Below are 43,310 nucleotides of genomic sequence, written 5' to 3' on the forward strand. Positions count from 1 at the left end.
GAAAATGACACTATTGCAAGAGAACACGCGCAAAAACGTGCATTATATTTACGACAAAAGGAATTGAGTAAATCCACCAAAGTTACCTTTGATGAGCTTGGAGAAATGGTTGCTCAAGGCAACCTCAAAACTTTGCCTCTCATTATCAAGGCTGATACTCAAGGCAGTCTTGAAGCGATTAAAGCGAGTTTAGAAAAATTAAGCAATGATGAAGTGCGTATAAATATTATTGGTTTTGGCGTAGGAGGCATTAGTGAGAGTGATATTACACTTTGTGCTACAAGCACAAATAGCTTGATTTTGGGCTTTAATGTCCGCCCTACCGGAAGCGTAAAGGCAAAAGCTAAAGAATTGGGTGTAGAAATTAAGACTTACTCTATTATTTATGCCTTGCTTGATGATATAAAAGCATTGCTTAGCGGGCTTATGTCTCCTATTGTTGAAGAGGAAAATACAGGACAGGCTGAAGTGCGCGAGACGTTTAATATTCCTAAAGTTGGCACGATTGCTGGGTGTATGGTTGTTGATGGAAGCATTCAGCGTGGTATTAAGGTGCGGCTTATCCGTGATGGTGTAGTGGTGCATACAGGTGCTATTAGCTCACTCAAGAGATTTAAAGATGATGCTAAAGAAGTTTCTAAAGGATATGAATGCGGCATTATGCTTGAAAACCATAACGATATTAAAGTGGGCGATGTCTTTGAGACCTATAAAGAAATAACAAAGACAAAGATTCTATAAAATGAGAAATTATAGAATCTTATTAGAGCTGGCTCTAATCTAAACTTTCTAATACCTTTTGTGCGTGTCCTTTGGCACGGACATTATAAAAACTCTCTTTGATGATGCCATCGCGTTCAATTACAAAGGTGCTACGGATAATGCCTTGCACTTCTTTTCCATACATCATTTTTGTGCCATACGCACCATAAGCACTTGCAATACTTTTATCAGTATCGCTAAGGAGCAAGATTTTGAGTGCTTTTTTGTTGATAAAGTTTTGATGACATTTGGGACTATCAGGGCTTATGCCTACTATGATGGTATCTTTTGCTTCAAATTTTTCTAATAGAGTGCTAAATTCTTCTGCTTCAATCGTGCAACCGGGCGTATTGTCTTTGGGATAAAAATATACTACCACGCGTTTTGTGAGCAAATCTTGTAAAGAGATTTCTATCTCATCAGCATTTTTAAGCCTAAATTGTGGTGCTTTATCCCCTTTTTGTAGTTTCATTTTTTCTCCTTAATATTTTAAACAAAATATTACTTAAATTTTTCTACATATGCTTTAATATGTTCTAACACTTGAGGATTTATTTTAAGTTCTAATCTCATCACGCTTAATTTTAAGTTGCTGTGGAGTAGCTTGACTTCATCTTTGCTTGTTATAAGCAAACTTGTAGCATTATATTCTTGCATTGCCTTTTGTAAAGTATCTTTATCAAATTGTGCGTGATCAGCAAGTGTGATTTTCCCTACCACAGAGGGCAAAAATGCATCAAGCCTTGAAGGATTGGCAATAGCCGTGAGCAGCAGCATACGCTCACTTGGAGATTCTATTTGCACCTCTCGCGTATAGTCTATTCCTTCACGCACAATTAAATCCGCTTCTTTAAGGGCATTTGGTAGCTCGCGATAAATCCCACTTGGCAAGCAAAAAGCAAAATAGGGTTTAAGCAATGGTTCAAGCACGATATTGAGCTTGGCAAATTTGAAGCGGAAACCATCGTCTAAAAATATGACTTTTGCGCCTATTTGTTTTGCTTTTTCTATAGCTTGGATTCTATTTTTGCACACAATTACACTTGCATTTTTGAGTTCTCTCGCGATGAGGTAAGGCTCATCTCCAGCCTCTTCTTGTGAGACTTGGATATTGCCCCATTCACTAACGAGAACAAGACCTTTTGATGTGCGTTTATAACCCCTAGATATTACTACCGCACGTTCATACGTTTTTGCCACTTCAATAATAAAAGGGGTTTTGCCACTACCACCAGCAATGAGATTCCCTACACTCACAATAGGTATGCCAAAATCATAGAATCTTGCTAATTTTCGTCTCATAGTAGAACCGATTCCATAAAGCAATGATAAAGGCAAAAGCGCAAAACTCACAAGCTTTTGGGTAAAATTTGGCTGATAAAAATATGCATCAATCCATCGCATACATTCTCCTTAAACTTTATATTCTAATATGGTTGGTTTAGTGCGTTTAAAGGCGTTATTCCATACACGAGTGCTTAGAGATTCTACCATATTGCATTCAAATCCTGCATTTTTAAGTTTTTCTTTGATATGTTCTCGTTCTTTATTTTGTGTAGCTTCAACACCTCCTAGTTTCTCAAATGCTTCTAAGAATGTATCAATGTCCGCATAATTATATCCCAAATCGGTTTCATCACTTTGATTAGCGAATAAATCTGCACTTGGTTTTTTGGCAATAATCTCTTGTGGCACATTAAGTGCTCGCGCGAAAGCAAAAATTTGTGTTTTATATAGCCCACCAATAGGATTTATAGCGTATGCTAAATCTCCAAATATTGTGCCATAACCTAATAGAATCTCACTTTTATTGCTTGTTCCTAATACAAGGGCATTGTCTGCACTTGCGCAATCATAAAGCATAGTCATACGGATTCTTGCGCAAAAATTGCCCATACGCATTTTTTGATTCATATCAAGCTTTTCCATATATTTTCCGCTCAAATCCATACCTTCTTGCTTTGCAAAATTCTCTTGAAATGGGGCAAGCTGGATAATTTTGCTTTCAAGTTCAAGATTATGAGCAAGATTGAAAGCATCATTAAAGTGTTCCTCATTAGAACTAAGAGAGGGCATAAGAAGAGCTCGCACATTTTCGCTCCCTAAGGCTAAAGTAGCCAAAGTAGCCACTACTGCAGAATCTATACCACCACTTAAGCCTAATACTACTTTCTTAAAACCTCGTTCTTGAAGTTGCTTTTGAATAAAATGTATGCAAGGATTCACAAAATGTTTCATTTCTATACCTTAAAATTTTTATCATCTCGTATCGTAATTATAATATACTCTAAAAATAAACAAAAATTTTAACAAGAATAAACAACATTTAAGCCTTTTTTGCATACGATATATAGTTTTTAATACTTCAAATTAGTGAAAGGAGAAAAGATGCAAGACACAAAAAGACGCGATTTTCTAGGAATGGCTCTAGGCGGTGTTGCTGCTGTGGGTGCTGTGGCATCTCTGTATGCAATGAAACGCTCTTGGGACCCGCTACCTAGTGTTGTCTCGGCTGGTTTTACGACATTTGATTTAAGTGCTCTACAAGAAGGAGTGCTTCAAACGGTGGAGTGGAGGGGAAAACCTGTATATATCCTCAAGAAAACTGCTGGAAGTCAAAAAACGCAAGGACGAGATTTTGAAGTTAATGGTGCAGTATATACAGTGGGGATTCAAATCTGCACTCATTTGGGTTGTATTCCTAGCTTTAATCAGGCTGCTCAAGAATTTGCTTGTGCGTGCCACGGGGGGCGATTTGATGCTTCAGGTGTTAATGAAGCTGGCACTCCACCACCTCGCCCTATGGATATTCCACCTTTTAAGATAGATGGGACTAAAATGGTGCTAGGTGAGGAAGGGCAAGAATACAAAGCCTTGCTTGAAGCGAAAAAGGCATAAGGAGAAGATGATGGAAGTGAAAAAAGCTGAAGGCTTGGTAGATTGGCTAGACCAACGCCTTGCTATCAAGAAATTATTGGAAGTGATGATGACAAAATATTGGATTCCAAAAAACATCAACTTCCTATGGGCTATGGGTGTAGTATTACTCACGCTATTCTCATTGCTTGTGGTGTCTGGATTTTTTCTTTTGATGTATTATAAGCCCGATGTAAATTTGGCTTTTGATAGTGTCAATCATACAATTATGAGTGAAGTAGCATTTGGTTGGTTATGGCGGCATATTCACGCAGTAGCTGCGAGTATGATATTTCTTATTATCTACATTCATATGTTTGTAGCCATTTATTATGGTTCATTCAAAAGAGGACGTGAGATGGTATGGATTGGCGGTATGCTCATTTTTGTGCTTTTCTCCGCAGAGGCATTTAGTGGATATATGCTTCCTTGGGGACAGATGAGCTATTGGGCTGCTGCAGTTATTACAAACCTCTTTGGTGGTATTCCTGTGATTGGACCTGATGTTGTTGAATGGGTGCGCGGTAATTTCGTTGTGGCAGATTCTACATTAACAAGATTTTTTATGCTCCACGTATGCCTTTTGCCAATTGTGATTCTTGGTGTAATTGCGCTGCATTTTTATACTTTAAGAATGCCTCACGTGAATAATGAAGATGGAGAGCATATTGATTATGAAACCGAAGCAAAAAAATATGAAGAAGGTAGAAAGAAAGAATCCAAAGTAATACCATTTTGGCCTGTATTTCTCTCTAAAGATATTTTTGTTGTGTGCCTCTTTATGATAGGCTTTTTCTATCTTGTATGTTTCCACTTTGATTTTGCAATGGACCCTATCAATTTTGACCCAGCAAATAATATGAAAACGCCTGCACATATTTATCCTGAGTGGTATTTCTTATGGAGCTATGAAGTATTGCGAGGATTTTTCTTTAGTGCCGACCTCGGTTTAGCTGCTTTTGGTATTGCACAAGTAGCATTTTTATTTTTGCCTTGGCTAGATAGAAGTTCTGTTGTTGCTCCAGCACACAGACGTCCTGGGTATCTCTTGTGGTTTTGTCTTCTTATAGTAGATATGATAGTGCTTACTATCTTTGGTAAGCTTCCACCAGAAGGTGCAAATAACTTTATTGGCTTTGTAGCATCTATTGGATTCTTGTTCCTTGTATTTATTGCATTGCCACTTGTAACATTATTTGAAAATAAGAAAGGAGCACACTAAGATGAAAGAGATTAAGATTCTAGCCATTATTGTGGTAATTGTGGGTGTGCTATATTGGGGTGTAGAGCCTCTTGCTCACGCGACTTTCCACCCTGAAGTTGCAAAAGCTGATTTTGCATTCAAAGATTTAGAGGAAATTGATGTATCCAAAGGCAATGCACAACGTGGTAAAGCGCTTATAGAAGGAAACTGCACAGCTTGCCATACACTTAAAGATGTTGGTATTGCAGGAGGTGAGATGGCGGTATATGTGCGAGATGGTAAAGAAGCAACCATCTTCACACCTGATTTATCTACTGCTGGGGCAATTTATAATGATAAATTTTTAGCAAATCTTATTTTAGACCCTGCGAATGCTCTCCACTTGGCACATAAATTTCCTGATGGTGATTTTCCAATGACGCAGTATTTTGGAGAAGAAGATAGCAAACAAGAAGTTGCTGATATGGTTGCTTATCTCAAATCAGTGGGTTCTATTGCGCTGAAAAAGCAAGTCTTAGAATCTGAAGAGTTCATTGGCAAAAAAGAAAATATTGAAAAGTCAAGTCTCTCTGAAGGACAAAAGCAAAATGAAATTGCCAAGCTTGAAGAAAATCTTACAAACAAAGCAGTTTTTCTCAACGCTTGTTCTCGTTGCCATACTATGAAATATGACAATACTAAAGCTTCAACTTCGCCCGAGAGTTTGAGTGTATATCTTGGTTCTGCTGCTCCTGACCTTTCAACAATGATTCGCAGTAAAGGTGCGCATTATTTGGAGTATTTTATTAATGACCCTCAAAAGGTATCTTATAAGGCTATTCAAGATGCTATCATCAACAAAGAGGGATCGCTTCCGCCTAATGACAAAAGAAGCGAATGGCAAGATGAGCGAGATTATAGTAATCTTGCTAAAGAGCTTGGTGTTATGCCAGTGGGGCTTTCTATGCCACGAGTAGGATTGACACAAGAGGCACAAGAACGTGTTGTTGCTTATATAGAATCTATTGGAGATTCTAAAAAGGAAGAACGTGAAAGCTTAGGCGTGTATATTATGATTTTCTTTGGTGTGATGAGTGTGCTTGCATACCTTTGGAAACGTCGCGTTTGGAGCGAAGTGCATTAATCTTCTTAGTCTTATAACTCCCTCCTATCCAAAGAGGGAGTTTCTTCTTTACTACAATAATTTAAGGGCTGAGGCTCATTCGTATTGCAATGTATTTTTGAAGTAAATACACTTATAGTCGTTGTGCTAGGGTTTAGTATTATCATTTTTTGAGATTTTTTTAAAATGAAAAAATTAGAAGGAACAAAAAATGATAACAATAGACATAAAAATTTAAAAGTAAGCGAGATACTCAAACTTAATCCTCAAAGCTTTAAAGTCGTTTGTGATTTAAGTAGTCCTATTGATACTATTATGAAAATAACGGAGTATTATTCTTATACTTTGTCTTCACAAGATTGTGCAGAGCAAGACACGATTCTTCTTTTTGTAAAAAATCTTAATATTTGTAATTGAGACTTATTTTATAAAGATAGAAAGAAGATTCTCTATTGATGTTTCAATAGAGAATGTAGTGGATTATTTTGCTGAAGCTTCAATTTCAATTTTTACATCAACATTGTCGCTCACCATCGCATTTGCCGTATCAACACCGATGCCAAAATCTTTTCTATTAATTTTGCCATCAAGAGTAAGAGCAACTATATCCTTGCCACTTCTAGGATTTTTCACAGGACCATTAAGCACAACGTCAAAGACTACTTTTTTAGTAATATCTCTCATTGTAAGGTTTGCTTCAAGCTTTTTGCCATTATGTTTGATTAATGATAAAGTAGCTTTAGGAAACTTTTTTGAATCAAAGAAATCAGGTGCATTGAGGTGTTTATCACGTGCTTTGTCATTTGTGTTGATTGAAAGCACTTGCGCTTCACCTTCTAAAGCCTTGATAGTTTTACCCTCAATATCAAGTGTGCCACTAAATTTATCAAGACTCCCTTTGACATTACTGATAGATAAATGTTTTACGCTAAAACCTACCGATGAATGTCCCGCATCAACTATATAAGGCTCTGCCATAAGTGATGTGCTAAAAAGTGCGCTTATTGCACACATAAATGCAAACTTCTTCATAATTACTCCTTTTGTCAGTATAAATAGTAAAGATTCTTAAACCAGAATCTTTGACAAACATAATTTTATCAAAATAAAAATAGAAAATATTAAACAAAATAATACTTACTCTGAACTTAAGCGCACAAAGGAGTATTAAATTTTATGATAAAATACCCTCAGTGTTATATTTATAAAAGGATAACTATGAATCCCTTGCTTGATGCGCATAACCTCACACATCATTTTGAAACTTTGCTTTATGAGAATCTTAGCTTATCAGTTAATGAGGGCGAAAGTATTGCTATTTTGGGCGTAAGCGGTAGCGGTAAATCTACAATTTTAAACAATCTCTCTACTCTGCTTCCTCCAAAAAAAGGACGCGTCTCATTGCTTGGTATTAATGATATTTATGCCCTAAGTGCTAAAGAACAGCTTTCTTTAAGGCGATTGCAGTTAGGTATTGTATTTCAAGCGCATTATCTTTTTCGTGGTTTTAGTGGTATAGAAAATCTCAAGGTAGCTTCAATTCTCTCTGGGGAGAGCATTGATAAAGAAATTTTAGAATCTTTTGATATTGCAAAAGTTGTTCATCAGCCCATAGGACAGCTTAGTGGTGGGCAACAGCAGAGACTTTCTATTGCTCGCGTGCTTACCAAAAAACCAAAGATTATTTTTGCCGATGAACCAACAGGTAACCTTGATAAACAAACTGCTACTCGTGTAATGGAGATTATGTTTGAGTATATCCGCACACATAAAGGTGCGCTTGTTCTTGCTACTCACGATCAGGATATAGCTCAATCTTGCGATAGAATCTATCATCTTTATGATAGAGCTTTACACAGAGTAAAGTAGGGACTAGAATTAAGAAGAAAATGAAGGAATAAATATGCAAGATACAATACATTCACTTGAACAATGGGGCTATATTTTATTATTTATATATTCATTTGGTGGAGGGTATTTGGGGCTAATTACTGCAGGTATAATGAGTGCGCTTGGAAAAATGGATTTATACTTGGCAATTCTTATAGCTTGTATGGGTAATATAGTTGGCAGCTTCTTGCTTGCTTATCTTGCACGTTATCAAAAAAAAGAGCTTCTCACTGCACTCAATAAACATAGACGCAAAATTGCTCTTTCGCAAATTTGGCTTAAGCGCTATGGTTTATGGCTCATCATTTTTAGCAAATATCTCTATGGAATCAAAACACTTGTGCCCCTTGCCATTGGTTTTAGTAGCTTTAATTTGAAACAATTTTTTATTATTAATGCTTTTTCTTGTGTGTTATGGGCAACAATAGTGGGCTTATGTGGATATTATGCAAGCAGTGGCGTTATTGCTTTGCTTGAAAAAATTGATGCACATTCGTATGTTATGCCTTTTGTATTAGCCATACTCGGTATCTTTGTGTATATACTTATAGCTCAAATCTCCAAAAAAGCAAAAAAGAGCCTGTAGTTTATAATAGGGTATTTAGTCATCTTCGCCAAAATATGGATTAGCTAAAACAAAACAGGCTTTACTATGCCCCAATTCACAAGCTTTTTGGTAATATTCTCTTGCCTTTTGTATGTCTTTATTATAATAAATCCCTTGTTTGTAAGAAGCAGCAATGTTATGACAAGCTAAGCCTAAACCTTTTTTGCAAGAATCTTCCCACAATAAAAGAGCCATAGCCTCATCTTTATCTCCGCCTAAACCATTATCAAGGAGGAGTCCTAGATTATAGCACGATTCTTTGTATCCCTCGTTTTCACTTCCTAAATCGCAGCCTTTTTGATAATACATTCGTGCTTTTTTATAATCAGATTTTAAATCATATTTGTATCCAAGCTGATTACAAACATCTGCCCTTACTTCGCAGAGTGCTTCAAGCGAGAGATTATCTTTTTTTAATTGTAAATACACAAATGTTATGATAAATGACACGATTGTAGCAACAAAAAAGCTTATGGCAAAAGACTTAATAAATCTTTTCAAATTCATTTTGATTATTTGAAAAGATTGTTAAGGAGCTTTTGTGCGCCCTCTTTAACTTTATCATCTTTAATATATTTATCAATAGCTTTTTCTGCACCTTTGGTAATAGCTTTGCCTGCTTCAGCTTTAATGAGTTCATTTGCATCAATGCTAATTGTAGGAGATTCAAGGCTATTTCGTGCTTTAAGATAAATATATTTATCTTTGATTTGAAACTTGAAATCGGCATTAATTGTACCCTTGTCTGTATTAATACTCGCACCTTTTGCAAAAATGGCTGTATTATGGCTTTTTAATCCAATATCTGCAGTAATAATATCTTTATCAATAATAGCATCTAATCCCGCATCTTCATAGGCTTCCTTAGTAATATCTGTTTTAAGATATTTTTCTGCAAGTTCGGTAATTTGGTTTGGCATAAGCTTTCCATTGCTTATAACTGCTTTGAGTGTGCCTTTTTGTATAAGTGTATCATAATTGAGATTCCCGTTCATATTAGAGCTAAATACAGGCTTAACTTGTGCCATAGTAAGAAGCTTGAGCGTATTAATATCCTTGAGAGAGGCTGTGAGCTTATTATTATCAAGTTTGGCATCAATGCTGCCACCAAGTGATTGTGTGTTAAAGTCAGCATAAAGCGTGTCTTTGAATTTGGCTATACCTTTTGCTTTAAAATCTCCAGCAAGCTCTATGCCTGTGAGAAATTTAAGTTTTTTAAGATTAGGTATAATAGCTTCATAAGGTGCTTCAAAGGCAACGTTATTAAGGTTAATTTGTGTTTTTGCGAGTTTAACTTGAGCAATATCAGAATCTAAGGTGGAGTTTGCTTCACCTACGCCCTTATCAAGAATTATGTTGGATTTAAGTGTGAAATTCGTATTTGGCATATCCATATCCATTTCTTGTTTCATTACTGCATTATTTGTTGTGCCAGAAAGCGTAAGTGTTGTTTTGGTAGAAATACCTTTATCCAAATCATTTACAAGAGAATCAGCATTAAGATGCATCGTAGCATAACGTGGCATATGAATCATCCATAAAAGTGTGTCAAGGCGAAGATTTTTGATATGAGCCTGCGCAGATTCTGGCGATAAATCTTTAAGTGTAGCTTTATAAAGAGTATTAGAGCTTGCAACATCAGAATTTCCATCAATGTTTAAGAGTTTCATATCACCCTTAATTGTGCCTTTGGTGTTAAAGCTACCGCGTATAGGCATACCTGCTAATGGTGTAAAAGCAGACAAATCACTTAGCTGTACATCATAAGTGCTATCTGTGCTCAATTCTTTGATAAATGTTTGCCCTTTTGAGTGGATATTACCAATATTTGCATTGAAATTAAAGTCGTGGTTGAGTTTGTCCATATCGAAGAGAGCATTGAGGGTGATAAGAAAAGTCGTTTTTGGCACATCTACTTCAAAATCTTTTTTTATAAGCACACTATCTACTAAGCCCTGAGTGATATTTAAAAGTGCATTTCCATTGAAATTCATATTTGTATCGCCTTTAATATCAGCTTCAAGGTTAAGCGAGCCATTTGCATAGGGCTTCATTCCTGCCATAGCGAGAAATTCTTTAATTTGTGCATCTTTAATGTGAGCAAGAATTGAAGTAGGTGTATAATCTTGTAAAAGCACACGAATATCTGTAAAGGATTTTGCGATATCGCTTGTCGTGTTAATTTCAAGGTTATCAAATGAGCCTTTCGCGGTAGTATTGATAACAAATGAACCTTGCAGAGGCGTATCTACCATCTCTCCAAGCACAGAAATATCTTTTGCATCAACCTTGAGTGCAAGGTCAAGTGTTTGAGAAAAAAGTGAGAAATCACCATTGAGTGTTATTTTAATATCATCGTTATGATTGATTTGCACATCTATACTTGAGAATCCAAGTGAGAATGTATCTAAATTAAGCTTAATAGGTGCGTATTTATCAATTTGCCCTTGTATAATGGGCTTAAGCAGAGCATTACCTGGTGGTGTAAAAAGCACGCATAAAATAATCACTATTAATGCAAGAATAACGCCCAGTATCCATAAAATAGTTTTTTTCATTTATTTTCCCCCTTTATCAATGGTGATACAAATTTGTAAAATTATAAAAAAAAATTATAAATGGGGCATATCAAGCACTCTTTTTCTACTTGCGATAATGATGAGCAGTATAATCCCTGCTACCATAAGTTCTACCCATAAAGGCACAGGCTCCGCTTCTCCTGCGGCATAGCTGTGCATACCTGTGAGATAATAATTCACTCCAAAATAGGTCATTAGCACTGAGAAAAAGCCTATTACAGACGCGCTTGCAAAGATAAAAGGAAAATTTTTGGGCACAACAAAGCGCAAGTGTAAGATAATTGCATATACACCAATACTAATCAGTGCCCAAGTTTCTTTAGAATCCCAGCCCCAATATCTGCCCCAAGATTCATTAGCCCAAATGCCACCAAGGAAGTTCCCTACACTTAGCAAAAATAAGCCCAAAATCATACTCATTTCATTCAATGCGCTTAAAGAGAGGATTGAGCAATCCACTTGAGATCTTTTTTCATTTCGTAACAAAAACATAATGAGTGTGATAAGTCCAAGCATAAAGCATAAACCTAAGAATCCGTAACTTGCAGTGATAACGGAGACGTGAATGTTGAGCCAATAAGATTTAAGCACGGGCATAAGATTCCCAATTTGTGGGTCCATATCACCAAGATTAGCCACAAAGAGAGTCATTCCTGCCAAAAAGCTTGAGGCGCATAATGCAAGATTTGAGCGCCTAAAAAATACTACACCAGAGAGAATTGCTGCCCACGCAATATAAAGCATAGATTCGTAGGCATTACTCCAAGGGGCGTGTTCGCTTACATACCATCGCAATCCTAATCCGCAAGTATGCAAAATAAAAAGCGCAAGCAAAAGAATATAAAATACTTTGTGAATAAGCGGACGTGTAGGAGTATTTTTGAGAATTCCTGCAAGTACAATGATAAAAAGCACAATGCTTATGAAGATATAAGGATAGGTGAGCTGATAAAATGGATTATAAAGATTAAGCCAAATTTCAGAATCTACCTTTGCAGGCGAAATGAGTAAAGAGCCACCATTGTTTTGTTGAAATGTGCGAATGTCTCGTGTTGCTTGAGCGGCTTCTTGCCAATTATGGGTATTTATTCCTTGTTGCATACCTTGAGCGAATTTTTTATAAATTTGCATTAACTCTTTTGCTTTTTTTGTATCATCTTGTGCCACAGCACTGCTTATGGCTTGAAGTGGGTAGAGCCATTGGTTATTAGGAGATTTGTTATCGGGGAAAATTCTAAGCACCTGCCCTGTGTAAATAAGGAAAGCATAATTAATGCGCTCATCTACGCTTATTACATCTTTTTCAAAAGTATCGCGCAAAGATGGGCTTTTGAGGTTTGCGGCTTCAACATAGTTTTGGAGAATATATTGTCCTTGAGGCGTAAAAACATCAATATAAGCAATATGTTTTTGATTTTCGTCTAATCCTAGAATCTGGCGGAGCTTTGGACTTTTGGTGGCTATCATTTGGATACTTTGCCATTCTTGTGGATAAAAGAGCATACCTAAGAAAACTTGTGAGGGATTGAGCCCTTTAAATGTTCTTTGTTGAGTCAATTTATGAATATACTCATTGGCAAGGGTGTGCATAGGCTTTATACGCCCACCAAAATCTTGAACGAGGATTCTATCAAAATCATTTGTGAGACTTGAAGTATCCGCCAATGCCTTTATCATGGAGGGAATATCTTGCAAAGGTGGTATTTCATTTTCAGATAAAGGCTGGAAGTCAGTTTGTGATTGTGTTGAGGCATAAGCTATTTGTGGGTTACTCAAAGCATAACAAAGTGCACTACAAAGCATAAGTGAGAAAAACTTTTGTGTTTTTAAGAATCTACCAAGTGTGGCAAATCGTCCGTTTTTATCAAAAAGTAGCCAAATTACACCAAGTATAAGCATAGCATAGCCTATGTATGTAGGTGTTTTGCCCGGGTCATTATTAACAGAGAGAATAGAGCCTTTTTCATCAGGGTGATAAGAGGATTGAAAAAAGCGATAACCACCATAGTCTAATACATTATTCATAAAGATTCTAAAAGGCAAGGGAGGATTTTGCCCATCTAGCACTTCTACTTCCGAAGTATATGAGGCAGGAGAGTTTGAACCCGGGTATCGCTCAAGTTCAAATTTTTTAAGTTTTATACTAAAGGGGAGGGCAATATTATCTATGCCCCACGCAAGAAATATCTTATAGCCTTCAATTTCAAGCATAGTAATGTTTTCTTTTGTAGGTGCATTATTCCCATCGCGCATAATAAGTGTTTTCTCATTTTTTCCTAAAAAATCAATACTCGCATTGAGTATAAAAAGTTCAGACATATTTACTTGTTTTGCTGTAAATTCTTCTGTATGCAATGTCAAAGGTTTGCCAAAAAATGTTAAATGTTGATTGATTTTATGATTGACTTTCTCATCAATATAAGTGGGAATCCTTACAGATTCTACATCGCCTTGAGGATTTTTGATTTGGATAAAAATATAATGGGTATTTGTAGAAATAAAATTCACGCTTTGTCCCTCACGCAAATTCATTAAGCCTTCAAACCCATAATAACGAGTAATACCCGCACCAATGATGATAACGATAAAAGAGGCGTGCAAGAGCAATGAAGCATATTTTTTTCTCTGCCACGCTTTTGAAGTGATAAAACAGCCAATGAGACAAGCTACAAGCCAAATATGTAATATCTCAAACCAAAATGCGTCATATACCCATAAACGAGCTGCAAGTGTGCCCTCATATTTTTCAATAAATGTTGCTATGCCACAAGCTGTGGCATATATGCCTATGAGCAAAAGAACCATTTTCATTGAACAAAAAAGTGTTTTAATTATATTCATCATTTTTCACTCCTTCATAAATCTATAAAAGCATTTCTAAGAGATTCATTAATTTCAAGTGAGATTGTATCTTTGTCTTTTCCTTTCCATTTTTGACTTTGCATATATTTTAAAAGAGCAGAGAGTTCTTTGCTTGGAAGATAGCCGGGTAATTCATAAATAACTTCTCCTGTGGGAGTAAGAAATATAAGTGTAGGAGTAGGACGCATAGGAGATTTCACGTAAGTTTCTATAAGCGTAGAGGTTGAGAGTGTAGATTCTGGTGCATTTTGAAATTGCAAGTGATGATTTTTTGTGTAGCTAATGTTAATATAATAGGGCAAAAAATGCGATTGGAGAATACTTTTAAGAGATGTGTTATTTTTAATATCATCTTTAAGCTTATCACAATATGTGCAGTGATTTTTGCCAAAAATAAGCAGAGTGATTTTACCCTCTTGCCCTTGAATAGTTTTTGTATCTAAAAAGACATCTTCTAATCCTGCATAACTCTCTTTATCTAGGTTTTCAGCTTGCTCTATGTGCTTTTCATTTAAGGCTGCACCTTGAGAGATTCTCACTTCATTATCATCATTACAACCAAAACTTATCATCATTGCATAAATAATCGCACATAGCATCCATAGTTTATTCATTTTGTTTTACTCCTTAACCTTATGGCTACACTTCTGCTTTGCCGCGAAGATGTTCTTCAAGTATGTTCATAATACTTTTAGCGAATCTTTCATTATCATTAAAGCAGCTACAAACACGATATTGAGGAACATTTAGCTCTTTTGCAAGGGAGGCGTAGAGTATCTTTAATTCGTATTCTGTTTCGGAATTATCAAGTGTGAAAGAGAGAGGGAAAATAATCATCTTATGTTTTTTATATTTGGTAATAGTCTCTTTTGTGCTTGGTCCAATCCATTTCATACGACCCACTTTAGATTGATAGGCAAGTGCAATCTTTTTAAAGACAATCCCTTCACTCTCAAGTGCCTTTTGTATGACTTCTTTGTTTTCTTCACATTGTTTTTGATAAGGGTCACCCTCATCTATACGTGATTGTGGGACGCTGTGAGCAGAGAGCAAAAGCACAAATTCATTTGGATTATCTGCACCTAAAGATTCTTTAATGCGCTCTATAATACAGCTTATGTAATCTGGGTGAGTGTGATAAGAGGATATTTCATAGAGTGTGGGTGTAAATGCAAGTTTTTGTAGAGCTGCTTTGGCATCAATAAGCGAGGAGGCAATAGTAGAATAAGAAAATTGCGGATAAAGGCTAAAAAGCACTACGGATTGTATACCTTGTGTTTTTATATCCTCTAATACTTGATATGCAAATGGCGGTGTATAGCGCATTGCATAAGTATAAAATCGCTTACAATCAAGTTCATTGAGTTTATTTGTAAGATTTAAAGTGTGAGCTGTGAGAGGTGATTTGCCACCAATGGCTTGATAATTTTTTTTAGTTTCTTCAACGCGACTATGGGTAATGAAACTTGCCAGCATTTTACGTGCAAAGGTATTTTTTATCCCCAAAATTAGAGGGTCATTAAACATATTTTTTAAAAAACTTTCTACCTCAAAAAGGCTATTTGGAGAGCCCATATTGAGTAAAACAACAGCCTGCGATTTGATGGAAAATCCTTTTTTAATAGTGAGGTTAAAGATTTTAAGTGATAATAAACTACAAAAGTTAATTAAAGTTAATTAAAGTTAATTAAAGGAGGAAATATGCAGGAATTTGATTCTCTTATCTTACACGATACTTTTATGGATTTAGTGCTTTATCATAAGATTTTTGCTGGATTTTTCGCGCTTCCTTTCGTGCTTAATCTTTTGGTATTATTTTTTGGTTCTAAAAATCTTGTAGCAATGAATAAAAAAATTTGGTTTATTGCCCCCATTATTTTTTTCTTACTCTCTGTGAGTGTTTTAAGCGGTATAAATATTTGGATATTTGGGAATCTTGAGCTTTCGCTTAAGATTATTGCAATGATAACTTTTTGTATTTTTGTTTTAATTGGCGAGATTTATCGGATTAAGATTCTCAAAGTTGCACGGCGGACAAATCTTGAGGCAATGAAAGGTTATGTGAAATTTTGCAAAATACTCTATATAATGGACCTACTCTTTTTTATTTTGCTTTTTTGGCTGGCGTGAATGCAGTTTTTGTATCATAAAGATGCTGGGAATCCTCTTGTAAGCGTGAATGATGAAAATGTGAATTATCTTATGAAAGTGCGGCGCGTTCAACTTGGAGAAACCCTTGCCTTGCGCAATCTAAATGATGATAATCTTTATACTTATGAATTAAGCGAAATAGACAAAAAGGCATTAACATTGCGCTTACAAGCGAGTCAAAATGCTCCGAGCAATATAAAAAGTCATTTGCATTTATTGTGGGCAATTATTGAGCCAAAGATTATTGAAAAAACGCTTCCTATGCTTAATGAGCTTGGTGTATCGCGCATTAGCTTTTTTTATGCAGCATTTTCACAAGGGCATTTTAAGCTTTCTCTACCGCGTATGGAAAAGATTCTTATTCAATCTTGTCAGCAATGTGGAAGAAGTGATTTAATGGAACTTGAGTTGTATAAAAATTTTCATAGAATCTGTGAAGAATATACAGATTTTTATGCTTTTGATTTTGGTGGCGTAGATATATGCAATTTTACACCTTGTCAAAATCATTCCAAAATGAGCAAAGAGAAACATCTTGTGCGCATAATGGTTGGCGCAGAAGGAGGTTTTAGCACAAAAGAACGTGAGAGATTTGCAAAAATTATAACTTTAAATGATACACTTATCTTACGAAGTGAAAGCGCAAGTGTATTTATTGCGAGCATAGCTAAAATGTGGAACTATAGATAAAGTTAATTATTTAAAGAAGGGGAAGCGATGAATATAGGTATTATTGGATTAGGATTAATGGGCGGCTCTATGGGTTTAGCTCTTAGAGAAGTGGGGCAAATACAAAATAAGCATATTAATAGAATCTTGGGATATGATAAAAATGCCCTGCACTCTCAACAAGCACTAAATTTGGGGTTGGTTGATGAATGCGTGCCATTAAATGAGATTTGGCAATGTGATGTGATATTTTTGAGCGTGCCTGTTGATGGGATAGTGGAGCTTATTTCAAGCATTAAGCCTCAAGATATAAGCGAGAATGCTACAATCATTGATGTAGGTGGAGCAAAAGTGCAGATTCTCTCTGATATTCCTTCGTGGTTAAGACATCATTTTGTAGGCGCACATCCTATGTGTGGAACAGAGTTTTTTGGACCAAAGGCTGCTTTTGGGGAGTTATATAAAAATAACATTGTAATTCTTACTGATTTAGAGCAAAGTGGGGCGTATCAAGCTGAAATAGCAAAAGATATTTTTATTGGCATTGGTATGAAGATTCTTAAAATGGACGCTCATTCTCACGATAAGCATATTGCGCTTATTTCACATATGCCCCATATCATTAGTTATGCTTTGGCAAATGCTACACTTGCCCAAGAGGACCCCCAAACGATTCTTGCATTAGTTGGTGGGGGTTTTCGCTCAATGAGCAGAATTTCAAAAAGTTCTCCGCTGATGTGGAAAGATGTATTTAAGCAAAATAAAGAAAATGTTTTAGAAGCAATGGCATACTTTCAAGCGAAGTTTAATGAAGCAAAAGAGCTCCTTGAGCGTGAAGATTGGGAAGGATTGGAGTTATTTATGGCACAAGCAAATACATTGCAGAAATTCCTGTGATTCTCTATGGGCTTGTTAAGAAATTTCAATATAATCACAATTTTATTTTTTTAGCAAATGGGACTTAAATGAAAAAAATTTGTTGCGCTCTTATTTTGTTGTTTTGCAATGTTATTTATGCTAAGGATATTAGTGCAATTAAATATGAGGGTTTAAGCTCAATTTCAAATGTGTTGGCTGATGAAATCATAGGTATTAAAGTAGGCGAAAGCTTAAATATTGCAAAAGTAGATAAGGCAATAGTATCACTTTATTCACAAGGGTATTTTGAGGATATTTATGCGGATTTTAATGGTGGTATCTTGACTTTTTACTTTAAACAAAAACCTAAAGTTGCAAGTGTTGAAATAAAAGGTTATGGAAGCGAGCAAGAAAAAGAGACATTATATTCACAAATTGGCATAAAAAAGGGCGATAGCTATGATGAGACAAAGCTTAATCGCGCTAAACTTGTTATACGCACAATTTTAGAATATCAAGGATATTATGGCACAGTAGTAGAGGCAGATATAACGCAAGTAGGTGAAGATAAGGCATACGCAATTACTTTTAATGTCAATCAAGGTGAAAATATTATCATCAAAAAAGCAGAGTATGATGGCAGAGAGAAGCTCAAGGTAAGTGAGGTTGAAGAGCTAAGTGCTAATCGTGCAAAGCAGTTTATGGGGTGGCTTTGGGGGCGCAATGATGGAAAACTTAAGCTTGCAGACTTAGAATATGATAGCCCAAGAATCCAAGATGCCTATATGCGCAAAGGATTCTTAGATGCAAGTGTTTCCCAAGCTTTTTTAGATGCAAATTTTAATGATTATAGTGCGAATTTATATTATAAAATTAAAGAAGGAGAGCGCTATAAAGTATCAGAGATTAAGATTATCTTACACGTCCCTGTGATTGAAGAAAAAGAGTTGCGCAAAGTGCTTAAAGTAAAAAAAGGTACATATTTTAATATTGAAGAAGTGCGCGCAGATGTAGAGAGTATCCGCCAAAAAATTGCAGATTTAGGCTATGCTTTTGCGAGGGTTAATCCGGATTTAGACAAAGACCCGCAAAATGCTGAAGTAAAGGTGCTTTATTTGATACAAGTAGGGCAAAAGGTAAAAATTAATGATGTGCTTATTTCAGGTAATTCCCGCACAGCAGATAGAATTATACGACGCGAGATTCTTCTTGCACCCGGCGACACTTATAGTCTCTCGGATTTAAAAGAGTCTGAAAATGCACTCAAAAGATTAGGTTATTTTGGTAAGGTTAAAATTGATGAGCGAAGGGTAAGCGAAGATTCTATGGACTTGCTTGTAAGTGTTGAGGAAGCGCGCACGGGCGAGCTTATGTTTGGTTTGGGTTATGGAAGCTATGATAAATTAATGGTAAATGCTTCTATAAGAGAGCGAAACCTCTTTGGCACAGGGCAGAGTGGGCAGTTGTATGCGGATTGGAGTTATCGCCGACAACTTGTTAATCTTACCCTAAGTAATCCTCGTGTGCTTGATTCTAAATACAGCACTTCTTTTAGTGTATTTCATTCTTTATATTGGAATTGGGATTATAGAGAGCAAACCACAGGAGGCTCAATTACAGGTGGGAAATTACTCACAAATACTTTGCGTGCCTCGCTTGGATATACACTCTCTACAACAAGAGTCCTTGATTTTTATGATGCTCGTCTGGCAACTCTTTATAAAGAGTATCTTAGTATTGACAGACCGATTAAATCTGCTATTAGCCCAAGTCTTTACTTTGACAATACCGATGATTATTATTTCCCTAAAAACGGGGCAATTATCTCGGCGTATGTGGAATATGCAGGGCTTGGTGGAGATGAGAAATATACGAAACTTTATGGCAAAATGGCACTTTATTATCATCTCAAATCGCTTGTCGGTATCGATTTGATTGCACGTTATAAAACCCAAGCGGGGGCAATTATAAATAATGGTTATGTGCCCATTACTTCAAAATTTTATATGGGGGGGATTTCAAGTGTGAGAGGTTATCAAGTTAGCTCCCTTTCGCCTAGAAACTCAACTGGGGAGATTCGTATTGGTGGGAATTATATGATGACACATTCTGTGGAGTTAAGCTATGGTATTTTAGAGAAAGCTCAAATGCGTTTAGCTTTTTTTGTTGATTATGGTATGATAGGTATACAGAGTTTAGACGAAACTATTCGTGCTTCGTGGGGTGCTGCAGTAGAGTGGATAAGCCCTTTTGGACCTATTGTGATTGTATTCCCTCAACCCATTAATCCTCAACCCGGTGATAGAACATCACGATTTGAATTTACTATGGGCACGAGATTTTAAAATTTGCATTAAAAGGAGCAGTTATGACAGATGTAGCAGAGCATTCCTCTATTGGTAAAGATTCTAATTCATTAGCTATAAAACGCGTGAGTAACGCAGAAATTTTAGATTTAATGCGTAATTCGTCTTTGCGTGAGCTTGGAGTGAGGGCAAGCGAAATTAAATCTATCCTTCACCCAGACAAGACTACAACTTTTGTTGTGGATAGAAATATTAATTATACAAATATTTGTTGGGTAGATTGCAAGTTTTGTGCTTTTAAACGTAAGTTAGGCGAGGAAGGTGTATATATTTTAAGCTTTGAAGAGATTGATAAAAAAATTGATGAGCTTTTGGCTATTGGTGGCACGCAGATTCTCTTTCAAGGTGGCGTGCATCCAAAGCTTAAAATTGAGTGGTATGAGGAGCTTGTGAGCCATATCGCGCAAAAATATCCTATGATTACCATTCACGGATTTTCAGCTATTGAGATAAATTATATTGCTAAAGTCTCTAAAATCTCTATTCCAGAGGTGCTTTTGCGACTTCAAAAGGCAGGATTATCTTCTATTCCCGGAGCTGGGGCTGAAATCTTAAGCGATAGGGTGCGCGATAAAATAGCCCCTAAAAAGCTTGATACCAAAGAATGGCTCGAAGTGCATAGAGAAGCCCATCGTATTGGTATGAAAACCACAGCTACAATGATGTTTGGTAGTGTAGAGAATGATGAGGACATTATAGCGCATTGGGATTGTCTAAGGCAGCTTCAAGATGAGTTTGGTGGATTTAGAGCATTCATTATGTGGAGTTTTCAGCCCGATAATACGCCTTTGCAAAAAGAATTTCCCCATATTCATAAAGCTTCATCAAATAGGTATTTACGCCTTTTAGCGTGTAGCAGAATCTATCTTGATAATTTTGTCAATATCCAAAGCAGTTGGGTAACGCAAGGTTCATACATCGGGCAACTCGCTTTGCTATTTGGAGCAAATGATTTGGGCAGCACGATGATGGAGGAAAATGTCGTATCTTCGGCAGGTGTGTGTAACTCTATGAATGCCCAAGAGATGATTGAGCTTATTAAAGATATTGGAGAATCTCCAGCCAAGCGCAATACAGCGTATGAGATTTTGGAGCGATTTTGATGAAAAAATGGAGCATTATTTTTCTAATATGTGTGTGTTTAGGAGGTAGTATGAATGCGCAAGAAGCAAAGGTTGATGCAGTGGAAATAAATGGCATAAGTGTGCCATTGATATTTGAACAAAGTAAGAATCTGCCTGTGGGTGATGTACAGTTAATATTTATTGGTGGCAGAGCTGATGCTTCTAAAGCAGGGCTTGGTGCTTTAAGTGCTAAAATACTCAATGAAGGCACAAAAACGCTTGGTAGTGTGGCTTTTGCACAAAAGTTAGAACAAAAAGCTATAGGTTTATATGCTGGCATAGGATTACAAACTTTAAGCTTTGATCTCTCTTATCTCAAAGAGTATGAAGATGAGAGTTTTTCGCTTTTCAAAGAGCTTCTTTATGACCCAAATCTCACGCCTGCTGCACTTGATAAAGTAAAATCTCTTATCCAAAGCAGGCTTGCAAGTCAGGAAGATGATTTTGATAGTGTGGCAGAGAGAAATCTTAATAAAATACTTTTTAAAGACACACCTATGGCAGTGCCATCGCTCGGAGATAAGCAGAGTATAGAATCTATTACACTTGAAGATGTAAAAGAATTTTTAAAACGCAATCTTGTTTTAAAGCGGCTTATCATTATTGCAGGGGGCGATATGCAAGAGGAACAATTAAAGGCAAAGATTATTTCTGTGCTTTCTGCATTACCTGTGGGAGAGAGCAAGGAAAAGTTACACTTTAAAGCTTCACAAAATGCAGATTTTATAAGCGTGCAAAAACCAACCCAGCAGGCTTTTATATATTTTGGCTCACCTTTTGTTGTTACAGATTCTCATCAAAATTATATTGCGCGCGTGATGAGTTTTATACTTGGCGGTTCGGGTTTTGGCTCGCGTATGATGGAAGAAGTGCGCGTAAAAAGAGGACTTGCATATTCGGCATATATGAAAATTAGTGTTGGTGGAGCAGTGAATTATGCAAGTGGGTATTTGCAAACTAAGCTTGAAAACAAAGATAAAGCGATAGAGGTAGTAAAAGAGGTGGTAAATAACTTTATCACACAGGGGGTAAGTGAGCAAGAGCTTGCCTCTGCTAAGGCATTTTTGCTTGGCAGCGAGCCACTCCGTGAAGAAAGTCTCTCTCAACGTCTTAATGCAAAATTTATAAATTATTTTAGAGACTTGCCTTTAGATAATAATAAAAAAGAGTTAGAATTAATTAAAGCACTTACACTTGAGGAGCTTAATGCTTATATCAAATCACATAAAGAGATTTTACAGATGAGTTTTAGTGTGGTGGAGCAATCCGCGCTTCCTGTATCATCTCAATAGCTTGAATAACACGTATTACGTGTTCTTTACCTCCTTTAGATGTTGTTTTTGTATCTTTTTGTGCAATATATGTCGCAAAATATGCTATAGAATTATCAAGTGCCATAGTATTGGGAAGAATCGGATTTAGCTCTTTGCTTAATTTATATTCAACCATTTTTTGATAAAGGCTTGTTTTATCAAATTCATCTTTTATGACCACACCTGTGTTAAAAAGTGTGATTTTATTGTGTTTTGTCTCATCATAAATTGCCGTTTTTTTACTCCCTCCAATAATCATCTCACGCACTTTAATGGGGCTAAGCCACGAGAGATTAAGTGTGATGATGATACCATTTTTGAGCTTTATATTGATATTTGCCAAAGCGTCATTGGGGTAGCGGAAGTATTTTGTTGCGAAAGTTGAAACCTCTTCTATATGAAGTCCTACAAGATAATCAATAATGCTCAAATCGTGAATTGCCAAATCCCAAATCACATCAACATTGCTTTGAAATAGCCCTAGATTAATGCGCCGTGCGTTGATATACACAATTTCTCCAAAACTTGCGATATGTTCTTTAAGATAGTTTATAGCAGGAGAATGCAAAAAAATATGATCGCAATAAAGTTTTACTCCCTGAGAATCTGCTAAGTCATAGAGTAGTTTTGCTTGAGAGAGATTGGTTGTGAGAGGTTTTTCTACAAAGGTGTGTTTGGCAGATTCTAAAGAGCGTTTGGCGAGGGCAAAATGCGTATGTGGAGGCGTGATAATAAAAATTGCTTGTATATTTTTGTCAAGTAAAATTGCTTCATAGCTAGAATAAGTGGTAAATTGATAAAATTTGCGTGCCTCATCTAGCGCATTGCACTCTTCATCATAAATTGTGATAAGCTCAAAATGGGGGCATTGCACGATTGCTTTTGCGACATTGCGTCCCCAATATCCATAGCCGATAATGGCACATTTTATAGGCATTCAATCCCTTTATAAATTTAAAGCAAGGATAAAAGATAAAAAAGTGTATTGTAGTGAAATGTTTATAATATTTAAAGAATCTTAGCCTATTAATCAATTCTTGTTTTGTATCTTTTTGTTTTAAAAGTGATAAAACCACAATGTTTGCAAAGGAAGTAGTCTTTTTCTTCTCCAATTTGGAATACCTCTGTATGTAATGTTCCGCTGGAATCTTTCTTTTGCCACGAAACAGTATATCTAGAGCGCGTATCTGTATCTACTAATTCTTGCCCGAAGCTTTTACCACAATTTTGACACAGAGTTTTTTGTTTGGTATAAAGATACATTATTAGTGCTATTATGAAAGGCACAGGAGCAAGAATATAAATAACAGAATCATCTTGCATATAAACACCAATAAAACCCATAGCACAAATAAGAATCACAGCTAATATTAATAAAATATGTTCTTTAGTTTCCTTGTGCATTAAAACCCTCCAACTTTAATTATGTCTCATAATGCTTCAAGTTTAACAATATTAAGATTGTTATTATCCCCCCCCCCCCTATAAATATTTACTTAAACGCTTATTTCATAAAAAATCAAACTTTATGAATGTATAATTATGAAACACAGCATTATAAACTTTTATTTAAGGAGCTTGTATGCCCTTGTCTTTGGATTTTTCTCCTAATACCATTGAGTGTGTCTTACAAAGTTTAGAGGCACGTAAAGCGTTAATGGATTTTGATACTTTGGGGCGGACATTGGCATATAGCCCCTTTATGCCTCGTGTAGAGCGCTCATTTTTTGTGCGCGAAAGTGGGAATGCTCCAAAAATTGCCCAAAGATTATTTATAGAATCTGCTACTTTTTGTGCAGATTCTCTCTCTTATATTCATAGAGCCTATGCACTTGAGGAGCAAATGGAAACGCTTGGACATTTTGAAGCCTATATGCTTGATTTATCAGAAGGTATGAGCAATGTTGATACTTTGTCTTCACCTTTAGAATCCATCGCTCTTTTGCGCCGTCATAGCACACTTCCGATTATCCATAGCGATATTTTTTTAGAAGAATATCAGATTTTAGAATCTGCTCTTTTTGGCGCAGATACGATTCTTATCCCTGCTCAACCCCTATCTGGTAAAAGCTTGACTAAATTGCTTAGCTTTGCAAGGCGCCTTAGCTTTGAGCCATTTATTGGGGTGCAAAATAAAGATGAGCTTAAAAAAGCGATTTTTAGTGGAGCAAGTATGCTCTTTATCCCACAAGATACCTTTGCAGAGCTATTGAGTCTTGTGCCAAATACGCAAGTAATTGCCACAGATTGTGCTGATGAATATGGAGTAGATTTGTGGATTCAATCAAAAAATGTTGAGGTTAAATAATTTTTAAGGAATCTTTAGCTAAAAAGTTTGCTTTTTTAATTTGATAAATTTATTTTTCGGGGGTTTTTTGTATGTCTTTGATGATTAATAATGAATGTATTGCGTGTGATGCGTGTGCCGAAGAGTGCCCTAATGGTGCGATTGAAGAGGGAGACCCTATTTATAGTATTGACCCTGATGTATGCACTGAATGCGTAGGGAGTTATGACGAGCCAAGTTGTTTGAGTGTGTGTCCTGTTGATGCGATTATACCAGACCCTGACAACATAGAGAATATGGAAGAGCTCAAATATAAATTTGAAATGCTCCAAAAGGGAGAGTAATGGCAAAAATTACAACCGTCATTGATATCGGTTCAAACTCTGCGAGAATGGCGATTTATCGCCGAACTTCACGCTTTGCCTTTCATTTGATTTATGAAACCAAAAGTAAAGTGAGAATTTCAGAGGGTTGTTATGAATCCGGCGGTGTTTTAGGGCAAGTTCCTATGGATAGGGCTATTTATGCACTTAAAGAATTTGTCCAAATTTCTAAAGCGCATAAATCTCGCAAGATTTTTTGCGTGGCAACTTCTGCCTTGCGTGATGCACCTAATGCAAAAGTTCTACTTGATAGGGCAAAAAAGGAATGTGGCGTTTCTATTAAAGTCATTGATGGCAAAAAGGAGGCGCTTTATGGAGGCATAGCCTGTGCTAACCTCTCTCATTATAAAGATGGAATCACAATGGATATAGGAGGAGGAAGCACAGAGTGCGCTCTTATACAAGATGGCAAGATTATTGACCTTATCTCGCTTGATATTGGCACAATTCGCCTAAAAGAATTATTTTTTGATAAGAAAAATAATATTGAAGGAGCAAGAGCGTTTATACAAACACAGCTTGCAAATGTGCCATCACATTTTAAACATCATCGTATTTTTGGTGTGGGTGGGACGATACGCGCACTTTCTAAAATGATAATGAAACACAAAAAGTATCCTATCCAAGAAGTGCACGGCTATGAGGTCAATGTGGAACAAAATATTAAATTTTTTGAGAAAATTTCCCAAGCTTCTGAAGATAAGTTAGATTCTATGGGCGTGCCTCTAGATAGGATTGATAATATCCGCAGTGGTTCATTGATACTTCAAATGTTTTTAGAGTTTTTTGGCGCTAAGGAGATTGTTACAAGTGGTGTGGGAGTGAGAGAGGGTGTGTTTTTAAGTGATTTGTTGCGGGGACATAAAAACAGCTTTCCCAAAGGTGTTAATCCCTCTATTAATTGTATTGAAGATAGATTTATGCTTGATAAGAAATATGCCGAAATGACGCGTAGAGAATCTTTAAAAATTTTTGACGCACTTTTTCCTTTACATAAGCTTGATGAACAATGTAAAAAATTGCTTCATATCGCCTCGTATCTTTCAAGTGTTGGACGGATTCTCAATTTTTATAATGCAGAATATCACGGCTCATATTTTTTGCTCAATGCCTTAGAATATGGATTCTCACACACAGAGCGAATGAGTATTTGTTTGCTTGTAGAATATAGTGGCAAAAAGATTCCTCAAGATGAAAATATTAGACATATAAGCGATATGATGCCTAAGCTTTTGAGTTTGCAATGGCTTAGTTTTATGCTTGCACTTGCTGAAAATCTTTGTCGTAGTGAAGGCAATATGCAAATCCGCTATGAATACATTAAACCCAAAACTTTAAGAATCTACACCATAGCTGATTTATATCTTGCTAGGGAAAATATTAATAAGCTTCATAAACCAGAGCCGCTGCAAATTGAATTTGTTAAAGCATAGTTGGGGAAGCTAAGGGTGCGAGAATGAGAATAGCAATCGTGCGACTTTCTAGCCTTGGTGATGTGATTGTGAGTGCAAGTGTATTACCTTTTGTAAAAAAGCATTTAGAAGAAATTTATCCTCAACGCGTAGAGATTGATTGGATTGTGGATAGCACTTTTAGTGAAGTATTGTATCATAGCCCTTGTATTGATAATCTTATTGAAATTAATCTTAAAAAAGGTGGTGTAAATGCTCTGCCTACCATTATTAAGAATCTAAAGGCGCTTCCTGTTTATGATATACTTATTGATATGCAAGGATTGATCAAATCAGCATTATGTGGAAGTATGCTAAAGAATAAGCAATATTGGGGATTTGCGTGGGATTCCATAAAAGAGCCTTTAGCAAGCCTTGTTTATACATATAAGGTGCGTATTCCTTATGAACAACATATTTTGGAGCGTAATTTAAAACTTGTATGCTCTGCACTGGGGTTTAAAGATATAGATGAAACAAATCGTGTTTATTATCATAATCGCGCTGAAGCTTTTGGTGTGAGCGAGGTAGATAATGTGCGTGTGTTAGAAATTTTTAGAGCATTTGAGGTAGACAAAGATGCTAAAAATATTGTGCTTATACTTGAATCATCTTTGGAAGCTAAAACTTACCCTTTGCATTTATTTGTTCAAGTTATTCAACAACTTTTGGAGACAAATCCCTATCTTAATGTATTTTTGCTGTGGCATAGCACAAATAAAGCACAAAAGATTAAGGAGCATTTTGCTTCACAAAAAAATGTAGTAGTGCTTCCGCGTCTTCATATGGGAGAGATTAAAGCATTAATACAAAAAGTAGATTTACTTATTGGAGGAGATACAGGTATAACGCATTTAGCGTGGGCTATGCAAAAAGATTCTATAACACTTTATGGCAATACGCCAGCAGCTCGTTTTGCACTTCAAGGAAAAAATAACCGATTTTTAAGTGGAAGCGAGAATCCCTCCTATGCAAAGAATGATTTTTCTATTGCAAATATTCAGCCAAATGCTATTTGTGCTTGTGCGGAAGAGATTCTATATGGTGGCTCGTTGCACGATAATAACGCGCACTCTCACTTACCACATAAGGATATATGATGAGTCTAAGAGCAAAGATTTTTAAGGGAGCGATAAAAACAATAGCAAATTGTATGGGTTATTGTTTGGCAAAAATGCCACATTGGCTTTTTTTAGGACATATTAAGTCATTAGCATTGATTATGAGAATCTGTGATAGAAGACGTTTTAAAGATGCTAAAGCAAATTTAGATTTTGCATATGGCACGCAAATGAGCGAAGAGCAAAAGCACACAATCATTAAAATTTGCTATGAGAATTTTGCCTTTGTACTTTTGGAGACGATACGAGTGGCTTTTATCCCGTTGGAGAAACATACACAGCGATTTAACTTTGTCGATGAGCATTATCTTTTGGATACTTTGCAAAAAGATAAGGGTGCAGTAGCAATTTCTGCGCATTATGGATATTGGGAAGCCATAGCAAATGTATTAGTGCCACGTTATCCTTGGTGCAATATGGCTTCTTTGGGTCGCTTGACATCTTTTAATCCTATTAACGAGATGATAATTGAGCGGCGAGAGCTCCAAAATGCGAAATTTATTGACAAAAAAGGCGCATTCAAACATTTATTAAAGTTATATAGTGGAGAAAATCCACTTGCTGGGATTTTGGTTGATCAAAATATTTCTGAAGATGAGGGTATATGGGTGGATTTTTTTGGCAAGAGGGCAACGCATACAACTATTGCTTCAGTGCTCTCTCGCCGTTTTGGTGTAGGTATTGTGCCTATAATGATTAGTATAGGGCAAGATTATAAAAATTTTGAAGTTCGATACTATCCGCCAATTTATTGCAAAAAGAGTGAAGATAGCACAGCAGATATATTACAAGCTACACAAGCTCAAGCAAATGTTATTGAGGCAGCAATCAGGGCTAAGCCCCAAGATTGGTTTTGGTTTCATAAGCGTTGGAAGTCAGCTTATAAAGAAATTTATAATTCTTCAGCCCATTTTAAGCTTTAATTTTGTAATATCTCACTCCCATTTGATTGAGCTTCTAGTCTCTAATCTTCTGTAGGATTTTCACTATGTTCAGTTTTAGTTTTTCGTGATTCTAAAATCCATAGAGTAGTGCCTTTAAGAAAAGTGATGATTAAGATTTTCTACAAAATGGCTGTTCTTTATCAATTATAATCATATATTTAGCTTTTAAGGTATCAAGCTTAAAGTTATTTTGATTGATTTGTATTTGGTATGATCTTTGACATCTAAGCAAGAAAGTTAAGTGATGCTTTTATATTCTATAAAATATAAAACAGACTTAAGTTTCTTAGTTCATTTTTACAACTCATTTATGACTTTGAGACACAAGATTTTATGATAATCATAGAATCTGTGCAATCTAGTCTTTGTGATTTTGTGATAATAACACTAAGAGACAAGGACAAACTTTTTAAATGGAGCTTGTAGTATTGGTTTCCTTTAATACAAGTTTTCATTGATTTCATTTTTTATGGAGAGTTTGATCCTGGCTCAGAGTGAACGCTGGCGGCGTGCCTAATACATGCAAGTCGAACGATGAAGCTCTAGCTTGCTAGAGTGGATTAGTGGCGCACGGGTGAGTAATGCATAGATAACATGCCCTTTAGTCTAGGATAGCCATTGGAAACGATGATTAATACTGGATACTCCTTACGAGGGAAAGTTTTTCGCTAAAGGATTGGTCTATGTCCTATCAGCTTGTTGGTGAGGTAATGGCTCACCAAGGCTATGACGGGTATCCGGCCTGAGAGGGTGAACGGACACACTGGAACTGAGACACGGTCCAGACTCCTACGGGAGGCAGCAGTAGGGAATATTGCTCAATGGGGGAAACCCTGAAGCAGCAACGCCGCGTGGAGGATGAAGGTTTTCGGATTGTAAACTCCTTTTGTTAGAGAAGATAATGACGGTATCTAACGAATAAGCACCGGCTAACTCCGTGCCAGCAGCCGCGGTAATACGGAGGGTGCAAGCGTTACTCGGAATCACTGGGCGTAAAGAGCGCGTAGGCGGGATAGCAAGTCAGATGTGAAATCCTATGGCTTAACCATAGAACTGCATTTGAAACTGTTATTCTAGAGTATGGGAGAGGTAGGTGGAATTCTTGGTGTAGGGGTAAAATCCGTAGAGATCAAGAGGAATACTCATTGCGAAGGCGACCTGCTAGAACATAACTGACGCTGATGCGCGAAAGCGTGGGGAGCAAACAGGATTAGATACCCTGGTAGTCCACGCCCTAAACGATGAATGCTAGTTGTTGTGGAGCTTGTCTCTGCAGTAATGCAGCTAACGCATTAAGCATTCCGCCTGGGGAGTACGGTCGCAAGATTAAAACTCAAAGGAATAGACGGGGACCCGCACAAGCGGTGGAGCATGTGGTTTAATTCGAAGATACACGAAGAACCTTACCTAGGCTTGACATTGATAGAATCCGCTAGAGATAGTGGAGTGCTAGCTTGCTAGAACTTGAAAACAGGTGCTGCACGGCTGTCGTCAGCTCGTGTCGTGAGATGTTGGGTTAAGTCCCGCAACGAGCGCAACCCTCGTCCTTAGTTGCTAGCAGTTCGGCTGAGCACTCTAAGGAGACTGCCTTCGTAAGGAGGAGGAAGGTGAGGACGACGTCAAGTCATCATGGCCCTTACGCCTAGGGCTACACACGTGCTACAATGGGGCGCACAAAGAGGAGCAATATCGCGAGGTGGAGCAAATCTCAAAAACGTCTCTCAGTTCGGATTGTAGTCTGCAACTCGACTACATGAAGCTGGAATCGCTAGTAATCGTGAATCAGCCATGTCACGGTGAATACGTTCCCGGGTCTTGTACTCACCGCCCGTCACACCATGGGAGTTGTATTCGCCTTAAGTCGGGATACTAAATTGGTTACCGCCCACGGCGGATGCAGCGACTGGGGTGAAGTCGTAACAAGGTAACCGTAGGTGAACCTGCGGTTGGATCACCTCCTTTCTAGAGATGTGTTAAGATATTTATTTATCTTAACCACAGATTTATGAGAATAGAAAAGATAAACTTAATAGACTTGCTTAGTTTTCAGAGATCTCCAAATAGCATCGCTTGAAATAGCAGGCTTTAGGGGCTTATAGCTCAGGTGGTTAGAGCGCACCCCTGATAAGGGTGAGGTCGGAGGTTCAAGTCCTCCTAAGCCCACCATATCGTAATAATATTGCTATAAATTAATTATTGCATATAAAAGGGGAATTAGCTCAGCTGGGAGAGCGCCTGCTTTGCACGCAGGAGGTCAGCGGTTCGATCCCGCTATTCTCCACCACTGAATTTAAGAAGTTTAATGCAAAGCTTATAGTTACTTTATATCTTTGCATTAGACTTTTGTCTAAGTGTTATTTGAAAATTTATTGTTAATAGCCTAAATAGTAATTAACTACAATTACGCGATATATTGTTTATTGAATACATAATACATTCAATAAGGCAGTATCCTTAGAAGTAAAAGCTTTTAAGGGCAGATGGTGGATGCCTTGGGTGATAGAGGCGATGAAGGACGTACTAGACTGCGATAAGCTATGGAGAGCTGTCAAGAAGCTTTGACCCATAGATTTCCGAATGGGGCAACCCAATACCTAGAGATAGGTATTACCTTTAATGGAGCGAACCTAGCGAAGTGAAACATCTCAGTAGCTAGAGGAAAAGAAATCAAACGAGATTCTCCTAGTAGCGGCGAGCGAACGGGGAAGAGGGCAAACCAGTAGCTTGCTACTGGGGTTGAGGACTGCAATATCCACTTGAATAATTGAGCAGAAGTATTTGGAAAAATACATCACAGAGGGTGATAATCCCGTATGCGAAGGTTATTCATAGGTAGCAGTATCCAGAGTAGGTCAGGGCACGTGAAACCCGGACTGAAGCAGGGGAGACCACTCTCCAACCCTAAATACTACTATCACACCGATAGCGAACAAGTACCGTGAGGGAAAGGTGAAAAGAACCGCAGTGAGCGGAGTGAAATAGAACCTGAAACCATCTGCCTACAATCATTCAGAGCCCTATGATTTATCAGGGTGATGGACTGCCTTTTGCATAATGATCCTGCGAGTTGTGGTATCTGGCAAGGTTAAGCAAACGCGAAGCCGTAGCGAAAGCGAGTCTGAAAGGGCGTTTAGTCAGATGCTGCAGACCCGAAGCCAAGTGATCTATCCATGGCCAAGTTGAAGCGAGTGTAATAGCTCGTGGAGGACTGAACTCGTACCCATTGAAACGGGTTGGGATGAGCTGTGGATAGGGGTGAAAGGCCAAACAAACTTGGTGATAGCTGGTTCTCTTCGAAATATATTTAGGTATAGCCTCAAGTGATAGTAATAGGGGGTAGAGCTCTGATTGGGCTAGGGCTGCTCACCGCGGTACCAACCCCTGTCAAACTACGAATACCTATTACCGTATCTTGGGAGTCAGGCGGTGGGTGATAAAATCAATCGTCAAAAGGGGAACAACCCAGACTACCAACTAAGGTCCCAAAGTTCTATTCTAAGTGGAAAATGATGTGAAGTTACTTAGACAACCAGGAGGTTGGCTTAGAAGCAGCCATCCTTTAAAGAAAGCGTAACAGCTCACTGGTCTAGTGATTTTGCGCAGAAAATATAACGGGGCTAAGATAGACACCGAAGTTGTAGATTGTGCTGATGCACAGTGGTAGAAGAGCGTTCGTATCAGCGTTGAAGGCATACCGGTAAGGAGTGCTGGAGCGATGCGAAGTGAGCATGCAGGAATGAGTAGCGATAAAAGTGGTGAGAATCCACTTCGCCGAAAATCTAAGGTTTCCTACGCGATGCTCGTCATCGTAGGGTTAGTCGGGTCCTAAGACAAGTCCGAAAGGGGTAGTCGATGGCAAATGGGTTAATATTCCCATACCAACATAAGTGTGCGATGGGGGGACGCATAGGGCTAAGTAGCGTTAGCTGATGGAAGTGCTAACTTAAGAGTGTAGATTGGAGGATTGGCAAATCCGCCTCTGTATTTGAAACTCCAATAGCTTCAAGCGATCTTCGGATCAATTGGAGTGCTACTGACGCCGTCGTGCCAAGAAAAGCCTCTAAGTTTAGCTAATGTTGCCCGTACCGCAAACCGACACAGGTAGATGAGATGAGTATTCTAAGGCGCGTGAAAGAACTCTGGTTAAGGAACTCTGCAAACTAGCACCGTAAGTTCGCGATAAGGTGTGCCTAAGCAATTAGGTCTCAGCAAAGAGTCCCTCCCGACTGTTTACCAAAAACACAGCACTTTGCAAACTCGTAAGAGGAAGTATAAGGTGTGACGCCTGCCCGGTGCTCGAAGGTTAAGAGGATTCGTTAGCAGCAATGCGAAGCGTTGAATTGAAGCCCGAGTAAACGGCGGCCGTAACTATAACGGTCCTAAGGTAGCGAAATTCCTTGTCGGTTAAATACCGACCTGCATGAATGGCGTAACGAGATGGGAGCTGTCTCAACCAGGGATTCAGTGAAATTGTAGTGGAGGTGAAAATTCCTCCTACCCGCGGCAAGACGGAAAGACCCCGTGGACCTTTACTACAGCTTGGCACTGCCGATGGGAGCATTATGCGCAGGATAGGTGGGAGGCTTTGAAGTCTTCACTCTGGTGGAGATGGAGCCATCGTTGAGATACCACCCTTAATGTTTCTGTCTGCTAACTAGCTTGAGTTATCCTCAAGTAGGACAATGCCTGGTGGGTAGTTTGACTGGGGCGGTCGCCTCCTAAAAAGTAACGGAGGCTTACAAAGGTTGGCTCATTGCGGTTGGAAATCGCAAGAAGAGTGTAATGGCATAAGCCAGCCTGACTGCAAGACAAACAAGTCAAGCAGAGACGAAAGTCGGTCATAGTGATCCGGTGATTCTGTGTGGAAGGGTCATCGCTCAAAGGATAAAAGGTACCCCGGGGATAACAGGCTGATCTCCCCCAAGAGCTCACATCGACGGGGAGGTTTGGCACCTCGATGTCGGCTCATCGCATCCTGGGGCTGGAGCAGGTCCCAAGGGTATGGCTGTTCGCCATTTAAAGCGGTACGCGAGCTGGGTTCAGAACGTCGTGAGACAGTTCGGTCCCTATCTGCCGTGGGCGTAGGAAAGTTGAGGAGAGCTGTCCCTAGTACGAGAGGACCGGGATGGACACGCCACTGGTGTACCAGTTGTTCTGCCAAGAGCATCGCTGGGTAGCTACGCGTGGATGTGATAACCGCTGAAAGCATCTAAGCGGGAAGCCAACTCCAAGATGAACTTTCCCTGAAGGTCGCAGCAAGACTAGCTGCTTGATAGGGTAGATGTGTAAGCATAGTAATGTGTTTAGCTGACTACTACTAATAGACCGTTTGGCTTTTTTCTAAGATACTGCCTTATTGAGTGTATGTTTTTGTAAAAAACAAAGGTAATTGATAAATAAAAGCGTAATTTGTTGTTTATTTACTATTAAAGGCTTTTTACAATAAAGAAAAATGGAAATAAGGACAAATTTTCTTGTCTTTATTTCCCTTTTTCTTGTGTTTATAGAGAGAAGGCAACACCCAGCTCCATTCCGAACCTGGCAGTTAAGCTTCTCTTCGCCGATGATACTGCATCTTTCAGGTGTGGGAATGTAGGTCGATGCAGGGATAGGGAAAATACTTCTTATGATTCTTATATTTTCTTCTTTTAGGTTTTTTAAATTTGTTTTAATTATTTAAATGCTCAGTTTTTTAAAAAGATATTATGCAGAATTATGTTAAAATACAAAGTTCAGTATTAACAAATTAAAAGAATATAGGAGTTTTCTTGCACTTATTTAAATGTGTTAAAATTTATAATCAAGCTTTATTTGTTTATTGCGATATATACAGTATCTACAGGTGTATATGAAGAAAATCCTGCTCACAATTGGTGATATAAGCATTACAGGTGGAGCTGAAAGAGTAGTTGTAAATCTTGCTAATGCTTTTAGTGAAGTAGGGAATGAAGTGGAAATATTAAGCTTTTATAAAGCCAATGAAAACTTACCTTACCATATTAATAATAGCATAAAACTTCACTTTTGGCATAATATTTCAGAATCTGCTTTTAAAGCACAAATATGTCGTAATGTTTTCTCTAAAATCTATTATAAAAATTGTTATAAATTTATTCTTAATGCACAAGTGCATTTTGATTTTAGAGATTTTGATGTAGTCATTGCAAATGACAGCACTTATATACCTTTTCTTAAGCACAAGTTCACACGATATATAAGACTTATTCATTTAAATTTTAGTATATATAATACACGAAATAATTTTTTCCACACTCTTGTTGTCCTTTCTTCTAAAGAGCTTTCTATTTGGGAGCAATACCACAAAGATATTAAGGTTATTCCTAATTTTTTACCTATTATTTCTACAGAACAAACAGATTTGAAGCAAAAAAGTATCATATCAGTTGGGCGTATGGATAGAGGTGATCAAAAAGGCTTTTTGCGCCTCATTAATATTTGGGCTCTGCTTCAACAGAGCCTTCAATCATCTGTGCCCCTCTCCCAATTACATTCTTGGCAGCTTGTTATCGTAGGTGATGGTGATATGAAGAATGAGATAGAAACTAAAATTAAAGATTTAGGATTGCAAGATTCCATAATTCTCAAGCCATTTACCAAAGATATAGAATCTGAATATCTTAATGCGAGTATTTATGCTATGAGTAGCTATTATGAGGGTTTTCCTATGGTGCTTTTAGAATCTTGCTCCTATAGATTGTGTCCTATCTCTTTTGATATTAAAACAGGTCCAAGTGATATTATAGAAAACAACAAAAGTGGCTATTTAATACAAGATAATGATTTACATACTTATGCACATAAGCTTATAGAATTAATGAGTGATGAAAATAAGCGCAAAACTATGGGCGAGGCAGCAAAAGCAAGAATAGCACAAAAGTTTAGTAAAGAGGCTATTATGCCATTGTGGGAGGAGGTGCTAGGTGGCAAATGAGCAAATAATGTTTTATATCATCGTGCCAATTTTTAATGTGGAGAGGTATTTAAGAAAATGCCTAGATTCACTTCTTTCACAGAGCTATACTCAATGGAAGGCGATTTTAGTGAATGATGGTAGCACAGATTCTAGTGGAGAAATCGCTCAAGAATACGCTAATAAAGATGGTAGATTTGTAACTTTAAATCAAGAAAATCAAGGACTATCAATGGCTCGTAATGCGGGATTAGAATATGTAAAGAATCTTATCATCTCTACTAACCCACCCCCAGCAATATTTGAATTATATTCGTTTTGTAGATTCTGATGATTATTTGCAGAGTTATGCACTAGAGCACTCTTATCATATATTGACGCAATATGAGGTAGATGTGCTTATATATAGCATATTGATTGCAAGAGAGCCTACCACATATACGCAAGTAGAGTTTGATTGGCAAGTGTTTCCTTCTCATATTAAAGGCTTATATACTCCCACAGATTTGATTTTATCACTTGGAGGGTATGCTATGATAGCTTCAGCGGGAAGCTTTACCGGCAAAGCTTCTTTAATATTTGAAAACAATATTACTTTTATCCCTCATATCATCTATGAAGACATTGCATTTTGCACAAAATCAGTAAGCAAATGTAAAAATATTTATATAAGCCACGAGCAAGTTTATAATTATACACTTGTTCCTAGCTCTATTATGAATTCATTTGTTACAAGAGATAAGCGGATAAAAATTACTTATAGCTATTTTATGATTTTGCAGACTTTTTTGCATTCTTTTAGGGAGGAAGAGAATCCTGTAATGAAGGAGTATTATTATCGTGCTTGTTTGGATAATGTGAAAAAGTTAATGCAATCTTTACAGCTTGTGGGCTATGTAGAGGAGCTTGGCTTTAACAAAAAAGACTTGCTTTTATCTTTGTCTCAACTCAATATAAAGGGTAAAAGATATTTTTGCTGCCTTTTCCCTAGAATCTATGGATTTCCCAAAAGAATACGTTTAGCATTGCGGCGGTGGATTTTATCATTATCATAAATTATAAAAATTATGGAACACTACTTGCTTTTAGTCTTCTGAAATTTAATTCAAAGGACTGAATATGAAAAGTAATTTGCTTAAAGGTTCAATCATTGCAAGTTTTGCTGTGTTTGCATTGAGTGGATGCGGAGATTTGTTTAATGTTGGCGATGGCTCGGGTGGAGCAAATAACGGATTAATCCCACCAAGCGCAAGTAATCAGCCTATGTATTCACCTATCCAAGCACCTACTTATCCGCCAATGCCCGGATACAATACTAACCCTAACCTGCTTTCTAAAAATCCTAAAATCAACACTCTTGTAGTAGAAAAGGTTGAGGTGCCCGGTTTAAACAAAGGTAATCTTGAACCAAAGTTTGATAGAGATGATGAATATATTGGGCGAGGAGGGAGCAATAATATTCCTAATTCTCCAATGCTCACACCAGAGAATGAAATTACTTTGAGTGCAGTGGGAATTGGCGTTTCACCTGAAAATTCTCTTTCTCCCTCACAGGCTTTTGCTATGGCAAAAAGAGCAGCGATTGTAGATGCGTATCGTCAAATTGGTGAAAAAATGTATGGCATTAGAGTAAATGCACAAGATACAGTGCGTGATATGATGCTTCAGAGCTCAACGGTTAAAACAAAGGTCCAAGCTCTTATTCGAAATGCTGAAGTGCTTGAAACTGTATATAAAGATGGCTTATGTCAAGTAAATATGGAGTTAAAGCTTGATGGTAGAATTTGGCATAGGATTCTCTCTAATGCACGAGCCTAGTATGGCAAGTGCTAAGGTATGTAATGAGTGCAATATTTGGTATTTTTAAGCGAATACTTTTAAGCACTACTCTTGTGCTACTCCCTCTTTTTCTCGCTTCTTGTGCGTGGTTTGAGGGTTTTCAGAATCCTGATATTAATCCTAATGAACCCCCGGTTTTAGAACCCACGAAGTTTAAAATTCTTCTTATTGACACACCTCGGGTAAAATTTTATGATTTCGCTTCATTGAAGTATAATAAATCAAATAAAGACCTTGCGCTTGAGCTTTATAAGCTTGGTAAGCCTGTTGGGAAGATTGTTATTACAAAAAGAGAAGTATGTATGGGCAAAGAATGCACTTCTAAATGGATAGCGGCACGCGCTTTTTTTGGGGAAGTGAGTTATCCTAATTTATTTAGCGATATTGTGAGCGCACGAGATATTTTTGATGGCGATGGGAAGCGTGTAGCAAACAATGGGACATTTGTGCAATGGTTTGTGCGAGGTGGGCAGGAATTTTATTATGAACGAAGCAAAAACAAAGTACTTTTTAAAAATATTACAATGAATATTACCATAGGTATTGAAGATTATATCCCTCAAAATACTCCATAAACATAATGTATTAAAATAATCTTTGCTATTTTTAGATATAATTTCGGTTTTATTCAAATCGCACAAGGCAGGTAGATGAAACATTTTCTCACTCTGAATGATTTTAACAGAGATGAAATTCTAGCAATGGTTGATGTTGCCCTAGAACTTAAATACGAATCTTTGCATATTGGTAACAAACCTTATCTTAAGGGTAAAGTTTTGGCGATGATTTTTGAAAAAAGCTCTACACGGACACGAGTAAGCTTTGAGAGTGGTATATTTCAATTAGGCGGACAGGGTATATTCCTTTCTCATAAAGATATACAACTTGGACGAGGCGAACCCATCAAAGACACCGCACGAGTGATTAGTTCGATGGTAGATATGATAATGATGAGAACAAGTGAGCATAGCAGATTAGAGGAGTTCGCCTCATATTCATCTGTGCCTGTGATTAATGGATTGAGTGATGATTTTCACCCCGTGCAGCTTATCGCGGATTATCTTACGATGATAGAATGCGGTATTTATCTTACTCATCACAATCCTCTTTATCCCACGAAAGGCGAGGGAGGGAGGAATCCTATTGTAGCATATATTGGTGATGGCAATAATATGGCACATTCGTGGATTAACCTTGCTGGTATTTTGGGCTTTGAATTGCGTATTGCTTCACCAATTGGATATGCACCTAAGGCAGATATTATCACAAAGGCACAGGATATGTGTATCCAAAGTGGAGGTAAAATCAAGATTCTAAATGACGCAAAAGAGGCAGTGAGTAATGCAAATGTTGTGGTTACCGATACTTGGGCGTCAATGGGACAAGAAGAACAAAAAGAACAACGCAAATGTGCTTTTGCAAATTTTTGTGTAGATGAGGCTATGATGAGCTATGCACAAAAAGATGCTATTTTTTTGCATTGTCTCCCTGCATATAGAGGGCAAGAGGTGAGTGAAGGTGTGCTTGAGGGCGCACAGAGCAAAGTATTCCAAGAAGCACAGAATCGCCTTCACGCGCAAAAGGGCATTATGCTCTATTTAGCACGGATAAATAAAATCCCGCTTGTGAGCGTGGAGTAAGCAATGAAAGCATCAAAACAAGAGAAATGGCTTGATGAATCAGGTGAGAATCTTGGCATTTTACGCCGCCTTGAGGGTAATGCGATGCTTCTTGCTATGGAAAGTGGAGGATTTTCAAAGGAGGATTTGTGGTTTTTGCAAGATGAGCAGGGCGAGGAATATGTGGTATTTCCTCAAAAAATATTTGTCCAGCTCCTCTCACATATCAAAAATATTCAAGAGGAAAAGCTTGTGATGAGATTAGAAAAAGATATTATTTCTCAAATGCCCATTGATTTTGATGATGCAATGGTAGTAGCAAAAAATGCTTTAGAATCTTTGCGTTTAAATGATGGAAATTTGCCAGATATTAATACAAATACTCTTGCTAAAGATATTAAAAAAAAGTATCCTAATTTATTTTTTGATATTGATTATCTGCGTAAATCTAAATAAGAGGAGCAAAGGCATTGAGTGGAGTAAGTGAAAAAATTGATTTTGGGGCGTTTGTCAAATATTCAAAATCAGGTCCTCGCTATACAAGTTATCCAACTGCAGTAGAATTTAAAGAATCTTGGAATGATAAAGCTTATATTCAAGCGCTCTCTCGGGCAGATTCTATGTCAAATTTACCCCTATCAATATATGTGCATTTACCCTTTTGTCGTTCGGCTTGTTATTATTGTGGTTGTAATGTTGTTTATACAAGCAAAGAAGAAAAAAAGCAACATTATATACATTATCTTAAAAAAGAACTTGCACTTTTAAGCAAATATATGGATACTTCGCGTGAAGTGGTGCAATTTCATTTTGGTGGAGGCACACCAACTTTTTTTAATGCTAAGGAATTACAAGAAGTGATAAGCCTCATTCGCAATACTTTTACACATTTTGCACCCTCTGCAGAAATAAGCTGCGAAATTGACCCACGATTTTTTGTCAGAGAGCAAATGGAAGTGTTAAAAGATAATGGATTCAATCGCTTGAGTTTTGGTGTGCAGGATTTTGAGGACAAGGTGCAAGAGGCTGTGCATAGAAAACAAAGTGTAGAGCTAGTAAGTGCGGCAATTAGCCTTGCGCGTGAATTTGGGATTAATTCTGTGAATTTTGACCTCATTTATGGGTTGCCTTTTCAAAATGAAGTAACCTTTGCACGCACGCTTGAAAAAGTTGTAGCTTTAAGCCCTGATAGATTGGCTATTTTTAATTACGCTCATTTGCCGTGGATGAAAAAAACAATGCGTAAAATTGATGAGACAACACTTCCTTCCCCTGCACAAAAGTTAGAGATTCTCAAAAATACAATAGCTTTTTTACAAGAGCAAGATTATGCAATGATTGGAATGGACCATTTTGCTAAAAAAAGTGATGAACTTTATCTTGCTAAGCAACATAATCAGCTTCGCCGCAATTTTCAAGGCTACACTACGCGTGGATTCTCGCAAACTATTGGCATTGGGCTTACAAGCATAAGTGAAGGGCTGGATTATTATTCACAAAATTATAAAGATATGAATACCTATGAAAGCGCACTTGATAATGGTAGATTACCTGTTGAGAGAGGTGTAAGGCTCACAGATGAGGATATTTTGCGTAAAGAGGTGATTATGGGGCTTATGAATAATCTTTGCCTTGATTTTGCAAATATAGAATCTAAATTTAACATTGATTTTAAGACACATTTTGCTCCCGCTTTAGCATCTTTGTGCGAATATGAAGAAATAGGTTTGGTTCAAATTACTCCTCAAGGTATTACCACTTCTCCAACGGGTGGTATGCTTATCCGCAATATTGCTATGGCTTTTGATGCATATCTTAGCGCACATACTGATACAAAACGTTTTAGTAAGACTATTTAGGAGTAAAGTGTGCTTGATTTGCAGCAAACAGCAAGTGCGTGTGTGAAATGCGGAAAATGTATCCCACACTGCACTATTTATATGGTGAATCGTGATGAGGTTACTTCACCGCGCGGTTTTTTAGATTTACTTGGAGCTTATAAACGCGGTGATATAGAGTTAGATTCTACAAGCAGAGATATTTTTGAATCCTGTTTTTTATGCACGACTTGTGTTACGCATTGCCCTTCAAGTTTGCCTGTTGATGTAGCAATAGAATCTGTGCGTGTAGATATTGCTCAAAAGTATGGCATTGCGTGGTATAAGAGGGCATATTTTTATCTTTTGCGTCATCGCAAGGTAGCAGATAAGGTATTTTCATTTATGCACTTTATTATGCCTTGTGCCTTTAAGCAGGAAAATGGGCGATGGATTAGTCGTTTTAAACTTTTTAAAAATGATAAAGGGGGAAGGGCGAAGCGTTCTGTATTTCCTCTGTGGCGTAAATCCTTTTTGCAAAAATATCAAGGTGAGATTGCTCCAAGTAATCAAAATCCCCCATCAAATACCCTAAAACATAAGAGAGTGGCAATTTTTATTGGCTGTTTGAGTAATTATAATTATGTTAATGTGGGTGAGAGTTTGCTTGAGATTCTTAGTCATCTGGGCATTAAAGCATTTGTGCCACATTTGCAAGAATGTTGTGGTGCGCCTGCATTTTTTACGGGTGATGTGAAGAGTGTAGCGTATTTAGCGAGGAAAAATATTGAGTATTTTGAAAGTTTTTGGGAGAGTATTGATGCGATGATTATTCCTGAAGCAACTTGTGCGGCAATGATTAAAAAAGATTGGATTCACGCACTTAGTGTTGATAGCAATAATAGTGAGTATGTCAAACGACTTGAAAAGCTTTTGCCTAAAATTGATATGGCAAGTTCGTGGCTCTATCATCATACACCATTGCAAAAAATACTCCCAAAAGCTTTTAGTCAAGAGACTATTACTTATCACGACCCTTGTCACGCAAGAAAAGTGTTAGGAATCTTTAAAGAGCCACGCACGCTTTTAGGAAAAAGCTTTATGCTTAAAGAAATGAGCGATTCTGCAAGATGCTGTGGTTTTGGAGGTATCAGTATGCAGAGTTCGCGCTATGATTTGACACTTAAAGCTGGTAAGCCAAAGGCAGAGATGATACAATCTAGTGGAGCACAAGTTGTAAGTGCAGAGTGCGGGGCTTGTCGTATGCAAATTGATAATGCCTTGACACAGATTAATTCATCTGTGCGTTTTGCACACCCTTTAGAGCTTATTGCCCAAGCCCTTAGAGATGTGGATAAGTAGTGCTCACTTGGGTAATAAAATTGCATTTTTGTTATATTTGGTAAATTGTTAGGTAAAATTCACATCATTTTACAAGGTTTTTGATATAATTTCGCAAAGAATGTGTGCTAACGCATAGCCTTTATACTTAAGGACTTAGAATGAATGAACTCTTGCTTCAAACAATTGACAATTTGCCCCCTTTGCCTGAGACTGTGACGAAATTGCAGCAGTATATAGATTCCACTGGTGAAAACGTGGAGGTGCAGAGAGTGGTTGATATTATCTCTAAGGACCCGCTTTTGACAGGGGATTTACTCCGTTTGGCAAACTCGCCTTATTATGGATTCTCACGCGAAATTTCTACGCTTAATCAAGTTGTGTCATTGCTTGGTATAAGCAGTGTGAAAAATGTTGCCATTGCCAATTCTTTGCGCAGTGGTTTTAAAATTGATGTTTCACCTTATGGGTTGGATACGCAAAATTTTTTAGGTAATAGTGCTAAAGAGGCAGATTTTATTTCAGAGTGGTTTCGTGAAACTGATAAAAAACTCTCTCAATTACTTGCCCCTTGCGCTATGCTTTTGCGTCTAGGAATGATTTTATTTGCCAATACGCTTATTCAAAGTGGCAAGGATAAAGAGTTTCTTGCGATGCTTAAAGAAAGCAATTTTGCCGATATTAGTTCGGTTGAGAGTGAATTTTGCGGTTTAGATCATCTCTCATTTTTGGGATTCTTATTTGATTATTGGAAATTTGATGAAGTGCTAATACAAACTACAGCTTATATTACAATGCCTCACGCTGCTGCTGATGAGGTAAAGAAAAACGCTTATGCGCTTGCTATTATCAATAAAGTTTTTGAGCCCTATCAAGGTGGAAGTCCTTACAATATGCACGAAGCAGTTGCATTGATTAAAGAGGCAAAGATAGAGGGTATTAGCTTTGATATGGATAGATTCCTTGAAATCTTGCCTGCAGAAGCAAGAAATAACCTTAATAAACAAGTTGAAAATGAATAGTAGTAGAGTTTTTGATAAAAAGTAGTCCCCATTTCTTTAAATCAAAAAAACTCTAAAACCTCTTCTTATTCACATCATCTAATATATCTTTAGCTACTTTATCTACTCTCTCACTAATCTCTGCACTAGAATTAGCAATCTCAACATTCTCT

39 protein-coding genes, 2 tRNA genes and 3 rRNA genes (1 of these 44 only partly in view) are annotated in these 43,310 nt (G+C 37.4%); 33 read left to right on the forward strand and 11 right to left on the reverse strand.

From position 1 onward, the window contains the following. Positions 1–741 carry the final stretch of a translation initiation factor IF-2 gene (gene infB, locus LS66_RS06940; RefSeq protein ID WP_034364649.1) on the forward strand. 1,908 nt of this gene lie to the left of the window's left edge, so 741 of the gene's 2,649 nt are visible here — the last part of the coding sequence; its start codon lies beyond the left edge, outside the window; the stop codon is at positions 739–741. Positions 742–775: 34 nt separating this feature from the next. On the opposite strand, the gene bcp is transcribed toward infB, so the two are convergent. Genes bcp through LS66_RS06955 form a run of 3 tightly spaced genes read right to left on the reverse strand, consistent with a single transcriptional unit; the run spans position 776 to position 3,000 of the window. After that, the gene (gene bcp, locus LS66_RS06945) at positions 776–1,234 is read right to left on the reverse strand and encodes a thioredoxin-dependent thiol peroxidase (protein WP_034364646.1); all 459 of its coding nucleotides are present in this window, start codon (positions 1,232–1,234) and stop codon (positions 776–778) included. 29 nt (positions 1,235–1,263) lie between these two features. Further along, entirely contained in the window at positions 1,264–2,166 is a 903-nt protein-coding gene (locus LS66_RS06950) for a tetraacyldisaccharide 4'-kinase (protein ID WP_034364642.1), read from the reverse strand. A gap of 9 nt (positions 2,167–2,175) precedes the next feature. Further along, entirely contained in the window at positions 2,176–3,000 is an 825-nt protein-coding gene (locus LS66_RS06955; RefSeq protein WP_034364639.1) for an NAD+ synthase, read from the reverse strand. A 150-nt stretch (positions 3,001–3,150) separates the two neighbouring features. Here LS66_RS06955 and petA point away from each other — a divergent pair, with 150 nt between their 5' ends. The 4 genes from petA to LS66_RS06975 all read left to right on the forward strand — a co-directional run bounded on the left by petA (position 3,151) and on the right by LS66_RS06975 (position 6,401). Continuing rightward, complete coding sequence (gene petA / locus LS66_RS06960; protein ID WP_011115847.1) at positions 3,151–3,660, forward strand: ubiquinol-cytochrome c reductase iron-sulfur subunit; 510 nt, start codon at positions 3,151–3,153, stop codon at positions 3,658–3,660. 7 nt (positions 3,661–3,667) lie between these two features. Then, the gene (locus tag LS66_RS06965) at positions 3,668–4,900 is read left to right on the forward strand and encodes a cytochrome bc complex cytochrome b subunit (protein WP_201273670.1); all 1,233 of its coding nucleotides are present in this window, start codon (positions 3,668–3,670) and stop codon (positions 4,898–4,900) included. Position 4,901: 1 nt separating this feature from the next. Then, positions 4,902–6,005: a c-type cytochrome gene (locus tag LS66_RS06970; RefSeq protein ID WP_034364633.1), complete on the forward strand. Its 1,104-nt coding sequence runs from the start codon at positions 4,902–4,904 to the stop codon at positions 6,003–6,005. A gap of 165 nt (positions 6,006–6,170) precedes the next feature. Continuing rightward, complete coding sequence (locus LS66_RS06975) at positions 6,171–6,401, forward strand: hypothetical protein (RefSeq protein ID WP_034364631.1); 231 nt, start codon at positions 6,171–6,173, stop codon at positions 6,399–6,401. A 63-nt stretch (positions 6,402–6,464) separates the two neighbouring features. Here LS66_RS06975 and LS66_RS06980 read toward each other — a convergent pair whose 3' ends face one another. Next, positions 6,465–7,016, reverse strand: coding sequence for a YceI family protein (locus LS66_RS06980; RefSeq protein WP_034364628.1), 552 nt, complete (start codon positions 7,014–7,016; stop codon positions 6,465–6,467). 186 nt (positions 7,017–7,202) lie between these two features. Here LS66_RS06980 and LS66_RS06985 point away from each other — a divergent pair, with 186 nt between their 5' ends. Then, positions 7,203–7,853, forward strand: coding sequence for an ABC transporter ATP-binding protein (locus LS66_RS06985; protein WP_034364625.1), 651 nt, complete (start codon positions 7,203–7,205; stop codon positions 7,851–7,853). A 34-nt stretch (positions 7,854–7,887) separates the two neighbouring features. Then, on the forward strand, positions 7,888–8,460 hold the full coding sequence (locus LS66_RS06990) for a DedA family protein (RefSeq protein WP_034364622.1): 573 nt from the start codon (positions 7,888–7,890) through the stop codon (positions 8,458–8,460). Positions 8,461–8,475: 15 nt separating this feature from the next. On the opposite strand, the gene LS66_RS06995 is transcribed toward LS66_RS06990, so the two are convergent. Genes LS66_RS06995 through hemH form a run of 5 tightly spaced genes read right to left on the reverse strand, consistent with a single transcriptional unit; the run spans position 8,476 to position 15,527 of the window. Beyond that, positions 8,476–8,988 (reverse strand): tetratricopeptide repeat protein, encoded by a 513-nt coding sequence (locus tag LS66_RS06995; protein WP_052057234.1) that lies wholly within the window; start codon positions 8,986–8,988, stop codon positions 8,476–8,478. Between the two features lie 5 nt (positions 8,989–8,993). Then, positions 8,994–11,039, reverse strand: a complete 2,046-nt coding sequence (locus LS66_RS07000; RefSeq protein WP_034364618.1) for a hypothetical protein — start codon at positions 11,037–11,039, stop codon at positions 8,994–8,996. Between the two features lie 54 nt (positions 11,040–11,093). Next, positions 11,094–13,901, reverse strand: coding sequence for a cytochrome c biogenesis protein (ccsA, locus tag LS66_RS07005; protein ID WP_034364738.1), 2,808 nt, complete (start codon positions 13,899–13,901; stop codon positions 11,094–11,096). Positions 13,902–13,915: 14 nt separating this feature from the next. Beyond that, positions 13,916–14,536 carry a thioredoxin family protein gene (locus LS66_RS07010; RefSeq protein WP_052057233.1) on the reverse strand — a complete coding sequence of 207 codons (621 nt, stop codon included), beginning with the start codon at positions 14,534–14,536 and terminating at the stop codon, positions 13,916–13,918. Between the two features lie 25 nt (positions 14,537–14,561). After that, entirely contained in the window at positions 14,562–15,527 is a 966-nt protein-coding gene (gene hemH / locus LS66_RS07015) for a ferrochelatase (RefSeq protein ID WP_268903662.1), read from the reverse strand. Between the two features lie 96 nt (positions 15,528–15,623). Between hemH and LS66_RS07020 the strand changes: the two genes are divergently transcribed. The 6 genes from LS66_RS07020 (at position 15,624) to LS66_RS07045 (ending at position 22,382) form a co-directional block, all read left to right on the forward strand. Next, on the forward strand, positions 15,624–16,052 hold the full coding sequence (locus tag LS66_RS07020; RefSeq protein ID WP_011115835.1) for a hypothetical protein: 429 nt from the start codon (positions 15,624–15,626) through the stop codon (positions 16,050–16,052). Beyond that, the gene (locus LS66_RS07025; protein WP_034364612.1) at positions 16,053–16,763 is read left to right on the forward strand and encodes a 16S rRNA (uracil(1498)-N(3))-methyltransferase; all 711 of its coding nucleotides are present in this window, start codon (positions 16,053–16,055) and stop codon (positions 16,761–16,763) included. A gap of 27 nt (positions 16,764–16,790) precedes the next feature. Further along, on the forward strand, positions 16,791–17,639 hold the full coding sequence (locus tag LS66_RS07030) for a prephenate dehydrogenase (RefSeq protein ID WP_011115833.1): 849 nt from the start codon (positions 16,791–16,793) through the stop codon (positions 17,637–17,639). A 68-nt stretch (positions 17,640–17,707) separates the two neighbouring features. Beyond that, the gene (gene bamA, locus LS66_RS07035) at positions 17,708–19,945 is read left to right on the forward strand and encodes an outer membrane protein assembly factor BamA (RefSeq protein WP_011115832.1); all 2,238 of its coding nucleotides are present in this window, start codon (positions 17,708–17,710) and stop codon (positions 19,943–19,945) included. 23 nt (positions 19,946–19,968) lie between these two features. Continuing rightward, positions 19,969–21,069 carry a dehypoxanthine futalosine cyclase gene (locus LS66_RS07040; protein ID WP_052057232.1) on the forward strand — a complete coding sequence of 367 codons (1,101 nt, stop codon included), beginning with the start codon at positions 19,969–19,971 and terminating at the stop codon, positions 21,067–21,069. Between the two features lie 50 nt (positions 21,070–21,119). Further along, a complete protein-coding gene (locus LS66_RS07045) occupies positions 21,120–22,382 on the forward strand; it encodes a pitrilysin family protein (protein ID WP_138091962.1) in 1,263 nt (420 codons plus the stop codon). Here LS66_RS07045 and LS66_RS07050 read toward each other — a convergent pair. Then, positions 22,339–23,340, reverse strand: a complete 1,002-nt coding sequence (locus LS66_RS07050) for a Gfo/Idh/MocA family protein (RefSeq protein ID WP_034368425.1) — start codon at positions 23,338–23,340, stop codon at positions 22,339–22,341. The two genes, LS66_RS07045 and LS66_RS07050, sit on opposite strands and share 44 nt — an antisense overlap. A gap of 89 nt (positions 23,341–23,429) precedes the next feature. Beyond that, positions 23,430–23,807, reverse strand: a complete 378-nt coding sequence (locus tag LS66_RS07055) for a hypothetical protein (protein WP_034368423.1) — start codon at positions 23,805–23,807, stop codon at positions 23,430–23,432. A 178-nt stretch (positions 23,808–23,985) separates the two neighbouring features. Here LS66_RS07055 and LS66_RS07060 point away from each other — a divergent pair, with 178 nt between their 5' ends. From LS66_RS07060 to LS66_RS07155, 20 genes are all read left to right on the forward strand, one after another. After that, positions 23,986–24,711, forward strand: a complete 726-nt coding sequence (locus LS66_RS07060; protein WP_138091965.1) for an indole-3-glycerol phosphate synthase — start codon at positions 23,986–23,988, stop codon at positions 24,709–24,711. A gap of 71 nt (positions 24,712–24,782) precedes the next feature. Next, positions 24,783–25,034: a YfhL family 4Fe-4S dicluster ferredoxin gene (locus LS66_RS07065; protein ID WP_011115825.1), complete on the forward strand. Its 252-nt coding sequence runs from the start codon at positions 24,783–24,785 to the stop codon at positions 25,032–25,034. Next, the gene (locus LS66_RS07070) at positions 25,034–26,506 is read left to right on the forward strand and encodes a Ppx/GppA phosphatase family protein (protein WP_011115824.1); all 1,473 of its coding nucleotides are present in this window, start codon (positions 25,034–25,036) and stop codon (positions 26,504–26,506) included. The genes LS66_RS07065 and LS66_RS07070 overlap by 1 nt, the downstream gene beginning before the upstream one ends. A gap of 23 nt (positions 26,507–26,529) precedes the next feature. Further along, on the forward strand, positions 26,530–27,624 hold the full coding sequence (gene waaC, locus LS66_RS07075) for a lipopolysaccharide heptosyltransferase I (RefSeq protein WP_011115823.1): 1,095 nt from the start codon (positions 26,530–26,532) through the stop codon (positions 27,622–27,624). Next, positions 27,621–28,568 carry a lipid A biosynthesis lauroyl acyltransferase gene (locus tag LS66_RS07080; protein WP_236096993.1) on the forward strand — a complete coding sequence of 316 codons (948 nt, stop codon included), beginning with the start codon at positions 27,621–27,623 and terminating at the stop codon, positions 28,566–28,568. The genes waaC and LS66_RS07080 overlap by 4 nt, the downstream gene beginning before the upstream one ends. A 487-nt stretch (positions 28,569–29,055) precedes the next feature. Then, a 16S ribosomal RNA gene (locus tag LS66_RS07085) occupies positions 29,056–30,551 on the forward strand. 127 nt (positions 30,552–30,678) lie between these two features. Beyond that, a tRNA-Ile gene (locus tag LS66_RS07090) sits at positions 30,679–30,755 on the forward strand. Positions 30,756–30,797: 42 nt separating this feature from the next. Further along, positions 30,798–30,873 (forward strand) — tRNA-Ala (locus LS66_RS07095). 176 nt (positions 30,874–31,049) lie between these two features. Next, positions 31,050–33,931: ribosomal RNA gene (locus tag LS66_RS07100) — 23S ribosomal RNA — on the forward strand. Between the two features lie 151 nt (positions 33,932–34,082). After that, positions 34,083–34,198: ribosomal RNA gene (gene rrf, locus LS66_RS07105) — 5S ribosomal RNA — on the forward strand. The 16S, 23S and 5S rRNA genes sit together here with 2 tRNA genes alongside, the layout of an rRNA operon. Before the next feature lie 239 nt (positions 34,199–34,437). After that, positions 34,438–35,541, forward strand: a complete 1,104-nt coding sequence (locus LS66_RS07110; protein ID WP_034367333.1) for a glycosyltransferase family 4 protein — start codon at positions 34,438–34,440, stop codon at positions 35,539–35,541. Continuing rightward, complete coding sequence (locus LS66_RS07115) at positions 35,531–35,851, forward strand: glycosyltransferase (protein WP_236096994.1); 321 nt, start codon at positions 35,531–35,533, stop codon at positions 35,849–35,851. Before LS66_RS07110 ends, LS66_RS07115 begins: the two co-directional genes overlap by 11 nt. Further along, positions 35,823–36,575, forward strand: a complete 753-nt coding sequence (locus LS66_RS07120; RefSeq protein ID WP_081947972.1) for a hypothetical protein — start codon at positions 35,823–35,825, stop codon at positions 36,573–36,575. Before LS66_RS07115 ends, LS66_RS07120 begins: the two co-directional genes overlap by 29 nt. A 64-nt stretch (positions 36,576–36,639) precedes the next feature. Then, a complete protein-coding gene (locus LS66_RS07125; protein WP_011115819.1) occupies positions 36,640–37,338 on the forward strand; it encodes an LPP20 family lipoprotein in 699 nt (232 codons plus the stop codon). A gap of 23 nt (positions 37,339–37,361) precedes the next feature. Next, entirely contained in the window at positions 37,362–37,934 is a 573-nt protein-coding gene (locus LS66_RS07130; RefSeq protein WP_011115818.1) for a hypothetical protein, read from the forward strand. A 75-nt stretch (positions 37,935–38,009) separates the two neighbouring features. Further along, positions 38,010–38,999: an ornithine carbamoyltransferase gene (argF, locus tag LS66_RS07135; RefSeq protein WP_034367330.1), complete on the forward strand. Its 990-nt coding sequence runs from the start codon at positions 38,010–38,012 to the stop codon at positions 38,997–38,999. A 3-nt stretch (positions 39,000–39,002) separates the two neighbouring features. Continuing rightward, positions 39,003–39,434 (forward strand): DUF2603 domain-containing protein, encoded by a 432-nt coding sequence (locus LS66_RS07140; RefSeq protein WP_011115816.1) that lies wholly within the window; start codon positions 39,003–39,005, stop codon positions 39,432–39,434. Positions 39,435–39,448: 14 nt separating this feature from the next. After that, positions 39,449–40,837 carry an oxygen-independent coproporphyrinogen III oxidase gene (gene hemN / locus LS66_RS07145; RefSeq protein WP_034367328.1) on the forward strand — a complete coding sequence of 463 codons (1,389 nt, stop codon included), beginning with the start codon at positions 39,449–39,451 and terminating at the stop codon, positions 40,835–40,837. A 9-nt stretch (positions 40,838–40,846) separates the two neighbouring features. Then, on the forward strand, positions 40,847–42,157 hold the full coding sequence (locus LS66_RS07150; RefSeq protein ID WP_034367326.1) for a (Fe-S)-binding protein: 1,311 nt from the start codon (positions 40,847–40,849) through the stop codon (positions 42,155–42,157). A 140-nt stretch (positions 42,158–42,297) separates the two neighbouring features. Continuing rightward, a complete protein-coding gene (locus LS66_RS07155; protein ID WP_034367323.1) occupies positions 42,298–43,158 on the forward strand; it encodes an HDOD domain-containing protein in 861 nt (286 codons plus the stop codon). The last annotated feature ends 152 nt before the right edge of the window (positions 43,159–43,310 follow it).

The organism is Helicobacter sp. MIT 03-1614 (assembly GCF_000762925.2).
Lineage (GTDB): Bacteria > Campylobacterota > Campylobacteria > Campylobacterales > Helicobacteraceae > Helicobacter_C > Helicobacter_C hepaticus.

Coding starts and splice junctions, on each gene's coding strand:
- bcp (WP_034364646.1), bottom strand. CDS start 1,234: ATGAAACTACAAAAAGGGGATAAAGCACCACAATTTAGGCTTAAAAAT.
- LS66_RS06950 (WP_034364642.1), bottom strand. CDS start 2,166: ATGCGATGGATTGATGCATATTTTTATCAGCCAAATTTTACCCAAAAG.
- LS66_RS06955 (WP_034364639.1), bottom strand. CDS start 3,000: ATGAAACATTTTGTGAATCCTTGCATACATTTTATTCAAAAGCAACTT.
- petA (WP_011115847.1), top strand. CDS start 3,151: ATGCAAGACACAAAAAGACGCGATTTTCTAGGAATGGCTCTAGGCGGT.
- LS66_RS06965 (WP_201273670.1), top strand. CDS start 3,668: ATGATGGAAGTGAAAAAAGCTGAAGGCTTGGTAGATTGGCTAGACCAA.
- LS66_RS06970 (WP_034364633.1), top strand. CDS start 4,902: ATGAAAGAGATTAAGATTCTAGCCATTATTGTGGTAATTGTGGGTGTG.
- LS66_RS06975 (WP_034364631.1), top strand. CDS start 6,171: ATGAAAAAATTAGAAGGAACAAAAAATGATAACAATAGACATAAAAAT.
- LS66_RS06980 (WP_034364628.1), bottom strand. CDS start 7,016: ATGAAGAAGTTTGCATTTATGTGTGCAATAAGCGCACTTTTTAGCACA.
- LS66_RS06985 (WP_034364625.1), top strand. CDS start 7,203: ATGAATCCCTTGCTTGATGCGCATAACCTCACACATCATTTTGAAACT.
- LS66_RS06990 (WP_034364622.1), top strand. CDS start 7,888: ATGCAAGATACAATACATTCACTTGAACAATGGGGCTATATTTTATTA.
- LS66_RS06995 (WP_052057234.1), bottom strand. CDS start 8,988: ATGAATTTGAAAAGATTTATTAAGTCTTTTGCCATAAGCTTTTTTGTT.
- LS66_RS07000 (WP_034364618.1), bottom strand. CDS start 11,039: ATGAAAAAAACTATTTTATGGATACTGGGCGTTATTCTTGCATTAATA.
- ccsA (WP_034364738.1), bottom strand. CDS start 13,901: ATGAATATAATTAAAACACTTTTTTGTTCAATGAAAATGGTTCTTTTG.
- LS66_RS07010 (WP_052057233.1), bottom strand. CDS start 14,536: ATGAATAAACTATGGATGCTATGTGCGATTATTTATGCAATGATGATA.
- LS66_RS07020 (WP_011115835.1), top strand. CDS start 15,624: ATGCAGGAATTTGATTCTCTTATCTTACACGATACTTTTATGGATTTA.
- LS66_RS07025 (WP_034364612.1), top strand. CDS start 16,053: ATGCAGTTTTTGTATCATAAAGATGCTGGGAATCCTCTTGTAAGCGTG.
- LS66_RS07030 (WP_011115833.1), top strand. CDS start 16,791: ATGAATATAGGTATTATTGGATTAGGATTAATGGGCGGCTCTATGGGT.
- bamA (WP_011115832.1), top strand. CDS start 17,708: ATGAAAAAAATTTGTTGCGCTCTTATTTTGTTGTTTTGCAATGTTATT.
- LS66_RS07040 (WP_052057232.1), top strand. CDS start 19,969: ATGACAGATGTAGCAGAGCATTCCTCTATTGGTAAAGATTCTAATTCA.
- LS66_RS07045 (WP_138091962.1), top strand. CDS start 21,120: ATGAATGCGCAAGAAGCAAAGGTTGATGCAGTGGAAATAAATGGCATA.
- LS66_RS07050 (WP_034368425.1), bottom strand. CDS start 23,340: ATGCCTATAAAATGTGCCATTATCGGCTATGGATATTGGGGACGCAAT.
- LS66_RS07055 (WP_034368423.1), bottom strand. CDS start 23,807: ATGCACAAGGAAACTAAAGAACATATTTTATTAATATTAGCTGTGATT.
- LS66_RS07060 (WP_138091965.1), top strand. CDS start 23,986: ATGCCCTTGTCTTTGGATTTTTCTCCTAATACCATTGAGTGTGTCTTA.
- LS66_RS07065 (WP_011115825.1), top strand. CDS start 24,783: ATGTCTTTGATGATTAATAATGAATGTATTGCGTGTGATGCGTGTGCC.
- LS66_RS07070 (WP_011115824.1), top strand. CDS start 25,034: ATGGCAAAAATTACAACCGTCATTGATATCGGTTCAAACTCTGCGAGA.
- waaC (WP_011115823.1), top strand. CDS start 26,530: ATGAGAATAGCAATCGTGCGACTTTCTAGCCTTGGTGATGTGATTGTG.
- LS66_RS07080 (WP_236096993.1), top strand. CDS start 27,621: ATGATGAGTCTAAGAGCAAAGATTTTTAAGGGAGCGATAAAAACAATA.
- LS66_RS07110 (WP_034367333.1), top strand. CDS start 34,438: ATGAAGAAAATCCTGCTCACAATTGGTGATATAAGCATTACAGGTGGA.
- LS66_RS07125 (WP_011115819.1), top strand. CDS start 36,640: ATGAAAAGTAATTTGCTTAAAGGTTCAATCATTGCAAGTTTTGCTGTG.
- LS66_RS07130 (WP_011115818.1), top strand. CDS start 37,362: ATGAGTGCAATATTTGGTATTTTTAAGCGAATACTTTTAAGCACTACT.
- argF (WP_034367330.1), top strand. CDS start 38,010: ATGAAACATTTTCTCACTCTGAATGATTTTAACAGAGATGAAATTCTA.
- LS66_RS07140 (WP_011115816.1), top strand. CDS start 39,003: ATGAAAGCATCAAAACAAGAGAAATGGCTTGATGAATCAGGTGAGAAT.
- LS66_RS07155 (WP_034367323.1), top strand. CDS start 42,298: ATGAATGAACTCTTGCTTCAAACAATTGACAATTTGCCCCCTTTGCCT.